The 56,080-nt window shown below is 69.0% G+C and carries 42 protein-coding genes and 4 pseudogenes; 20 read left to right on the plus strand and 26 right to left on the minus strand.

Going from position 1 to position 56,080, the window contains the following annotated elements; genetic code table 11:
• Window positions 1-85 precede the first annotated feature (85 nt).
• The 7 genes from ACZ6I1_RS30210 to ACZ6I1_RS30240 form a co-directional block, all read right to left on the minus strand.
• Window positions 86-517 (minus strand): VOC family protein, encoded by a 432-nt coding sequence (locus ACZ6I1_RS30210; protein ID WP_362735561.1) that lies wholly within the window; start codon window positions 515-517, stop codon window positions 86-88.
• A 418-nt stretch (window positions 518-935) separates the two neighbouring features.
• Window positions 936-1,079 carry a hypothetical protein gene (locus tag ACZ6I1_RS30215; protein ID WP_469292073.1) on the minus strand — a complete coding sequence of 48 codons (144 nt, stop codon included), beginning with the start codon at window positions 1,077-1,079 and terminating at the stop codon, window positions 936-938.
• Window positions 1,080-1,169: 90 nt separating this feature from the next.
• On the minus strand, window positions 1,170-2,168 hold the full coding sequence (locus ACZ6I1_RS30220) for a carbohydrate ABC transporter permease (protein WP_469292074.1): 999 nt from the start codon (window positions 2,166-2,168) through the stop codon (window positions 1,170-1,172).
• Entirely contained in the window at window positions 2,165-3,547 is a 1,383-nt protein-coding gene (locus ACZ6I1_RS30225; RefSeq protein WP_469292112.1) for an ABC transporter permease subunit, read from the minus strand. Before ACZ6I1_RS30225 ends, ACZ6I1_RS30220 begins: the two co-directional genes overlap by 4 nt.
• 22 nt (window positions 3,548-3,569) lie before the next feature.
• The gene (locus ACZ6I1_RS30230) at window positions 3,570-4,898 is read right to left on the minus strand and encodes an ABC transporter substrate-binding protein (RefSeq protein ID WP_469292075.1); all 1,329 of its coding nucleotides are present in this window, start codon (window positions 4,896-4,898) and stop codon (window positions 3,570-3,572) included.
• Between the two features lie 113 nt (window positions 4,899-5,011).
• Complete coding sequence (locus tag ACZ6I1_RS30235; protein WP_469292076.1) at window positions 5,012-6,715, minus strand: glycoside hydrolase family 13 protein; 1,704 nt, start codon at window positions 6,713-6,715, stop codon at window positions 5,012-5,014.
• A 210-nt stretch (window positions 6,716-6,925) separates the two neighbouring features.
• Entirely contained in the window at window positions 6,926-8,200 is a 1,275-nt protein-coding gene (locus ACZ6I1_RS30240; protein ID WP_469292077.1) for an ABC transporter substrate-binding protein, read from the minus strand.
• A gap of 166 nt (window positions 8,201-8,366) precedes the next feature.
• On the opposite strand from ACZ6I1_RS30240, the gene ACZ6I1_RS30245 reads away from it, so the two are divergent.
• Genes ACZ6I1_RS30245 through ACZ6I1_RS30255 form a run of 3 tightly spaced genes read left to right on the plus strand, consistent with a single transcriptional unit; the run spans window position 8,367 to window position 12,096 of the window.
• Window positions 8,367-8,873, plus strand: a complete 507-nt coding sequence (locus ACZ6I1_RS30245; protein ID WP_469292078.1) for a PadR family transcriptional regulator — start codon at window positions 8,367-8,369, stop codon at window positions 8,871-8,873.
• Window positions 8,870-9,661 (plus strand): ABC transporter ATP-binding protein, encoded by a 792-nt coding sequence (locus ACZ6I1_RS30250; RefSeq protein WP_469292079.1) that lies wholly within the window; start codon window positions 8,870-8,872, stop codon window positions 9,659-9,661. The genes ACZ6I1_RS30245 and ACZ6I1_RS30250 overlap by 4 nt, the downstream gene beginning before the upstream one ends.
• A gap of 2 nt (window positions 9,662-9,663) precedes the next feature.
• Window positions 9,664-12,096 (plus strand): ABC transporter permease, encoded by a 2,433-nt coding sequence (locus ACZ6I1_RS30255; RefSeq protein WP_469292080.1) that lies wholly within the window; start codon window positions 9,664-9,666, stop codon window positions 12,094-12,096.
• Window positions 12,097-12,140: 44 nt separating this feature from the next.
• On the opposite strand, the pseudogene ACZ6I1_RS30260 reads toward ACZ6I1_RS30255, so the two are convergent.
• A pseudogene (locus ACZ6I1_RS30260) lies at window positions 12,141-12,419 on the minus strand (IS630 family transposase); the annotation flags it as partial.
• Window positions 12,420-13,426: 1,007 nt separating this feature from the next.
• Between ACZ6I1_RS30260 and ACZ6I1_RS30265 the strand changes: the two are divergent.
• Window positions 13,427-16,195, plus strand: coding sequence for a hypothetical protein (locus ACZ6I1_RS30265; RefSeq protein ID WP_469292081.1), 2,769 nt, complete (start codon window positions 13,427-13,429; stop codon window positions 16,193-16,195).
• A gap of 30 nt (window positions 16,196-16,225) precedes the next feature.
• On the plus strand, window positions 16,226-17,158 hold the full coding sequence (locus ACZ6I1_RS30270) for a M28 family metallopeptidase (protein ID WP_469292082.1): 933 nt from the start codon (window positions 16,226-16,228) through the stop codon (window positions 17,156-17,158).
• On the opposite strand, the gene ACZ6I1_RS30275 is transcribed toward ACZ6I1_RS30270, so the two are convergent.
• On the minus strand, window positions 17,115-17,408 hold the full coding sequence (locus ACZ6I1_RS30275; RefSeq protein WP_469292083.1) for a hypothetical protein: 294 nt from the start codon (window positions 17,406-17,408) through the stop codon (window positions 17,115-17,117). The two genes, ACZ6I1_RS30270 and ACZ6I1_RS30275, sit on opposite strands and share 44 nt — an antisense overlap.
• A gap of 1,640 nt (window positions 17,409-19,048) precedes the next feature.
• Here ACZ6I1_RS30275 and ACZ6I1_RS30280 point away from each other — a divergent pair.
• From ACZ6I1_RS30280 to ACZ6I1_RS30290, 3 genes are all read left to right on the plus strand, one after another.
• A complete protein-coding gene (locus ACZ6I1_RS30280; RefSeq protein ID WP_469292084.1) occupies window positions 19,049-19,252 on the plus strand; it encodes a hypothetical protein in 204 nt (67 codons plus the stop codon).
• Window positions 19,253-19,636: 384 nt separating this feature from the next.
• The gene (locus ACZ6I1_RS30285) at window positions 19,637-19,771 is read left to right on the plus strand and encodes a hypothetical protein (protein WP_469292085.1); all 135 of its coding nucleotides are present in this window, start codon (window positions 19,637-19,639) and stop codon (window positions 19,769-19,771) included.
• Window positions 19,772-19,925: 154 nt separating this feature from the next.
• A complete protein-coding gene (locus tag ACZ6I1_RS30290) occupies window positions 19,926-20,276 on the plus strand; it encodes a hypothetical protein (protein ID WP_469292086.1) in 351 nt (116 codons plus the stop codon).
• Between the two features lie 431 nt (window positions 20,277-20,707).
• Here the strand turns inward: ACZ6I1_RS30290 and ACZ6I1_RS30295 are convergent, their stop codons facing one another.
• The 7 genes and pseudogenes from ACZ6I1_RS30295 to ACZ6I1_RS30325 all read right to left on the minus strand — a co-directional run.
• A complete protein-coding gene (locus ACZ6I1_RS30295) occupies window positions 20,708-23,158 on the minus strand; it encodes a trypsin-like serine protease (protein ID WP_469292087.1) in 2,451 nt (816 codons plus the stop codon).
• A gap of 296 nt (window positions 23,159-23,454) precedes the next feature.
• The gene (locus tag ACZ6I1_RS30300) at window positions 23,455-23,994 is read right to left on the minus strand and encodes a hypothetical protein (protein WP_469292088.1); all 540 of its coding nucleotides are present in this window, start codon (window positions 23,992-23,994) and stop codon (window positions 23,455-23,457) included.
• Between the two features lie 363 nt (window positions 23,995-24,357).
• The gene (locus ACZ6I1_RS30305; RefSeq protein WP_469292089.1) at window positions 24,358-24,483 is read right to left on the minus strand and encodes a hypothetical protein; all 126 of its coding nucleotides are present in this window, start codon (window positions 24,481-24,483) and stop codon (window positions 24,358-24,360) included.
• A gap of 106 nt (window positions 24,484-24,589) precedes the next feature.
• Window positions 24,590-24,904, minus strand: a complete 315-nt coding sequence (locus tag ACZ6I1_RS30310; protein ID WP_469292090.1) for a hypothetical protein — start codon at window positions 24,902-24,904, stop codon at window positions 24,590-24,592.
• Window positions 24,895-28,785: a TreTu family toxin gene (locus ACZ6I1_RS30315; protein WP_469292091.1), complete on the minus strand. Its 3,891-nt coding sequence runs from the start codon at window positions 28,783-28,785 to the stop codon at window positions 24,895-24,897. Before ACZ6I1_RS30315 ends, ACZ6I1_RS30310 begins: the two co-directional genes overlap by 10 nt.
• A 1,238-nt stretch (window positions 28,786-30,023) precedes the next feature.
• Window positions 30,024-31,869, minus strand: a pseudogene (locus ACZ6I1_RS30320) (helicase associated domain-containing protein); the annotation flags it as partial.
• A 374-nt stretch (window positions 31,870-32,243) separates the two neighbouring features.
• A pseudogene (locus ACZ6I1_RS30325) lies at window positions 32,244-32,895 on the minus strand (transposase family protein); the annotation flags it as partial.
• 35 nt (window positions 32,896-32,930) lie between these two features.
• Between ACZ6I1_RS30325 and ACZ6I1_RS30330 the strand changes: the two are divergent.
• Both ACZ6I1_RS30330 and ACZ6I1_RS30335 read left to right on the plus strand, forming a co-directional pair.
• On the plus strand, window positions 32,931-33,407 hold the full coding sequence (locus ACZ6I1_RS30330) for a hypothetical protein (protein WP_469292092.1): 477 nt from the start codon (window positions 32,931-32,933) through the stop codon (window positions 33,405-33,407).
• Between the two features lie 199 nt (window positions 33,408-33,606).
• A complete protein-coding gene (locus ACZ6I1_RS30335; RefSeq protein ID WP_469292093.1) occupies window positions 33,607-34,320 on the plus strand; it encodes a hypothetical protein in 714 nt (237 codons plus the stop codon).
• A gap of 86 nt (window positions 34,321-34,406) precedes the next feature.
• Here the strand turns inward: ACZ6I1_RS30335 and ACZ6I1_RS30340 are convergent, their stop codons facing one another.
• The gene (locus ACZ6I1_RS30340) at window positions 34,407-35,177 is read right to left on the minus strand and encodes a transposase (protein WP_469292094.1); all 771 of its coding nucleotides are present in this window, start codon (window positions 35,175-35,177) and stop codon (window positions 34,407-34,409) included.
• Window positions 35,178-35,579: 402 nt separating this feature from the next.
• Here ACZ6I1_RS30340 and ACZ6I1_RS30345 point away from each other — a divergent pair, with 402 nt between their 5' ends.
• Window positions 35,580-37,103: an alpha/beta fold hydrolase gene (locus tag ACZ6I1_RS30345; protein WP_469292095.1), complete on the plus strand. Its 1,524-nt coding sequence runs from the start codon at window positions 35,580-35,582 to the stop codon at window positions 37,101-37,103.
• On the opposite strand, the gene ACZ6I1_RS30350 is transcribed toward ACZ6I1_RS30345, so the two are convergent.
• Complete coding sequence (locus ACZ6I1_RS30350; RefSeq protein ID WP_469292096.1) at window positions 37,100-38,134, minus strand: IS630 family transposase; 1,035 nt, start codon at window positions 38,132-38,134, stop codon at window positions 37,100-37,102. The genes ACZ6I1_RS30345 and ACZ6I1_RS30350 overlap by 4 nt on opposite strands.
• Window positions 38,135-38,495: 361 nt before the next feature.
• On the opposite strand from ACZ6I1_RS30350, the gene ACZ6I1_RS30355 reads away from it, so the two are divergent.
• The gene (locus ACZ6I1_RS30355; protein ID WP_469292097.1) at window positions 38,496-38,723 is read left to right on the plus strand and encodes a hypothetical protein; all 228 of its coding nucleotides are present in this window, start codon (window positions 38,496-38,498) and stop codon (window positions 38,721-38,723) included.
• Between the two features lie 558 nt (window positions 38,724-39,281).
• Complete coding sequence (locus ACZ6I1_RS30360; protein ID WP_469292098.1) at window positions 39,282-39,614, plus strand: hypothetical protein; 333 nt, start codon at window positions 39,282-39,284, stop codon at window positions 39,612-39,614.
• Between the two features lie 375 nt (window positions 39,615-39,989).
• Here the strand turns inward: ACZ6I1_RS30360 and ACZ6I1_RS30365 are convergent, their stop codons facing one another.
• The 6 genes and pseudogenes from ACZ6I1_RS30365 to ACZ6I1_RS30390 form a co-directional block, all read right to left on the minus strand.
• Complete coding sequence (locus tag ACZ6I1_RS30365; protein WP_469292099.1) at window positions 39,990-41,726, minus strand: FG-GAP-like repeat-containing protein; 1,737 nt, start codon at window positions 41,724-41,726, stop codon at window positions 39,990-39,992.
• Between the two features lie 1,180 nt (window positions 41,727-42,906).
• Window positions 42,907-44,283 (minus strand): cytochrome P450, encoded by a 1,377-nt coding sequence (locus tag ACZ6I1_RS30370; protein WP_469292100.1) that lies wholly within the window; start codon window positions 44,281-44,283, stop codon window positions 42,907-42,909.
• 1,794 nt (window positions 44,284-46,077) lie between these two features.
• Window positions 46,078-46,263 (minus strand): helicase associated domain-containing protein, encoded by a 186-nt coding sequence (locus tag ACZ6I1_RS30375; protein ID WP_469292101.1) that lies wholly within the window; start codon window positions 46,261-46,263, stop codon window positions 46,078-46,080.
• A gap of 398 nt (window positions 46,264-46,661) precedes the next feature.
• Window positions 46,662-47,414 (minus strand): hypothetical protein, encoded by a 753-nt coding sequence (locus ACZ6I1_RS30380; RefSeq protein ID WP_469292102.1) that lies wholly within the window; start codon window positions 47,412-47,414, stop codon window positions 46,662-46,664.
• Between the two features lie 405 nt (window positions 47,415-47,819).
• Window positions 47,820-48,586, minus strand: a pseudogene (locus tag ACZ6I1_RS30385) (transposase).
• Window positions 48,587-48,629: 43 nt separating this feature from the next.
• Window positions 48,630-49,256 (minus strand): hypothetical protein, encoded by a 627-nt coding sequence (locus ACZ6I1_RS30390; RefSeq protein ID WP_469292103.1) that lies wholly within the window; start codon window positions 49,254-49,256, stop codon window positions 48,630-48,632.
• An 87-nt stretch (window positions 49,257-49,343) separates the two neighbouring features.
• Here ACZ6I1_RS30390 and ACZ6I1_RS30395 point away from each other — a divergent pair, with 87 nt between their 5' ends.
• The 4 genes from ACZ6I1_RS30395 (at window position 49,344) to ACZ6I1_RS30410 (ending at window position 51,780) form a co-directional block, all read left to right on the plus strand.
• Window positions 49,344-49,895 (plus strand): hypothetical protein, encoded by a 552-nt coding sequence (locus ACZ6I1_RS30395; RefSeq protein ID WP_469292104.1) that lies wholly within the window; start codon window positions 49,344-49,346, stop codon window positions 49,893-49,895.
• An 84-nt stretch (window positions 49,896-49,979) separates the two neighbouring features.
• Window positions 49,980-50,354, plus strand: a complete 375-nt coding sequence (locus ACZ6I1_RS30400) for a hypothetical protein (RefSeq protein WP_469292105.1) — start codon at window positions 49,980-49,982, stop codon at window positions 50,352-50,354.
• 154 nt (window positions 50,355-50,508) lie between these two features.
• Window positions 50,509-50,715: a hypothetical protein gene (locus tag ACZ6I1_RS30405; RefSeq protein WP_469292106.1), complete on the plus strand. Its 207-nt coding sequence runs from the start codon at window positions 50,509-50,511 to the stop codon at window positions 50,713-50,715.
• A 567-nt stretch (window positions 50,716-51,282) separates the two neighbouring features.
• Entirely contained in the window at window positions 51,283-51,780 is a 498-nt protein-coding gene (locus ACZ6I1_RS30410; RefSeq protein WP_469292107.1) for a hypothetical protein, read from the plus strand.
• 106 nt (window positions 51,781-51,886) lie between these two features.
• Here ACZ6I1_RS30410 and ACZ6I1_RS30415 read toward each other — a convergent pair whose 3' ends face one another.
• Window positions 51,887-52,678 carry a hypothetical protein gene (locus ACZ6I1_RS30415; protein ID WP_469292108.1) on the minus strand — a complete coding sequence of 264 codons (792 nt, stop codon included), beginning with the start codon at window positions 52,676-52,678 and terminating at the stop codon, window positions 51,887-51,889.
• 108 nt (window positions 52,679-52,786) lie between these two features.
• Entirely contained in the window at window positions 52,787-54,388 is a 1,602-nt protein-coding gene (locus ACZ6I1_RS30420; RefSeq protein ID WP_469292109.1) for an IclR family transcriptional regulator domain-containing protein, read from the minus strand.
• Here ACZ6I1_RS30420 and ACZ6I1_RS30425 point away from each other — a divergent pair.
• The 3 genes from ACZ6I1_RS30425 (at window position 54,380) to ACZ6I1_RS30435 (ending at window position 55,661) form a co-directional block, all read left to right on the plus strand.
• Window positions 54,380-54,682: a zinc-binding dehydrogenase gene (locus ACZ6I1_RS30425; RefSeq protein WP_469292113.1), complete on the plus strand. Its 303-nt coding sequence runs from the start codon at window positions 54,380-54,382 to the stop codon at window positions 54,680-54,682. The two genes, ACZ6I1_RS30420 and ACZ6I1_RS30425, sit on opposite strands and share 9 nt — an antisense overlap.
• Before the next feature lie 300 nt (window positions 54,683-54,982).
• Entirely contained in the window at window positions 54,983-55,372 is a 390-nt protein-coding gene (locus tag ACZ6I1_RS30430; RefSeq protein ID WP_469292110.1) for a hypothetical protein, read from the plus strand.
• Between the two features lie 85 nt (window positions 55,373-55,457).
• Window positions 55,458-55,661: a hypothetical protein gene (locus tag ACZ6I1_RS30435; RefSeq protein ID WP_469292111.1), complete on the plus strand. Its 204-nt coding sequence runs from the start codon at window positions 55,458-55,460 to the stop codon at window positions 55,659-55,661.
• Window positions 55,662-56,080: the final 419 nt, after the last annotated feature.

Raw genomic sequence — 56,080 nt, forward strand, 5'->3', positions numbered from 1 at the left:
GAACATTTGAGGCAGCCGATATCGGCTGCCTCAAATGTTCCCCAAGGCCGGAGGCGGCTCCCCACCTCGCAGTCCCAGAGGAGGATCAGGCGAGGCAGAACTCGTTGCCCTCGATGTCCTGCATCGTGATGCACGACTCGTTGACGCCATCGGCGCGCTGCGTCAGCACGTGTTTCGCGCCGAGCGCCATCAGCCGTGCGCATTCGGCCTCGAGTGTGGCAAGGCGCTCCTCACCCACGAGCCCGGCGCCGGCCCGCACATCGAGATGCACCCGGTTCTTGACGACCTTGCCTTCGGGAACTCGCTGGAAGAGCAAGCGCGGGGCCACACCCGAGGGATCAGTGCACGCGAAGTAGATCTCATCCTCGGGCGGCAGCGAGCGGTGGTACTCCTCCCAGGTGGCGAAGCCCTCCGGGACCGTCGGCACGACGTACCCCAGCACCTCGCACCAGAAGGCGGCCAGGCGCGCAGGCTCCGCGCAGTCGAAGGTCACTTGGAACTGTTTGATCGTTGACATCGGCGCACGATAACAGGGCCCTGCTCATCTCCCCAGGTCGGGACGTCCGCACGTCGTCGGGAGGAGGCGTCTGCTACCCGCTGTTGTGTCGTGCGGTCAGGGGTGAACCGAGGCCAATGCCTCCCCACGGGGAACCTGTGATGCGAGTAACCCCCGCGCGGAGGTGACGCCGTCCGTTTCTGGACTGGCCGGTGTCCCATTTGGCAGAACTGGAGCGGCTGGCGGAGCGCGCCGAGCGGATGGTCTCCTCCATGGACCTGCTGCTGACCCCGGTCGTCGCCGCTCGGCCGCGCCCGGTCGGTGCGCGGGGCGGCGCAGGGCTGCTGACCGCGCTGGTGCGTTCGCGCCGATGGTCGCCTACACCGCGCTGTGGCACGTCGGGCGCCGCCCGCCGCAGGCCGACTCCTGACGGCCGGGCTCAGGCGAGGGCGTGGACGGCGAGCAGACAGGCGAGTCCGATGGCGGCCGCGGCCGAGAGGGCCGCGGCCACGGCCACGACGACAGTGCCGATACGTTCCACTCCGCGCCGGTGATCGGCGGGCTTCCACTCGGGCTGGTTCATGGATCCAGCCTGCGGGCACGCGGACGCCTCCGCATGAGTACGGATACCCATGCGGAGGCTTGCGTACGTACGGAGCTCGTCCGGGCGGCGCTATTTCACCGAGCCGGCCATCACGCCCTGGACGAAGTGCCGCTGGAAGGCGAAGAAGACGATCAGCGGGACCACCAGGGACAGGAACGCCCCCGGCGCGAGGACGCCGATGTTGCTTCCGAACTGCCGCATCTGGGACTGCAGCGCGACCGTGAGCGGCTGGGACTGGCTGTCCGCGAAGAGCAGTGCCACGAGCATGTCGTTCCAGACCCAGAGGAACTGGAAGATGGCCAGGCTCGCGATGGCCGGGCGGCCGAGCGGCAGCACGAGGCGGGAGAAGATCCGCCACTCGCTGCCGCCGTCCATCCGGGCGGCCTCCAGCATCTCGCGCGGGATCTCGGCGAAGTAGTTGCGCAGGAGGAAGATCGCGAACGGCAGTCCGTAGGCGACGTGGAAGAGGACGACGCCCGCGATCGTCCCGAACAGGCCCACCGCGCCGAAGAGTTTCGCCACGGGCAGCAGCCCGATCTGCACCGGGACCACGAGGAGTCCGACGACCACGAGGAAGACGCCGTCCCGGCCGGGGAATTCCAGCCAGGCGAAGGCGTATCCGGCGAGTGCCGCGATGACGACGACCAGGACGGTGGTCGGCACGGAGATCAGGACGGTGTTCCAGAAGGCCGCCCCGATGCCGGAATCCCCCAGCAGGGTCGTGTAGTTGTCAAAGGACAGCTGGGAGGGATCGACGAGCGCGGTCCACCAGCCGTCCGTGGCGTTGTCCTGTTCGGAGCGCAGCGAGGACAGGAGCAGGCCCGCCAGCGGTGTGATCCAGACGAGGGCGACGAGGATCAGGACGCCCTGGACGGCGGAGCTGCCCAGGAGGCGTGAGACCCGGCCTCCGCGACGCCGTCCGGGCGCAGAGGTGGGCGCGGAGGTGGGCGCAGAGGTGGGCGCGGAGGGCGAAGCGGACGGGGACGGGGGTGAGGACGGGGCGACGCGCCGGACCGTCGCCGTCCGCCGGGACGGGCCGTGCCGTTCGGCGGTGCTGTGGCCGCTCATGCTCCACTCCTTCGGAAGCGCCGGACGTTGAAGATCATCGCCGGGACGACGAGCAGCAGGAGCACCATGCTGAGCGCGCTGCCGAGGCCCTGGTCGTTGCCGCCCCCGAAGGAGACCATCCACATGCGGGTGGCCAGCACGTTCGCCTCTTCCTGGACCGGTCCGGGCGCGATGATCCACACGAGGTCGAAGACCTTCATCACGTTGATCACGAGGGTCACGAAGACCACGGTGAGCACCGGTGCGAGCAGCGGAACGGTGATCTTGCGAAAGATCTGGCCCTCGGTGGCGCCGTCCATGCGTGCGGCCTCCAGTGCGTCGCGCGGGATGGCGGCGAGGCCGGCGCCGATCAGGACCATCGAGAAGCCGGTCCAGACCCACAGGTAGGCGCCGATGATGGCGGGTGTCACCAGCGCCGGACCGAGCCAGTTCACGCCCTGGTACGGGGCTTCGAAGTTGGCAGCGGGCAGGCGGACGCTGTAGTCGCCGTCGGCGAGCCCGGCGAACCGGAAGGAGCCGTCCTCGGCCGTGGTCGCGGTCGCGGCCACCCGGCCGTCCCGTACGGCCTCGACCGTCATGCCGGGCAGACCCCTCTCACCCGGGTCGACCCTGCCCGGTATACCCGCCCCGCCGGGGGCGAAGTCGAGGTAGACGACACCCCCGATCGCGTCCGTGCCGGGTGCGGCGCCCGCCGGGGAGGCAGGATCGGACGCGGTCCGCGCGCCGGCCGGCATCGCTTCGGGTGCGACCCCGATGAATCCGAGGCTGATCGAGCCCCCGGGCCGTACGGTCGCCGCGGAGCTGTACGGGCCGCCAGCCCCGCCCGTCAGGCCGTGGCCCTCCCGGGGCCGGGCCGTGGGGTAGGCGGCGGCGTCGTCGAAGCCGTCGTGGACGGCGGAGGCGGCGGCGTTGAGCACGCCACGGTCCGCGTCCTGTTCGTAGGCGAGCCGGAAGATGATGCCCGCGGCGAGGAACGACACGGCCATCGGCAGGAAGAGCACCAGCTTGAACGCGGTCGCCCAGCGCACCTTCTCGGTGAGCACGGCGAGCAGCAGCCCGAGTCCGGTGAGCAGGGTGGGGGCGACCACGACCCAGACGGCGCTGTTGCGGATGGCCTTGAGGGTGGCCGGGTCCTGCACGATCGCCGCGTAGTTGGCGGCTCCGACGAACCGGTCGCCGTCGGCGTCGAAGAGGCTGCGCCCGAGGGAGAAGAGGACGGGGTAGACGACCAGCGCGCCGAGCAGCAGCACGGCCGGTAGGACGAAAACGACCGCGAGGCGGCGCTTCCTGCGCCGGGCCTGGCGCCGTCCGTCGACCGCGGGTCGACCGGTCGAGGGTCGGCCGGTGGCGGGATGGGCGGCGGCGGGGCGGTCGGTCATGATGTCGGCCATGGCAGTGGCCTCAGTTCCCGTAGGCCTTGGCGGCCTCGGCCTCGAGCTTCGCGGCCGTGCCCTGGGGGTCCGAGGGGTCGCGCAGGAAGTCCTGGAGGAGCTTCCACTCACCCGCGCCCTTCGTACCGCCGAACGCGGCCGGGGCCTGGTCCGACATGTCGAAGCGGATCGAGTTGCCCGCCGCGATGAGAGAGTCGGCGGTGCTGCGCGTGGTGTCGTCGCTGTACTTGGCGAAGTCGACCTCGTTGTTCGGGGACAGGAAGCCGCCCGCGCCGGCCCAGACCTCGGCCGCCTCGGAGCTCGCCAGGAACTCGACCAGCTTCATGCCCGCCTCGCCGTTCTTGCCGTCCTTCAGGACGACCGCCGCGTCACCACCGCTGACCACCGGCGCCCGGCCGCCGTCGACCGAGGGGAAGGGGAAGAACTTCGCGTCCTGCCCGAGCTTCTTGCCGAACTGCCCCTTGGCGACACCGCCGACGAAGTCGCCCTCGTAGACCATGCCCGCCTTGGGCTCAGGGCCGAAGACCTGCGCGACCGACGAGGGGAAGTCGGTGCCCAGCGCCGTCTGGGCGCCGCCGGCGACGAGCTGCTTGTCCCTGAACAGCTCCCCGAGGGTGGTCAGGGCCCGCACGACGCTCTCATCGGTCCACTTCAGCTTGTGCTGGGCGAGCTGGTCGTACTTCTCCGGTCCGGACTGGGAGAGGTAGATGTTCTCGAACCAGTCAGTGAGGGTCCAGCCGTCCTCGCCGGCTATGGCGAAGGCCGGGCGGCCGGAGTCCGCGAGAGTGCGGCCGGCCTTCAGCATGTCGCTGTAGCTCTTGGGCTCGGTGACGCCGGCCTGGGCGAAGGCCTCGGGCGCGTACCAGACGGTCGACTTGTGGGCGGCCTTGAAGTAGAGCCCGTAGTACGTGCCGTCGACCGTGCCGTAGTTCTTCCACACCGGTGCGAGGGTGGACCCGGCCGTCCGGGAGGTCTGCTCGGACAGAGGCCGGAGCCAGCCCTCCTTCGCGAACTGCTGGAGCACGCCAACCTGGGGGACCATGACCACGTCGGGCGCGTTGCCGCCTTCGATCTTGCTTCCGACGAAGGTGGACACGTTGTCGCCGGAGGGCACGAAGACGGTCTTGGCGCCGGTCTTCTGGGTGAAGGCCTCGAGGACCTTCTTGAAGCTCTCCTGTTCGGCGCCGGTCCAGACGCCCGCCACGGTGACGGTCTGGCCGCTGAGCCCGCCGCCGCTCGCGGGTGCGGTGGCGCCGCCGCAGGCGGTGGCGCCGAGGGTGAGGGCGAGGGCCGCGGTGGTGGTGGCACTGCGTCGGGTCGTCTTGCCGGGTCGTCGCATGACGGGTCCTTCCGGGGAGGTCCTGGGCTGGGGAGGGGCTGCTGGGGGACTGCGGGGTGACAGGGCCGAGGGGGCGAGGCTGCCGGGTAGGGCTGGGGGGCTTGCGGCGGGGGTTACGGCTGCGCGGCCGCCGGGCCGGGGGCCGGGAGTTCGCCCGCCCACCAGGCCGCGGTCGCGGCGGGGAGCACCCCGTCGGGACAGGGCCCGCTGGCGAGCAGCGGCGTACCGGCGACCGGTGCGGGCACCGGCTCCGTGCCGAAGTTGACTGCGCAGATCAGGCCCTCCCCGCGGGCCATGGCCAGTACCTGCGCGGGCGCATCGAGCCAGCGCAGGGGTCCCTCGCCGAGCTGAGGCAGGGTGCGCCGCAGCTGGAGGCCGTCGCGGTAGAGGTGCCAGAAGGAGCGGGTGTCGGCCAGGGCGCGGTCGGTGGCGTGCTCGGCGAACCATTCGGGCTGCGGCAGCCACGGCTTGACAGCGGCGGCCTCCTGGCTGAAGCCGAAGGGGGAGGCGTGCCCGGACCAGGGCAGGGGTACGCGGCAGCCGTCCCGTACGTGCTTGCGGCTGCCCGTACGGCGGAAGATCGGGTCGGTGAGGACCTCGTCGGGCAGGTCGAGGACCTCGGGGAGGCCGAGTTCCTCGCCCTGGTACACGTAGGCGGCGCCGGGCAGGGCGAGCATCAGGAGGGCGGCGGCGCGGGCGCGGGCCGCTCCCAGTCCGCTGCCCTCGACCCCGGGCTCGCCCGCGTAGCGGGTGACCGTGCGGACCTGGTCGTGGTTGTTGAGGACCCAGGTCACGGTGGAGCCGGTGCCGGCGATGTCGCGTATCGCCTCGGTGATCGTCGTACGGAAGGCGCCGGCGTCCCAGGGCGCGCTGAGCAGGTCGAAGAAGAACGCCTGGTGCAGTTCGTCGGGGCGGACGTACTCGGCGTGCTCGCGTGCGGTGGGTACGGACACCTCGCCGACCAGCAGCCGCTCGTGACCGTCCCGGGCGGTGTACTCCTCGCAGACCGACCGCCAGCGGCGCCACACGCCGTGCACCTCGGGCTGGTTCCAGGCCAGCTGGTTGACGGCGTCGCGGGCCCGCTCGTCCGCCCCGGGGTCGTCGGAGTCAGGCAGCTCGGGGTGCTTGAAGAGTCCGGCGGCGACGTCGATGCGGAACCCGTCGACGCCCCGGTCCAGCCAGAAGCGGAGCACGCGCTCGAAGTCGTCGCCCACGACCGGGTCGCGCCAGTTCAGGTCCGGCTGCTCGGGCGTGAACAGGTGCAGGTACCACTCCCCGGGAGTGCCGTCGGCTGCGGTGGTCCGGCTCCAGGCCGGGCCGCCGAACATGGCCCGCCAGTTGTTGGGCGGCTCCTCGCCCCCCGGGCCGCGGCCCGGAGCGAAGTGGAAGCGGGAGCGGGCCGCGCTGCCGGGTGCCGCGGCGAGCGCTTCGCGGAACCACGGGTGCTCGCTGGAGCAGTGGTTGGGGACGATGTCCAGCAGCAGCCTGAGCCCGAGCCGGTGGGCGTCGGCCACCAGCCGGTCGAACTCGGCGAGGTCGCCGTAGACCGGGTCGACGCCGCAGTAGTCGGCCACGTCGTAGCCGTGGTCGTGCTGCGGCGACGGGTAGAAGGGGCTGAGCCAGATGCCGTCGACACCGAGCCTCCTGAGGTAGGGAAGCCCGGCGCGTACGCCGGCGAGGTCGCCCACGCCGTCCCCGGTGCTGTCGAGGAAGCTGCGGACGTATACCTGGTAGATCACCGCGTCGCGCCACCACGGGGCGGAAGGGGCGGCGCTGCGGGAGGGGTGACCGGTACCGGCCGGAAGGGTGCTGAGCATCTCGCGTCGACCTGTCTCTGAATGCGAGAGCGCCCTGGATCAGGTGCGCTGTTATGCATGCATGTTAAGTAGCAGCAACTGGAAGGTGTCAACGATGTGTCCAGAAACAGGCAAAGACTGGGGTGATTTGTCCCTGAATGAACGAATGCACGCAAGAGGGCTCCTACTTAACATGTAAGTAGGAGCCCTTGAGGAGGTGCAGAAGTGCGGTCAGCCCGTGCGGGAAAGGGTGCCGAGCTCGCGCGCCAGCCGCGCCACCGCCTCGTCGGGCGTCTGGCGCAACGCCATGACGTCCTGTCCCACGGCCTGAACGGCGAGGCTCACCTGGTCGTAGCGCGGGCTCTTGGGGCGCGGCACCGCCGACAGCACGCTCTCGCGCAGGGTCGGCAGGTACGGATAGGCGCGCACCAGCTCGGGATCCTGGTACAGCGCGGCGCGCACCGGTGGCAGCGACCCCTCGGTGAGGACCCGCCGCTGCACCCGTTCGCTGGTGAGGTAGGAGATCAGATCGGCCGCAGATGCAGGATGCCGCGCGTGGCTGCTGACGGCGAGGTTGGAGCCGCCCAGCACGCTGCTGCCGGGCCCGTCGGCGCCGGGCAGCGGCACGGCACCGAACCGGCCCGCCACCTTCGACCCCGCCGCGCTCGCGTCCGCGTACACGTAGGGCCAGTTCCGCAGGAAGAGCAGCCGGCCGTCCTGGAACGCCTTCCGGGACTCCTCCTCCTTGTAGCCGAGCGCCTCGCGGGAGATCCAGCCCTCCCGCACCCCGTCCGCGAGGAAACGCAGCCCGGCCCGCGCCCCGTCGGAGTCCACGGTGACACGGGCACCGTCGTCGCGCAGGATCGAACCGCCCGCCGAGTGCACGGCCTCGGTGACGTTGACGGTGAGCCCCTCGTAGGGGAGGAACTGGCCGGCGTAGCCGTCCAGCCCGTACTGCGGGGCGATGGTGCGCGCCTGACGGGCCAGTTCGGACCAGGTCCGCGGCGGCTGCTCGCCCGCCAGGTCCAGGATGTCCTTGCGGTAGTACAGCAGGCCCGCGTTCGTGACGTACGGCACCGCGTACAACCGTCCGTCGAAGGTCGCGGTGTCCACGACCGGCCGCAGGAAGGCGTCCAGCGGGAACCGGCCCCGGTCGAGTGGCGAGATCCATCCGGCCGCCGCGAACTCGGACGTCCAGGCGACGTCGATGTTCAACACGTCGAACCGGTCGCGGCCCGATCGCAGTTCGCTGATCATCTGGGCCCGGGTCTCGTCGGCCGAGTCGGGCAGCTCGACGAGAGTCACCCGCTCGTCGGGACGGCTCGCGTTCCAGTCGTCGAGGAGGGGCCCGAGGTAGTCGGTCAGGTCGCCCGCCGTGACGAGCGTCAGGGGACCGCGGGCGTCGGAAGCCGCGCCCGCGTCGGGACGCACGCCGAGACCTGCGTACCCCGCCAGCACGACCGCCACCACCAGGAGAGCTCTACCCGCGGCACGCATCCACCGCATAGATTCCTCCCAGAACACGATCCGGCTGCACTGCCGACCATCGTGGCCTATATATACCCGTTAGGCATGAGCGATACTAGACGTCCAGGCAGACCAGACGGACGCCGGCGGGCATCCGACCGGGGGCCAGTGAACGGTTGACTACGCAGGGGAAGGAGGGGGGCGAGTGCGGCTGGCGCTCCTTGCGCTCCTCACCCGTAGGCCTGCGCACGGTTACGAGCTCAAGCAGGACCTTGAGAAGCTCCTGGGCGCCGCGTACCCTCAGCCGAACGTCGGCCAGATCTACGTCACCCTCGGCCGGCTCGAGAAGAGCGGCCTGATCGAGGGCGAGGACGTCGAACAGTCCGGCCGCCCCAACAAACGCACGTACAAGCTGACGGACGCCGGGCGCGAAGCCGTACTGGCGTGGTTCGAGGAAACCGCCGAGGAACCCCGGGTCCGGGACGAGTTCTTCATGAAACTGGCGCTCGCACCGCAATCGGGTCTGGCCGACCCGATCGCCCTGATCAACAAACAGCGGCGCCAGTACCTCAACACCATGCGGGACCTGTCGAAGCTGGCCGCCGCCGAGGACCGCGACAACAAGATCTCCCAACTGCTGATCGAGGGCGCCATGCTGCACCTGCAGGCCGACCTCGACTGGCTGGAACGCTGTCAGGAGGAGCTGGAATGAGCGACGACGCCACCGCCGCTCCAGCCGTGCTGCCCGCCGTCGGACCCGCCGTGCCCATCGTCCGCGCCGAGGGGCTGACCAAGACGCATCACGGCGAAGGCGCGCCGGTGCCGGCCGTCCGGGGTGTGGACCTGTCCGTCCAGCCCGGCGAGTTCGTCGCCGTGACCGGTCCGTCCGGAGCCGGCAAGTCCACGCTGCTGCACCTGATCGGCGGCCTCCAGCGGCCCGACGGCGGCAAGCTGTGGCTCGACGGGGAGCGGGTCGACGCATACCGCGAGGCCCGCTGGGCCGTGCTGCGGCGCCGCAGCATCGGCGTCGTCTTCCAGTTCTTCAACCTCGTCTCCAACCTCACCGTCGCCGACAACGTCGAACTGCCCGCCCTCCTCGCCGGCGTCTCCCCGAAGGCGGCCCGCGACTCCCGCGCCGAACTGCTCGCCGAACTCGGACTCGAAGGCCGCGAGCGGTCCATGCCCGGAGAGCTGTCCGGCGGCGAACAGCAGAGGGTCGCGCTCGCCCGCGCCCTGGTCAACCACCCCCGGCTGCTGCTCGCCGACGAACCTGCCGGCAGCCTCGACAGCAAGGGCACCCGCGAGGTGCTGCGGCTGCTCACCCGGTTCCACCAGCGCGGCCAGACGATCATGATGGTCACGCACGACGCCAGGATGGCCAGCGCCGCCGACCGCGTCATCAGCTTCTTCGACGGCCGAATAGCCGACGACGCACAGCTCGGCGGCGGGCGTCCCGGGCCCGCCGGCGGCGTCTCCGGCGTTCTCGAACTGAAGGAGTGACCGTGCGGGCCACCCTGCGCTGGGCGCAGGCAGACTTCCGCGCACACCGAGGCGAAGCCCTCTTCGTGGTCCTGGCCAGCGCCGGGGTCATCGCCTCGCTCCTGCTGGCCGGTGCGCTGTTCGGCTACGCGGCGAACCCCTGGCAGCGGGTCTTCAACCAGTCCCACGGCGCCCACATCTGGCTGCACACCCGCGCCGGTGCGGACATGGACGCCCTGTCCCGGGTGGACGGGGTGGCGGCGCTGTCGGGTCCCCACCGCACGGCGGCGACCACGGTCGAGTCCCGCGGCGCCCGCGCCGCGGTGACGCTCCGCGCGGCCCCGGTGGAGCCCCCGCAGACCGGACGACCGCTCGTCGGCGCGGGCAGCTGGCTCGAGGCGCCGGACGAAGGCCCCGACCCGGGTACGGGCTCGGGTACTGAATCGGGTACTGGTTCGGGCTCGGACTCGGACTCGGACTCGGGCACGGGCACGGGCTCGAGCAGTGCTTCGGACTTGGGTGAGGGCGTCGGCTCCGTCGTGCTGGAGACGTCGGTCGCCCGGGCCCTCTGGGCGGAGCCCGGCGACACCGTACGCGTCACCGGCCCGGACGGCACCCCGCACCTGCTGCGGGTGAGCGGGACCGCCGACGTCGCCGAACCCCGCTACCAGCCGGGCGGCGCGGCGGGCATCGGCTGGGTGCTCCCCGCCACGCTCGAGGAGATCGCCCGCGCAGACACCGGACAGAGCGTGGGGCTGCGCCTGGAGGACCCGGACGACACGGACTTCATCGTCCAGCGCGCGGTCACCGTACTGGGCGCCGACCGGGTGGCCGAGGTCACCAAGTGGCAGCAGGCCCGCGCCGACGCGGGCGGCGACGACCGCCTCCTGGGCGCGATGTTCGCCGTCTTCGGCCTCGGCGCCCTGCTCGCGGCCGCCCTGGCCGCGTCCGGGGCGATCGGCGCCCGCGTCCGCGGCCAGCTCCGGGACATCGCCGTCCTCAAGGCGATCGGCTTCACCCCCGGCCAGGTCGCGCGCGGCTTCCTGGTCCAGCATCTGGCCTTCGCGCTCCTCGGCGTGGCCCTCGGTACCACGGCGATCGCCCTGCTCGGCGCCCGGATACCCGGGCGGATCGGGGAGGCAGCCGCCGTGTGGCAGGACCTGCCCGGCCACACCGCCCTGATGATCGGCATCCCCGTCGGCGCGGTGCTGCTGATCGCGGCCTCCACCGGACTCTCGGCCTGGCGGGCCGGACGGGTGCCCCCGGTGCCGGTGGCCCGGGCCGCGCTGCCCTCCGCCGCGCCGATGACCGCGCTCGGCAAGCGGGCACTCGGCGTACGGGTACCGCCCGCCCTCGTCCTCGGATGGCGCGCGGCGTTCCCCCGCCGCGGCCGGACCCTGCTACCGGTGGCCCGGCTCGCGCTGCCCCTGGTGCTCATCACCGTCGCCCTCGTGGCCTGGTCGACCCTGGACCAGTTCCGCAGCCGCCCCGCGCAGATGGGGCTGGCCGCGGCACTGACCGTACGGGCCGAGCAGCCCGCCGGTCCGTCGGACGCGGAGCTGGAGAAGACCCTCGCGGCCGTCCCGGACATCGAGGCCGTCCATCCGGGCGCGGAGATGGCGGCGCTCGTCCCCGGCCAGACCGGCACCATCACGCTGCGCGGACTCGGCACGGCCCGGCAGCCCTACCCCTCCGCGGTGGTGGAAGGGCGCGCGGTCGCCGGACCCGACGAGGCGGTGGCCGGCCAGGGACTACTGGACCTCCTCGGCGTACGGGTCGGCGACTGGGTACGGATGACGGTCGGCGGACGGCCGCAGATCCTGCACCTCGTCGGCCGCACCATCGAGCCCGAATCCGGCGGCCGGGTGATCACCACGACCCTCGACGCACTGCGCGAGCGCGACCCGCAGCTGCGTCCCGCCTACCACGCCCTGGAACTGCGCGACGGTGCCGACCCCCGGGCCGTGAGCGGCGCACTCGCCACGGCCGCCGGCGGAACCCTCGAGATCCGCGAGACACCCAGCCCGGCCGACCGGCTGGAACCGGCACGCGCGGTGATCGGGGCCCTGATCGCCGTACTGGCCCTCATCGGACTGATCGAACTGTTGACCCTGATCGGCACGGGTGTACGTGACCGGGGGCGCGACCTGCTCGCCCTGAAGGCGATCGGGCTCACGCCCCGGCAGATCGGCGCGATGATCGTGACGGCCGCGGGCCTGACCGCGCTCGTGGCCGCGCTGGCGGGCACGGCCCTGGGCGTCCTGTCCGGCACCTGGCTGGTGGACACCCAGGGCGCATCGAGTGGCATCGGCGCTGGGATCGCCCAACTGCCGCCGCTCCCGGTGCTGTTGACGGTGATCGCCGGATCGGTGCTGGGCGCGGTGGCGGCTGCGGCACTACCGGCGACCCAGACGGCCCGGCGCCGCCTGGCGGACTCGCTCAGCGAAACCCTCTGACGGGCGAGCCCCGGGACACGACGCTCGGATGTCCGGCGGCAACACTAGTGACCTGAGTCAGAGATTCGGTGGCAGTAGGCGGCGACTTTGTCGAGGATCTCGTCGGCTGTCTTCGTCCATACGAAGGGCCTGGGCTGATCGTTCCAATCGGTCAGCCAGGCCCGGATGTCGCGTTCGAGGGCCTGGACGGAGCGGTGGGCGCCGCGCTTGGGCTTCTTCTGTGTGGGCTCGGCGAACCACCGCTCCACCAGGTTCAGCCACGACGCACTGGGGGGACGCGGCCGTCGGGTTCGGCCGCGCGCTCGTGCAGGCCGGCGACCGGTGGGGGGCGCGCAGGGCGCCGTCGCCGGTTCCGTCGGCTGGGGCCGCCCGGCCGGCGCTCCGTGTGGTGGTTCTCCTGCACGTGCTGCCCCTGCGTACCAACGGGCGGACCGGTGGTGCGCGCCGTCACCCTTCCTGTGCGGTCAGGGGCAGGACCCGAGCCTTGGAGCGGGTGGTCCCGAGCGCGGTGCGGTCAACGGCGCTTCCGCGGCCGTGGCGGTGAGTTGCTCGGCCCTCTCGACCAGGAGCGCGGCCAGCGGACAGGTAAGCGGTCCAGTCCGCGAGCGGTCCGGTGAGGTCGACGTACGCCTCGTACAGGGGTCGGTCGCCGATCGTCTCCCCGTCCGGCGGGCCCGGCCGTCGGAGGCGGACCAGTGCGTGATCGACGGGACGGTCCGACCGCTCCCGACCTCGAAGTACACCGGTCCCGGTTCGCTGCCGCCGACCAGTACACCCCTCGCACCGGCGTGCGCGTCCCCGAAGTCCACCGTCCACCAGTCCCAGTTCGCGGGCCGCTCCTCAAGATTCCGATCTGTTGCTGCTCGACCTGCACTCCTTCTCGACCCGCTACGCAGCCCCCTACGAGCCGTGGGCCGCCGGACGGAGCCACTGACCACTCCTGCCTACGGATGTCCCGGGTGGCGGCGAGACGCACCCGCTGATCGCCCCCCGTCCTGGCCGCCCGGGTCCACGAGTCGGAGCGGCTGCCGGCGCACTGAGCGCCGCCGGATCCGGCTGGTCGGCTGCCCGTGACGACGGCACGGGCAGCGCGCGGCGCGTGCTCCGTCCATCCCGTGCGCCGGCCCGACCTCCCGGGCGAGCGTGGGGTTTTGCGGAGGCCGCTCGCGTCGCAGGAGTCGGCGCCCCACGTTACGATTTTGCTGAGAGTGCCGATAGTTCAGGCGGTTCCGGCAACAGAGGAACCGGTCACGCGACGGGCGCCCGGGGGCATCCACCCGCTCTGATGAAGCATTTCCCCACCCTCCGCAGGTGCGTTGAGGAGGACGTCATGGCTCGGGACAAAGGTGACCGGCAGAGGAACATGCCGGGCCCGGAGGCCGACCAGCCCCTGAGGATGGTTCCCGACGTCGGCGAACACGCGGACGCCGACGGAGTGCTGCGCAAGTACGTCGATCCGGGAGCGACCCTGGCCCGTGCGTCGACCGCCCGCAAGGCCATCGACTCGTTCATGAAGGTGCGCTCGGGTGACATGAAGGCCGGCGCGATCGATCTGCGCGAGGTGGAATCGACCGAAGGCGCGGCGACGCTGAGAGTGCGCTACCAGCAGTTCCACAACGATCTCCCGGTCGTGGGCGCCACCGTCCAGGCCGTGGCTGACGTCAAGCAGGCCAGCGTCATCCAGGTCGATCACACCGGGGAGACGGACGTCTCAGACGCCCCCGACCCCGGCGACGCCCGCGCGCTGTCCGACGTCCTGAAGGTCGCCCTCGCGCCCTTCAAGAAGGACTACGGATCCGCTGAGGTGATCAAGGACGAGCTCGTCTACCTGCGCTTCTCGACCAGGCCCACCCTGCCCGAGCACGACTACCCCTCAGCTTCCGTCGCACTGCTGAAGAAGGGGAAGAAGCCGGACGGCGCACTGCATCTCGTGCACGATCTGCTGGTCGAGACCACCGGCCCCTTCGAGCAGTTCCGCGTCGTCGTGGACGCCGTCGCCGGCACCCTGCTCTGGATCGAGCTCGTGGGAAAGTACGTGACGGCCTCGCTCAAGGTCTTCTCGCCCGACCCCGTCACCGAGTCGAACGACAGCACGCTCCACGGCGGGTCGAGTGCGGCGAAGCTGAACGGTTTCCGGCACGAGGTCCAGGCCGAGGTGGCGCCCGCCGACGGGGGGAAGTTCCGGCTCGACGGGGAGTGGTTCCGGTGCATCGACTGGGACACCCCGACGTTCGCCCAGCCCGAGGAGACGTCAGCCGCCTTCTCGTACGAGACCTACCCCAGGAACCGCGCCTTCCTGAGCGCGAACGCCTACTACTGGCTCGACTCCACCGCCCGCTACCTGCGCACCCTGGGAAACACGACGCTCAACACCAACATGGTCAAGGTCGACGTCGACGCCCAGGGGGCCGACGGCGAGGACAACAGCGAGTGGATCGGCACGACCACACCCCCGCGGATCCGCTTCGGAGAGGGCGGCGCCCCCGATGCCGCCGACTTCGGCGTCATCGTTCACGAATACACCCACGGCGTGTTCGACTGGCTCGGTGCCAACCACGGCGGGTCCGGGTCGTACGAGCACAGCATCTGCGACGTGCTTCCGGCCATCTACCGGGACCGGTTCAATCCAGACGGTCACCGGCGTACCGAGACCTTCCCCTTCGACAACAACGTGAACGACCAGTGGAGCACGGAGCGCCGGCTCGACCGCGCCGAGCGGTTCGACGACGCCGCGTTCAACAGTTACCGCTTCAACCTCCGCAACTCGATGCTGGGCACGGCGCTCTGGCGGTGCTACCTGGGCATGGGCGGCGACTCGTCCGATCCCGCCGTGCGGGTCGCGGCGGCCGACGCGATGATCAGAACGATGCTGGAGATGCTGCTCATCGTGCCGGACTCCACCTCCACGAGCGTGGCGCACGCCGTGAGCATGGCCCAGGGCTGCGTCACCGCGGACTCGGCCCTCACCGGCGGCCTCTACAGCAAGGTGATGGACGAGGCCTTCGTGAACCAGGGGCTGTGGGCGCGCCGTCCGGTGGACGTCTACATCGCGGACAACCCTGCCGACCTCGGCGCCCAGCCGAGCGGTCCGCTGCACTGGACCTCACCCGACATCTGGGTCCGCAACAACGGCATCAGCACCGGCGACAACCCGGAACTCGGCCACCAGCCGCCCATCAACGACCAGCCGAACTTCCTCTACGTGCGCGTGCACAACCGGGGGATCCAGGCCGCGGCGAGCGGCGGTTTCCAGGTCGAGGCCTTCCGGTGCGACCCGGGCACGGGGATGATCTGGCCCACGCACTTCGAGTCGCTGGGCACGCTGGTGATCAACGAGCCGATTCCGCCCGGTGGGTCGGTGCGGGTCGGTCCCTTCACCTGGACCCCGCAGATCGTGGAACAGGAAGGCCTGGTCGCCGTGGTGCACGGCGCCGCCGACCCCGCCATCACCGCCACGCTCAACGGGCCGGTGCCGCACGACCGGATCATCCGGTTCGACAACAACGTGGGGCAGCGCAACGTGGCTCCGCAGATGGCAGCGCCGGGCGGCAAGACCAACACGACGATCGCGCTTCGCGGCGGCCTGACCTCCACCACCGGCTCCTGGCACCTCGACGCGACGACTCTGCCCGACGACACCCGGATCTCGATCCGCACGCTGAGCCGCATCGTCGGGTCCGCCACGCTGACCAACCTCAAGGTGACCGAGAAGGGCTCCGTCCGCACGACGCTCGAAATGAAGGGCGGCAGCACCGCAGTGGTCGACGGCTTCCAGCTCGAGGCCGACGACCGGGCAGCAGCCGACATCACCATCGACTTCTCCCGCCACGGCGAACACCTGCGCCTCTACCCCTTCGTCGCCACCCAGTACCAGGACAGCCTGATCGCCGGCCGTATAACCATCCAGATCACCGCCGTCGAGAAACTCGAGGACTTCTTCTTCGGTAACCCACGCAGCCGCGAGCTCCACGTGTCCACCTGCCCGTACTGGTCGAAGCTCGGCGCCGGCAGCAAGGTTCCCTTCCTCCGGGCGGAAGACGCGGTCGCACGCGGATACAACGGCTGCGCCTACTGCCAACCCGCCCTCAACACCGGCTGAAGGCGACCCGTGATGAAACATGACACGCCTGTGGGACTGCCACTCGCTCCCCCCCAGAAGCGGTACCCGCCCAGCCCCGCCGAGCCCGTCGCGCCGGCCAGACGCGAGCGGACGGGCACGCTGAAGGACGACACCATCGCCACCCTGGTCGGATCGGTATCGGCGGACGAGCTGAGGGACACGGTCGAGGCCCTGGCGGCCTTTCACACGCGGCACACCTTCTCGCCCCTCATCGGGCCGGCCGCCGCGGCCATCGCGGAGCGGTTCGAGGCGGCCGGTTACACGGACGTGGTCAGGCGCACCTGGTCCAATGCCGGTCACAGTGCCGACAACGTGATCTGCACCAAAACCGCGACGGGAACCGACCGGCCCGTCGTCATCCTGTGCGCCCACTACGACAGCCGCATGGCGGACGTGAACAACGCCACGGCACGGGCGCCAGGGGCCGACGACAACGGCAGTGGCGTTGCCGCGACGCTCGAAATCGCCCGTCTGCTCGCGCCGGTAGAGCTGTCCTCCACCCTCCAGTTCGTGGCGTTCTCCGGCGAGGAGCAGGGGCTGTGGGGCGCCACGGAGTACGCGGCGGAGCTCCACGCCGACTCCGAGGTCTACCGGGTCGCGAACCTGGACATGGTCGGGAGGCCGCCGGCGGACGGCTCCGTCACGGTGGAGCGGGACATCGGAAATGCCGTACCCGGCAATGACGCCGCCTCGAAGGCCTTCGCCACGGTCATGGCACAGGCGGCCGCGGACCACACGGCACTGCCCGTCAGACTGGGTCCGATCTTCTCCAGTGACTACATGCCGTTCGAAGCGCACGGCGACGTGACGATCGGCGCGTACGAGGGGGAGGGGAACCCGCACTACCACGAGTCGTCCGACGCGCCGGACACGCTCGATTACGACTACCTCGCCGACGTCACCAGGATGACGCTGGCGACCTTGCTCGCCGACGCCCTGTAGGCCGTCCAGAAGGCGGGTCTCCGACACCGGCCTGCTGGAGACCGACGAACTGGCGGGCCATCACCGGCCAGTCGGCCCCGGCCATCAGCTCGGCCAGGACGTCGTCGCCCAAGACGCCGCGCAACTGGTCGGCCGACCAGCCCGGGGCCATCTTCTGCGCGTCCTCGCTGAGTTCCTCCTCCTTGCCCGTGAGGCGCTTTTCGGTGGCGCGGCGGACCTCGGTGATGGTCGTCACCAGCCGGTAGGCCATCGCGGCGGTCTGCGCGCCTTCCCCGAGCGCTTCGGCGAACGGTTCGGGGCTGGGGCGGGTACGTCACCGGCAAGGGCTCCCTCGGTCAGGGGACAGCGCGTACGGGAGGGGCCCGGCCGGCCGGGGTCCGGACGGGGCCGGACCGTTACACCGGTAACGGGTGTGGCAGGCGGCAGGCCACAGTGTGGTGTCCGCCCGGTGCGCGCGGTGCGCGGCTTGGTGGCCGGGGGAGGGGTGCCGGTCAGGCCGGCTGCCTCCCGCAGTAGGACGGCCGCCTCGGAGGCGGCTTTCGCCTGCGCGCGGAATGCCTGCGCGCGGCGCCGGTCGGCGCCGGCCTCCACCGCCTCCACGAGCGCGATCAGCAGGGTGAGGACGACCGCGACGCCGTCCCCGCGTGCGGCGCGGGGTGCCCGCTCCAAGGCCCGGGTCGAGGCGCGCCGACCGGCACGGGCGCGGCCTTCGAGGCCCTCGTCTGCTCCGCCGCCACGTGACGGCCTCTGAGCGCTTCAGTTGGTGATCACCGCCAACCGAAGCGCTCAGTCACACGACGACGGTTCGGCCTCGCTCTGCTGTTGTGATCCCGAGTCACCCGGGTCTCCGCCGTCGTCGAGGCCGTCGGAGAGGATGCGCTTGCCAGGGGCCTCGGGGCCTGCCTTGTCGAAGGCGAGGCTGTCCCAGGACGACGTACTTGACGGAGCCGTCGGCGGTGGCCGTGATCGTGCTGCCGCTGCGCTGCTGGCCCGACTCCTTGACGAGGTGGCGGGCCTTCTCGTCGTAGCGGTAGAGGGCCGGTGAGGTGCCCTCCGTACGGTCAGGGTCGAGGCGGAAGGTAAGCCTTGCGGCGCGGTCTGCGGGGGCGGAGACTTGGAAGCCGTTGCCGAGGTAGCCCGGAGTGGACTCCGGGAACTCCCGCTGCTCGGCAGGGAACCCGGTGACATGGAAGCCGCCGACCTGCTCGGCGCGCAGGCCTTCAAGCGTGGCCTCGGCGGCGGTGGCGCCGCCGTCCGCGCGGCGGGTGACGTCGAAGGTGGAGTTCTTGGCGCGGGGGGAGGCGTTGAGCCTCGTCTCCTCGCCGTCCTGGACGCCGTCCCCGCCGCCGTCGGCCTTTGGTGGGCTCCGTGCCGAGCTCGAGCTCGGGGGCGTCCGAGAACCGTCCTGGTCGGTGTCGGCGCGGGTGGGCGTGGTGCGGAGCTCGAGCTCGCGGGCGGCCGTGAGGCCGTCCTTGTCGGGGTCCTCGGTGCCGTCACCGTCGGTGTCGGCCTTGAGCGGGGAGCTGAATCGGAAGCCGAGCTCGGCGAAGTCGGAGAGGCCGTCGCCTCGGTGTCCTCGGACTTGGGGTCGAGCTTGGCGCCTACAGGACTGGTTGCTGGCTGCCGTGAAGGCGGGGCCGATGCTCAGCTCGATGCACTCTCTAGAGGGAGCTGGCCTCGGTAGTACTGGGGGTGCGCCTCAGGTTCGTACTCTCGCAGTACTCGATCAATGGTGGCGGTGCGCTGAAAGGGTTTGTCATGAGGTGGGATGTCGACGATGATCACCTCATGACGACCAGAAAGGGCCATGCCCTCTAGGTGCTCCGCTCCGCCGACCGCCGCTCACCGCAGCGCCCGACAGTGTGACCGTCCACCCAGAAGAGCCCGTCCGTGCAGAAGACCGCCCTCGTCCTCTACGCCCACCTCCCCCGATCGCACCAGGACTGCCACGTCCTGACCAGTACCGTCGACGTCTTCGGCGCCGCCCACTGGCTGCTTACCGAACGCGCTCCGCAGCCCGGGGCGATGTTCTGCCCTTCGACGCGCTGGTCGTCTCCGTCCATCCGGGCGGCGACGTCGAACTCACCGAGCTGAGCGCCGTGCGGGCCCGCTGGCCGCACCTTGACCGCCTGCCCGACGGCAGGTTCGTCGTCGCCGCGTTTCGCGCCCGCCACGTCAAGCCCCTGCAACCGGGCAGACAAAGTGCTCATTTGAACATCACGGCAAACTTGAGCAGCTCTGAAGTGATCAATTCAGCATCATTTTCGAAAGCATGAGCCTACCGCCCTCTCATGGCCGCGAAGCCTCAAGTTGGCGACTTCGACGAGATGGCGGCAGTCGCCTCCCTTGGCGGGCCCCCGGAGCGGTTCGATGTCGGCGGCGGCCGCATCATTGGCACGACGAAGGGGTGGGCGGTGAGGGGACCCCTCGCGCGCCGGAGCCGGTGACGTTCCGGACGTCTACACCGTCGATCCGGGTATGGACGTTCCCCTGGACCTGCTGGACATGCTCCTCGGCTACGTGACGGAACCTCGATTGCAGCTCATCAGCGCGGACGAGGGGGCCTGGTGGTCCTCAGGCTGTTCGACGATGACGGCCAGCTCGAAGAGGTGAGCATGGCTGCGGGCGACCTGGGATTCTCGCTCGGTTCACGGCTGACCTGAACCTCGCCCCTGGCCGAAACGGCATCTCAACCAACTCCCGGAAACGGCTTTCTCCGTGGTCTGCGGCTTCGATACTGGCCGGACGTGTATGTGAAGGAGCGACCGTGACCGACGATGAACAGCAGCTCGCCGCCCTCCTTAACGGTCTTCCCGGCCACGACGACGCCCGCTTCTGGCGCGGACTCAAGGAAGCCGCAGGTATCTACCGCATACGCTCGACCATGTCCTCCGCCGTCCAGAAGGCACAGGAAGGCGACTTCGAACCGCTCGCTGAGTTCGTCCTCGACGTCTTCAACCGCGACGCGCGCCTCAAGGACATCACAAGGGGCCTCGCCACTCATCTCGGCAGCACACTGCGCGCCAGCGCCTGGATCACCGCCGCCATCGCGGCCGCGGACCGCATCAACCGAGACCACGTTGAGGATCCCCTCGACGAGCTCGCCGCGAAGTGGTGAGGACACCGACACGCCGAGTACGTGACCGGGGGCGGCAGCCAGGCGGCTCCGTCGGCGCGACGGGCGAGGAAATCGATTGTCAGGCAATGGTCGAGCTGCCGGCAGCGCTCAGCACATAGCTGCACTTCATGGCTGCGCAGGTCGAAACCGGCTCTGGTCCACTTTGGCTCTGTTGGTGAGTTTTCACCTACGCAGCCACCTGGCGGATCCAGAAATTCCGGATCGAGGACGTGCGGCGCAAACGCAAGAAGCGGCCCGAGCTGATGGACCTCACCGTCCTCGAGTCCTCCGCCGACGAGGCTGCCCCACAGCCAGCCGTACGGCCTGTAGGTGCTGAGTTCCCGCCGCCGTTTTGGCGTGCTGTCGTGCGACCTGGCCCCGCCCGCACCGGGGTTGTGGTCCTTGGGCGGGCGGGGTCGGTTTGCATTGGGTTACTTGCTGGTTGTGGCGGTGACGTCGAGCGTGTTGGTGAGTCCGCCCGGGAGTTCCTTCCACGCCGTCCAGGTGCTGGGGCCGCTCTCGAGGATCGAGCCCTGGACCTTGCCGTTGGCGCCGACGGTGTAGACGTGGACGTTTTTGCCGGACGGGGTGCTGGTGACACGGGTGAGGCCGGTGCCGCCAGCGTCGGTCCAGGCCTGGTTCCAGTAGCCGGTGTTGTAGTTGCCGTACTGGAGCCACAGGCCGCCGTTGGCTCCGATGATCTGGAGTTCGACGTTGTTGCCGACGAGGCTGGCGGAGATGTCCTTGACGCCTGCGGCGCCGCCCGGGAGCTCGCCCCAGCCGGTCCAGGAGCCGTTCTGGGTGTTGAGGTCGCGGCCGTAGACGCGGCCGTCGGCGACGGCGTAGAGGCGTACGCCCGTGCCGGCGGCGATGCTGGTGACGTTGGTCAGGCCGGACGCCGAGACGTCGGCCCAGGTGTTGTTCCAGCGGCCGGCGTTGTAGTCGCCGACCTGGGTGTGCAGCGAGCCGCCCGAGCCTGCGATCTGGAGGTAGACCACGTTGTTGACGATCGCCGCGGTGATGTCTTTGGTGCCGGCCGCGCCGCCGGGGATTTCACCCCAGTTGGACCAGCTGTTGTTGCGGATGTCGAGGTCGCGGCCGTAGACGCGGCCGCCAGCGATGCCGTAGTACCGGACGTGGTTCTCGGCGGTGACGCTGGTCAGACGGGTGACCTCCACGCCACCGACTTGGGCCCACTGGGCGCCGAAGGAACCGGTGGCGAGGTCGGCCTTCTGACTGTAGAGCGTGCCTTGGCTGCCCGCTGCCAGGGAGACCTTGGGAAGCGCCGCGACAGCGACGGCACTGACGTCGGAGCTGTTGGCGAGACCCCCCGGGAGCTCCTTCCAGGCGGTCCAGGTGCCCGGGCCGCTTTCCAGGGTCGCGCTCTGGACCTTGCCCGAGGTGTCGACCGCGTAGACGTTGACGTACTTCCCGGTAGGGCTGCTGCTCAGGCGGGTGAGGTTGCTGCCGCCCGCCCGGGTCCAGGCCTGGTTCCAGTGGCCGGCGTCGTAGTTGCCGTACTGCATCCAGACCGCGCCGTCGGCGCCGATGATCTGGAGTTCGGCGTTGTTGCCGACGAGGCTGGCGGAGATGTCCTTGACGCCTGCGGCGCCGCCCGGGAGCTCGCCCCAGCCGGTCCAGGAGCCGTTCTGGGTGTTGAGGTCGCGGCCGTAGACGCGGCCGTCGGCGACGGCGTAGAGGCGTACGCCCGTGCCGGCGGCGATGCTGGTGACGTTGGTCAGGCCGGACGCCGAGACCTGGGTCCAGGTGTTGTTCCAGCGGCCGGCGTTGTAGTCGCCGACCTGCGTGTACAGAGAGCCGTCAGCGCCTGCGATCTGGAGGTAGACCACGTTGTTGACGATCGCCGCGGTGATGTCCCGGGTGCCGGCCGCGCCGCCGGGGATCTCGCCCCAGTTGGTCCACTGATTCGTACGGGTGTTGAGGTCACGGCCATAGACCTTGCCGCCGGCGATGCCGTATGCGCGCAGGTACTCACCGGCACGCAGGCTCGTGACGCGGGAGATGTCCTGGCCGTCGACCTTGCCCCAGGTCTGCCCGTACTCCCCGTAGCCGAGGTCCCCGGACTGCGACCACATGGTGCCGCCGCCACCGGCCAGGACCGACACCTGCGAGCCGTTGCGCGGCGCGGTGGTCTGGTCGATCCAGTTGCCGACGTTGTCGGTCCGCGCGGATACGGCGCCGGTACGGGTCTCGGCCGCGTCGGTGCCGAGGCAGCCGCCCTGCCAGGAGCGGCTGTTGATGCCGACGAGCTCGCCGGCGGCGTTGAGGAGCGGGCCGCCGGTGTCGCCCTTGCACAGGACGTCGGTGCCCTTGCCCGTGATGGTGAGGGTGGTGGCGTCGGTGGTGTTGGTGGTGAAGGTGCCCGTGTGGAGCTTGTCGGGGACCCACTCGGTCTTGGTACGGCCGAAGCCGGCCGAGACCAGGTCGGTGCCGGCCGCGGGGGCGGAGGCGGCGCGCTTGACGGGGGCGATGTCGGTGACGGGCGTGGCCAGGCGGGCCAGGACCAGGTCGCGGTCGGCGGCGCTCGCGGAGACCTCGACGATCTCGCGGGTCTGGCCGCCAGCGAAGGTCGCGGTGACCGCCAGCGCGGGCTGCCCGGCCGTGATCGCGTCACCGGGCTTGGCGGCCAGGCAGGCGGCGGCGGTCAGCACCCAGCGCGCGTTGACCAGCGTCGCAGTGCAGGCGCGGCTGGTGGCCTCGTCGCCGACGCTCAGCTTGGCGGCGTACGCGTACTTACCGGCCTGAGCTTCGGGGCCGGTGAGGGCCTGGGCGGAGCCGGCCGAGAACAGGCTTGCGGCGACCGCGGTGGCGGTCACGAGCAGGCCGCTCATCCGCAGCGGGCGCGGACGGGATTCAAGCATGGAAGTTTCCTTCATGGTGCGCTTTACGACCGCACATCCGGGGCGCCGGGAGGCACCACGGATACCGGGCATCGTGCGGATGTCAGAGGAGTGGTGCCGATCACCGCGGTCAGGCCGACGGCCATCCAGGGTGACCGGGGGGTGATTCGAGGCGTAGAGCTTCCTTCGAGAAGCTTGGCAATCAATGGTTTCCTCGAAGAGTGGTCAATGACGCGATGTCAGTGAGCCGGGTGTCGCGGGGCTGGGAGCAATGGACGGCCCCGCTTGTGCGTACGGGGCGAGGGGACGATCGGGTGCTACGGCTTGGTGGAGCGGATGTTGACCAGCATGTGCTCGCGGCCTTCGGGGTCCGCGGTCTCGCCGACGGAGGTCCAGCTGTTCCTGGCGATGTCGAAGGACTTCGCCTCGGTGCCGACCGTCATGTCGACCTTGGTGACGTAGTCGTTGCCCTTGATGAGGTGAACCGAGGGGATCTCCATCGTCAGCCATCCAGAGTTGCCGGTGACCTGGAAGCAGATCTTGGACTTGTCGCGGGCCCAGACCTCGATGAAGCCGGTGCCGCTCGCGCAGTCGACGAGGGTGATGTGGCCGTCGCCGCGCTTGAGGACGATGTTCTTCTCCGCGAGGATCTTGTCCGCGTGCGGGTAGCCGAAGTCCTCGACGGCGTAGCCGGGCCCCTCGTCCGCGACGGTGGTGACCGCGACTGTCTGGGATGCCGCTCCGGTGCCGGACACGGCGACCCAGGCCAGGGCGCCCGCTACGGCTGCGGCACCGATGGTGCCCGCCAGGAACTTCTTCCCCTTCGGCTGGGCTGCGTGTGGGGTACGTGCCTTCATGACGATCCTTAAGTCGTTGATTTCGATCGGCCGACCAGGGTTTCGAGAAAGACCTGGAAGCGGCGAAATCGGAGAGATCCCGCAACTCCGGCGCGGGCGCAGGCGCGGGCATGCACGCCAATGAAATCCCGTAAATCGATCTTTGTCCACTTCGCCAAGTACCCCAGAACGGGCGGGAGTCAGGGGTAGGCCAGTGACTCTTGCCACCTTCCGGAAGAGTTGTGATTCCGCATGTGTAGAAGATGTGAAGATTCGCTTTATTCTCCACCCTCGAAGTGTCCGGCGTCTGGAAAGGCAAGGCCCCGTTGGAGTCGTTTCGACTCCAACGGGGCCTTGCCGGATAGAGGGCGGTCAAGCCTCCGGTCAGCGCGCGGCCGAACCACCTTCACCGCGAGCGAGCAGCGCCAGCTCGTGAATCAGGTGTTCCAGTGCCGCATCGATGAAGAACAGCCGGAACCCCAGTCGCGGAATTCCTTCATCGCGGGGCACCCTGGAAAGAGAAAGGCCTATGAGCGTGGCGCAGCGTTCCGGAAACTGCGCGAATCAGTCCAGGTGACGATCTTTCCGCCATGAGTGTAGATTCCCTGCCGCTGGGTCAGGGATGCCGCAAGATCCAATCGCGGGCTGACTCCAGAAGAGATTCGAGCTCGCTGAAGGACGCTACCCGACCGCTTTTCGTTTGAACCTGACCAGTCGCAACATTGGCGAAATCTCTCTCAAACTCGCCACTCTCCCATAGCACCAGCTGGGCCATGAAATCACTGCCATTGAGAATCCAACTTACCGACTTCGGCTGACGCTCGTCCGGCGATAGTTCAAACTCCGAAATCGTTGCCAGTTTCTCTACCTTCTGAACTTCCAAGGAAATCCATTCCTTGGCTCGCTCTAGCAGCTCGCCCTCTATGGACATCTCGATCCTCCCAGACTGATGTTCTTCGCCTCCGGCAACTGAGGTACCGGTTCACCCTTCCTTTGGGCCAGCCGAGCAAAGATGGTATCGGAATCTGACATCTTGAAGTCGCCCGGTCGACCGCCCGGGATGAGTGATGATTTCGGCACGTCAAATTCGACGTACACAGATCCTGGACGCGCAGATATGTACGCATCCTTTGTCGCCGGATACACGACGTAGGTGAAGCCACCACCACCGCGCTGGACCTTTCCGGTATCCATCATCGACTGATACTCCGCAGCCGACATCCAGCGGCCAACGGTGACAATATCGCCGGGCGACTCACCCCCGACGTTGTGAACGAGGACCGGTGTTGCGCCCGCGAGTACATAGAAGGTGTGGAGGTTTGCGACGGTCAGGTTGTAAACGCGCTGGTCGGGGACAGTCCACGCCTGGGTCGACTTGACCCAGACGATCTCGCCGGCGGCGGTCCGCAGCGGCATCCCCGCCTTGACGTCGGAGGCCTTCTTCCAGGAGCCGCTGCTGCCCCCCACCCAGAACGGATGGCCGTCTGTGGCGACCACCGAACCTCCGGTACCCGGTCCGCCGATGCCGATCTTCACCAGGTTCTTGGACCCGTTGCCGACGATGGTCGCCTCAACAGCTTCGGACTGCGTGCGGCCGGTGACCGGGTCGGTGGCGAGGACCCTGTCACCGACCCGAACGTCTTCGATCGCCTTGTAGCGGCGGTCGGCCATCAGGACGCGAGTACCCGGAACGAAGCTGTTGCCACACGGCGGCCGCTTAAAGAGCAGCTTGGCCCGGAGTGCGAGCAGTGCGACATCGTCGAGGCACCGGGGTGACTTGCCCTGAAGGCACTTCTCGATCTCCTCCGCGCCCACGTACCAGGCGATCAGGCGGTCGAGGTAGGTGCTCGTGATGCAGCCCATGCCGCCGGCCTGATCGCTGCCGCAGACGAGCAGCGTCTCACCCGGCTTCAGCTCTCCGTTCGCCAGAAGAGTCGAGCGGTAGTTGACCAACCGCTTCTCGAGGGAAGTGCGAAGTTCCTCGTCAGACAGCGGCTTGCTTGCCTCTTGAGCCTCCTGCTGGATCTGGGTCTTCAGCTCTGCGACCAGCATGTCGGCGGCAGTCTTCATCGCTGCCTCGGAGGCCTTTGACGCCTCTTCGGAGTCCTTGCCCGCAGCCTCGGAGGAGAGCTTGGCCTGGTAGGCGGACGCCCTCGCCTGCGCTGCGTATGTGGAGGCCACCGCTGCGGAATGCTGCGCCTGTTCGGCGGACCGGGCGGCCCGCTGGGCTGCCTGCTGGGCCGAGGCGGCGGCGTTCCGGGCGGTCTTCGCCGATTCGGCGGCGCGGCGCGAGGAGTCGGCGGCCGCGTCTGCGGAGGCGTCGGCCTGCGTGGCGTACTTGGCGGCCTCGTTGGAGGAAACCTGGGCCTTGTCCGCCCACTCGCCTGCCTTGATGGAGTCCTTTCGGGCGTTCGCCGCGGCCGCTTGCGCGTCAGAGGCGTCCTTTAGGGCGAGTTGCGCCGACTTGTAGGCGGCCTGCAGCAGGCTGTTGACCTGGGCGATGTGGGTGGCGGCGTTCAAGTCTCGCTGCCCGGCCTTGTGCAGGCCGACCTCCAGGAAGGTGCGCAGCCCGTCCGGCGGACCTGTCAGCGCGGCCTGGGCGGCGGCCTTGACCTCGGGGCCGCCGGTCGCAAGGGCCTTGCCGACTGCCACGCGGTCGTCGTCCTCGCGGGCCTTAAACTGCCCGACCTCCAGGAACGTCGCCATGTCGGCCGCGGTGCCGTCCAGCGCCTTGCTGGCCGCCGCCTTCACGCCCGCTCCGCCTTCAGCGGAGATCTTGCCGATGGCGATCCGGTCGTCCTGCTCCTTGCCCGGGTAGGCCCGGGTGCGCAGGAACTCCCGCACCTGGTCGATCGGCTTGTCCAGTGCGTCCAGGGCAGCCTGCCGCTGCGCGGGGATCGCGGAGCTCAGGGCGATGTGGGAGACGCTGGCGCGATCGTCCTGTTCCCGAGCCGTCGTGAGACCGGTGTGCACGAACCGGATCACCTCTGCGTCGGTGCCCGACAGGGCGAACTCGGCGGCGTCCCGCAACCATGTCCCACCGGTGCCGAGCATGTTGACCGCGGCCTGCCGTCCCTTGGCGGCGGTGACCTTCGGGTCGGACGCCTGGGAGGCCTCGGCGAGCAACTGCATCGTCTGCGTATTGAGCTCCTGCAGCCGACCGACCTCGTATGCGGCAGCGGCGACGCGGGCATCGTAGTCCCGCTTGGCCTCCTCGGCCGTGAGCACCTCCTCGTCCTGCTGCTGCTGCAGGCGCTCGGCATCCGCCTTGCGCGCCGCCTCGATCACGGATGAAGCCTTCTCGGCTGCCCCCAGCGCCTGGTTGGCGGCATCTGTGGCCGAGTTCGCCGCGGTGGTGGCCGCGGCTGCGGCGTCCGCCGCCTTGCCGGCCTCGTCGGCAGCCTTGTTCGCGGCTGCGGCCGCGGCCTTGGCGTGCTGGGCGGCGGCATTGGCTGCGTCCCGCGACTGCCGGGCTGCGGTGGCCGCCTCCCTGGCGTTGGCCTGTGAGACGTCGGCCGCACGCGTGGCCTGGTCGGCGAGCCTCTTGGCGCGCGCCGCCGCTGCCTTCGCTTCGTCGGCCTTGCCACCCGCCGTATCTGCCCAGTTGCCCGCGCTCACGGCCGCGGCGGCCGCTGCGGCCGCGTTCTGGCCGGCATTGGACGCGGCTCGCGCCGCATCCCCGGCCTTGTCGGCGGCGATGCCGGCCTGGTCCGCGGCGTCTGCGGCCTTCTGCGCGCCGCTGGCGGCGGCATTGGCTTCCTGCGCCGCCTCTCGGGCCTTCTTCGCCTTGGTGGCGTCACCGGCCGCGGCCGAGGCCGCGGAATGAGCCGCGGAAGCCGCCTTGCCGGCGCGGCTGGCGGCGTAGGCCGCCTGCGCCGCCGCAGTAGCGGCGACCCGCGCCGCCGAGTTCGCTGCCGCAGCCGCGGATACGGCCGTACGGGCCGCCTGGGCCGCCCGGTCGGCCGCCGCCGCCGCGCGGGAAGCAGCTGCTGCCGCCTTTGCGGCAGACTCCTTGCCCGCCTCGGCCTCCTTGGCCGCGGCCAGCGCAGCGTCCCTCGCCGCCGCTGTGGCCTTCTCCGCCTTGGCCGCCTCTTCCTTGGCGGTCTCGGTCAGCTCGCTCGCCTGCTTCTGCGCCTTGTCGGCGAGTTCGGCCAGCTGTGAGACGCTGAGTGCCTCCTGGTCACGCGCGGCCGCGACTTCCCACCCGTGGTCCAGGAACTCCTGGATCTCCTCGGGCGTGCCATCCAGGGCCTGATTGGCCATCAACTTGATGTTCGGACCGCCGGTGGCCAGCAACTGGCCGACACGGACTCGGTTGTCGTCTTCCCGGGGCCCGAACTGGCCCTTCTGGAGGAACGCGATCTGGGCGTCCGCCGTGCCGCTCAGCGCCGTATTGGCCGCACGCTTCACCCCCGGACCGCCGAAGGCCATGACGCGCCCTACGCTGACACGCAGATCCTCTTCGTAGGCCGGGACAAAGCCGCCGTCCATGAAGCCCTGCAGTTGCGCGGTCCCACCGCTCAAAGCCGCGCTGGCTGCCGCACGTACGCCCGGACCACCCTTTGCCATGAATTCGGAGACCTGCGTGCGCAGATCGTCTTCCTCGCGCTTCGGCATCTCCAGGGCCATGAACGCCTGGACTTCGGCATCCGTCCCCAGCAGCGCGGCCTCGGCAGCCTTTCGCACCGCCGGGCCGCCGTACTTCCAAACCTGCACGACATCGGATCTGCTGTACGTCACAACCTCGTCGACGGCTGTGGCCGGACGCAAATCGATGCCCAGCGTCAATGCCAGGGCTATCAATATCGCCACGAAGCCGCGCCATCTAGGCACGGCTCGCACTCCGGAATTCAACGTGCTGCTCCCCCATTTGAGTGGCATTTATCTGCAGCTTACTCAAATAAGAAGCTTGCCCTTGCACGGCCCGGGGACGGGCCGATCGGCAGGGGTATGTCCCGGCCTCCCATGGCACGGAAGGATTTCCTCCGCCGGCCGCCATCTGGGTATTGCCGTGGTCAAGGTCGCGAGATCTTGGCTCAAATGTGTCTACTGGACAGCACCATAGAAGCCGTTGCTGATCTTTGTCTACGACGCGAATCACCTCAGAACGGGCGCAAGTTGACCTGATCCTATGATGCTCACCACCCTTGAGAAGGGTTGTACGACCCGATGTGAAGAACCTGTGAAGACTGCCGCTGAGGGGGAGGGAAGTTCCGGTATCTGGGGCTTGGTGAGCTGGGGTGTTGTCAGGTCGTGTGAAAACGGCCTTTGCTGTGTTAGTTGTGGCTAGACCTGGGGTTCTCGCGGGTTGGTTGAGAATCTTGCGGTTGATGCAGATGGCGTATGGGTCTAAAGGACCGAGTGCCCCAGGTGTCGGAGTCGCCGGAGACGAACGCGCCGCCGAGCTTGGGTGGCCCGGCCGCCCTTGGGATCGTAGATCCGCGGTGGCGTCGGCCGCCGCCACCCGGCGAGGGCTAGATGGTGGTGCCGATGGCGAATTCGTCGATCGTCGACTGGTGGCTGGCTAGGAGGTCCTTGCCCTGGGCGCTAGCCTCCTGGCATGGATCCTCGTGGGCCCTTTCACCCGGGCGATGGCCGTCAGCGCTATGCGGGCCCTGCCGTCGTTGTCATGCCTGACGGTCGCGAAGTCGCGGTCACCGCGTCCCTCGTCCTGCGCTACGACCCGCGCCGGAGCGACAACCGGGAGTCGGACCGGGACAGCACCTGGGCCGGCAGCATCACACTGGTAGATCCGGGAAGCTGCGTTGACCTCTTCGATGCGGACCCGGGAATGCTCCGCCTGCCCGATGGGCGTGAGAGCGAGTTCATGGCGACAAGCGGCCACACTGAAGTCGGCGTTGCAGGGCTTGGTCCAGCGCCCTTCGCTTCGCAGTGAATGAAGTTGGTACCCACAGAAGCGGGCGCCGCACGGCGCGCAACACCGGGGAGTCCGCGTTGCACCTCCGACCTTCCAGAACATCGCCCGGCGCACACAGCACCGGGCCCCGGACCTTGAGAGGCCCGGGGCCGGTCACGGCGCTGGAAAGGGTTCATAGGCTGTCCGAGGGGGCCTGGGGGATCGTCACCGGCCTTGCCCAGTGCACTCCGAGCTGCCGTAGCGCGTCAAGCTGCTCCTGGGTGAGTTTGTGGCGTCGGGTTTCGGTGTTGGAGATCCATTCGCCCAGTTTCACGATCATCGGCTCCGCCTGGCCCTCGACCGCGATCTCCTCGGCGTGGGCGCGGGGCACCGGCCGGTGGGCGCCTTTCCGTTCCACCCACTGTGTGAGGGCTGTCAGGCCGCGCGCTGGAATGACTGCTGCGCCTTGCCCGGACCCTTGCACCTCGGCTGGCCGCCGGGGGTCGGCTGTATATGTTGCTGGAGCCAGCGTCCGATGTCGTCGCCGTCCATGAGGACGCCGGGGCGATGTCGGGCAGGTGGCCGTCGGCGTCGAGCAGGTCGGCCAGGACGCGGTGGTGGCGTTGCCAGTCCAGGGGCCAGGGGCAGTTCCAGTCCTTGTCGATCGCGGTCAGCTGCGCGGCCCGGGTGGTGGCGGTGTCCTCGTTCTTTCCGAGCCCGTTTTTGGCGCCCTTGCGGCGGAGGTTGGCCATGTACTGGCCGACGGGCACCATCTCGTCGTCCTCACCCCACCTCGCGTCCTGCCGAGGCGCGAGGTGCCCGGTGGCCCGCCGGTAGGACCGCAGGTCGGCGAGTTTGTTCTCCCACGCCTCTTCGCCGGCCTCCCACACCATCCCGGCCTCCGGGGCGTCCAGCAGCGTCTTGCGCCGCTCCTCGAGGTCCCCGGCGTGCAGGGCCTTGCGCTGCTGGTGCACCCACCGCCCGAGGGGGAACGCCTTCGTGACGCCCACCGACGTTTCGGTGTTGTACGCGACGGCGTAGAGGCCGGTGATCTCGTTCTCTGCCCGCCACCGGATGAGGGCCTGGTAGCCCTCCAGCCACACCAGGGACTTGGGCCGGTAGACCCGAGTGCGCAGGAACGCGGCGATCGTGGCGGCGTCGCGCGGGCTGGAGAAGTGCAGCACGGCTGATTCCGGGGCGGCATCAGCACCGCCCTGTTCCTGCTCCTGGTCTTCGCCTTCGCCGCTGGCCCTGATGATCCGTCCGTCTTTGTCGCGCTGGAGGTGGATCTTGCGTTGTCCGTGGGTGAGTGCGCGGGAGGCGAGCTGTTCGACGAGTCGGTCATCATGGCTGCGGAGGCTTTGGAGGACTGCTACAAGGGGGCGGAAGCTGGCGCTGGCGACCATGTCGGTGGGGTCCTCGCCCGGCTCCAGGAAGATGGGCACGATGATCCGGGCGATCTTGGTGGAGCCGTCCTTGTTGAGGCGGAGGGCGCGGCCGATGTTCTGGACGATCTCGACCTGGGAGCCGCGGGTGTCGGCGAAGCAGATCGCCTCCAGCCCGCGCTCGCCGGTGATGTCGAGGCCCTCGCCCACGACCCGTACGGAGGCGAGGAACGTCCGGTGCACGCGCCGGTTGTTCGCGTCGATGCCGTTCGCGAACTGGCGCAAGACCTCGCGGCGCTCAGTGACGAGGTGGTCCCCGGACAGCCACGCCGACCAGACCCGGTCCGGGGGTACGTGGCGGCCGGCCTCCAGCTCGTAGAACTCGGGTGTCGATCGAGGACTTCGGCAGCTTCTCCGCGGCCGCCAGGTCGGCGTCGGAGGCGCGGTGACGTACAGCTCCGCCGCCGTCTCGGGCAGCTTGTCCCCGAACGCGGCCGCTTCCTTGACCTTCTGGTGGAACGTCATGAACGTGCGCAGGTTGTACGCCGCGGCGTGCTCCAGGAGCGCGGCCTGCAGCAGCGCCAGGCGCCGGCCCCGCCGCGCCTCGTCGGACTCGGCGAGGACGGGGGAGGCGTCGCGGATCTCCAGGACGTCCGCGACCCCAGGCAGGGGTTCGACATTGCGCTGCGCAGGTGTACCTGGCGCTCAGCCCACCGTGGCCGGCAAGCGAATCAACTGGGAATGCAACAAAAGACGGCCAGCCTGTCGGCAGCGGCGTGGGCTCACCCTCCCGTTCAGACGAGAAGCCGTGGACTGTGCTCGACAACCCGAAAGGTTCCTCCGAGGCACATCGGGCCCATGTGCTCACTGTCTGGTACTGACCGGGTGCATGGCCCAGAGCGAAGCGGGGCGTGCTTCACGGTCTGCAGTCGCTGAGCCGAGCCAGCGAGGAGCCGCGGGCGGCTCCGAACGGCAACTCGGCCCCGGGGCAGCCGGCGCACCATAACGCCGATCACCGCCCAGGGGATCTCGACGCGGGCCTGAACCTGCTTGTGGGACCGGCTGTGCTCCTCTTCCCCGTGGGGAAGTTCGGTTTGGCCGGGCTCCCTGCGATGAGGGATCACCAGTCCCGTGCCCTGGTAGCCGCCATCGGCGACTGTGGTTGTATTGCCGACGGCGGCTTTGGCGCCGGACTCCTCCCAGCCGCAAGAGTCGTGGCGGTTGTCCGGCAGCGGCCGGCCGATCACAACGACGAGTCGAGTGTCCGCGTCGATGACGACCTGGTGGGCGGTGGAGTACCGCTAGCTCTTGGACCGCTCGGCCACCGCGTGGTCGCGGGTGGGGACGAGAGTGCCGTCCACGATGAGCACGGGTCTCCTTGGCGAACCGCTTGCGGGGCTGAAGCGCGAGTATCGGCCCGAGGTGGTCGATGATGCGGTCCGCGGCCGACTTCGAGATCCCAAACAGCCGGAGCGAGCTGCCGCATCGTCAGGTTCGTGCGCCAGTAGGCGACGACCAGCATTGCCCTGTCTCCAGCGACAGGCTCCACGGCCGACCCTTGCGGACCGCGTGTTCACCCTCCCGCCGCAGCCTTGTCACCAGTTTGCCGAAGTTGCGCGGGCTCAGCCCGGTGAACGGGGCTATCCAAGACGGCTCGGGCGCCGTGATCAGACCAGCCACACCGAGATCGTCTCAAAGGTCGATGCTATGGGACGATGATCGTCATGTCAGGTCAGGTCTGGGTGTCACTCATATCGTTGGGCGGCGTTGTCCTCGGCGGCGTCTTGTCCTACCTCGTCCAGCACAGAACTCAGCGGTCAGCGGAACGTACTGAACAGCAACGGCAGCAGATCGCGCTGTCAGAGACCCGGCGCGCGGAACGGCTTGCGCTGCTGGAGAGGTTCATCGAGGTGTCGGCAGAGGCGGAACGCTGCGCGTACACCCGGCCGTCCGGATGGGAGGACACGGACGCCTGGTACCTCACGACCCGGGACGTGATGTACCGGTTCTGGGTCGCGGACCGGCTCATCCGCATCCAGTTCCCCCCACCCGTGCATGAGGCCGCACACGCGCACTTCCTCGACCTCAACCGGACCGTGTGGGAAGGCTTGCCCGATGGCGAGAGCGTGCGGGACTACCTAGAGGGCAACCGGTCAGCCTTTCTCGACACGGCCCGCGCGGTCATGGGGTAGCCCACCGCAGGGGTCCGGAGATCTTTGCGGGACAGCCCTTACCCGGGGGCGTCCGGTTCCAGCCTGGGGTATCAGCGCAGAGAGTAATTCCCATTCTTGGTCAGTGAGTTCATGTCGATGCACAGCCCATGATCCAATGGGCGCTACTCAGGCAACACGCGCACGCTAGGTTCTGGCCCGCGCGGAGGGGGAGATCGCCATGGATGTTATTGCGGGGGCCGTAGGCTCGCAGATTCTCAGTGCAGTGGTGGCCGCCGTGCTCACCGGCATCGGCACCCTGGTGCGCTGGCTCGTGCTCAAGCGGCTTCCTGCACGTCGCACGTGGCGCTACCTGAACGCAGGCGAACTCTCCATAGTGCTTGACACCTCCTACGTCGACACTGGCCGCTACCAGCGCCCCGTAGCCGGTCTGGGACAGGTCCGGGCACTGTCCGTGCTCATCCCCTCTCTCACTCACGCCTACCGTGACCTCGACTTGGAGAAGGTCCGCCTGTCGGCACACTTGCCGGGCAGCGAGATGGAGCAGAATCTGCTCATCTTGGGCGGACCGAAGAACAACGAGGCAGCCCGCCGCATCCTGGAAGCCATGACGGAGGCGTTGCCGTTCCGGCTGGGTGGAGGAGCGATCACATGGGAAGGGACGGCCTACACAGGAGATGCAGCGAACGGCGAGGTTGTACGTGACTGCGGCTACATCGTCCGAGCCGCGAACCCCCTCAACCCGAACAAGCGTGTCGTGCTGATCGGCGGTTGGTCCACGTATGGCACCGTGGCAGCAGCCCGCTGGCTGGCCGAGAACGGCGCCAGTCGTTCCCTGACCGCCGATGTCGCCGTGCTTGTAGAAGCCCCGGTTCTTCGGGATGGCCACGTGTCCACACCTCGCGTCCTGCGTCAGGCAAGCATCAGCAGGTGAACCACACCACCGTTTGAAGACGGGCGCTAAAGGGTGTTGCAGAAGGTCTGTTCCGGGCAGGCCTGAGTGGTGCCTGGCCTGCTGATTCAGCCTGTCATGGCCATGTTGTGCATGGTGGCGACGGCCTGGACGGTGTGGTGGAGGCCGTCGCCCTTCTGGCGGCAGTCGCGGAGGATCTTCCAGTTCTTCATGCGGGCGAAGGTGTGCTCGACACGGGCACGTACCCGCCGGTGCTCGGCGTTGTCCTCCTCCTGCCCTCGCAGGAGAGGACGGCCGGCTCTTCTGCGGTGCGGGACGATCAGCCCGGTTCCGAGGTAGGCGCCGTCCGCGATCACCGTCGTCCCGACCGCCGCGGCCGGCAGGTCCGACTCCCGCCAGATGTGGGCATCGGCCTTGTTTCCCGGCGCAGGACGGGCCGACGCGACCACCAGACGCGTGTCGGCATCGATGATGACCTGCACGTTCGCCGAGAACCGGTAGTTTCTCGACGAGGCCCCCACTTTCCGGTCGCGGACAGGGATGAGGGTGCCGTCCACGATCCACAACCGGTCGGTGTCCGTCACCGGCCGCGGGGCCGGCTCGAGCGCCAGGAGCGGACGCAGGCGCTGGTTGACCCGGCAGACCGTCGCTGAGGAGACGCCGAACAACGGGGCGAGCTGCCGCATCGTGCGGTTCGTGCGGTAGTACACCGCCACCAGCAGCACCCGGTCCACCAGCGGCAGACACCACGGCCGGCCACCACCAGGCCCGTTCCCACCCCGCTCCCGCACCACCCTCACCAGCTTCACGAACCGGTCCATCCGCAAGCCCGTGAACGTCTCCACCCACACCGGCTGAGCCCGCAACACCCCACCCATAGAGGCAAAATGCCCATCTCTAAGCCTTCTGCAACACCCTTTAGGGCGATCTTTGGGATCAGGCCGGATCAGGGAGCGGCGTCTGGTGCCTGGGGCCTCCCCAGGCCCGTGGGGCCCAGAGAAAGATCGCAAGGCGGAGGAGCGAGTCCATGCGGTGGGCGTACCTCTCGTGCCCGAAGGCTACGCGGGAGCGTGCCAGGCGCCGCGAGGCCGGCAAGATCCGAAAGAAACGCCCCAGCGCGTGGCCGGAAAGTTCCCGGTTGCTCGTTGTACTGGGTGGAAATGACCCCGGCCGGATGCCCGTGCGGGCCGTTCGGCCGAGCCCGTCGCGCGCGGTCGCGGTGGCGGCCGAAGGATGCTGCTGACCGTTGCCGGAACCAGCAGCCCAGGTGGGAGCCGTCCATGTACGCCACAACCGAGACCCGCGAGCGCCCGCCGAAGGACCGCCCGCCCCGGGCCCGGGGCCGGGCGGGGCGCCGGTGGGCCGTCCTGGGGCTTTGCCTGGTGCTGGGCGCCGTTGGTGCGAACGGAGCGGCTGCGGCCGGGCACCCCGGCGCGACGCATCCGCGCTGCGACCGGGTGCCGACCGGTGTTGCGTCCGAGGACTACTTCCTGGACTTCACAGTGCCGGCCGGGCTGATGCCGGACTCGCGGTTCGATCGCCGCCCGGCCCGCATCCAAGTCCACCGCGTCCGGCCCGTGTACGCCCACGGCAAGTGCCCGGGCGGACCCACCAGGGCCGCCGTGCTGATTCACGGCCGCTCGTCCACCGGGCCGGCGACGTTCGACCTACGGCACCCAGCCCCTGGCGGCGGCGAGCTGAGCCTGCAGAGGTCCCTGGCCCGGTCGGGGATCGACACCTTCGCCCCGAACCTGCTCGGCTACGGGCTCTCGACGCGCTTCGAGGACGGACTCGACGACCCCGGCAACGCGAGCCTGCGGCCGTACGAGGCGGACGGCAGCTGTGCCCACCCCGAGGGCTGCGACCGCACCCACAACCCGCGCGCCTTCCCCCTCGACCAGCAGGGATCCCTGCTCCTGACCAATCCGCTCGGCGGCGAGCGCAGACCGCACTCCAGCAGCACCCGGTTCGCCCGTATCGACGTCTGGGTGCGCGACATCCGCCAGGTCGTCGACGACGCCGTCGCCAGGGCCAGGCCCACGGGCGGCAAGGTCACCCTGATCGGCTACTCGCTCGGTGGGGTGCACGTCGGACGCGCCCTGTACGCGGCCAACCCGGTGGTGCCTGGAGCCGCCGCCATGCTCCGCAAGGTGAACCGCGTGGTGTTCATGTCCTCGCTCTTCGGCTTCCCGACCGAAGAGGTGACCCCGCCGGGTGGTTTCGCCACCTTCCCCCTCACCCTGAGCACTCGCGGCGCCCCGGCTCCGCTGCCGCAGCCCCGTGAGGCCGAGTGCACGGGTCGCACTGTCCCGGGTGCCTGGGACAGGCGCTGGGAGCAGATCCTCGCCGAGGACCCGATCGGACGCACCTGGGGAGGGACCGAGCCCGGCAACCCGACGGGCCTCAGTCGCACCCCCACCTTCTCCACGTACGGCTGGAACGCCCAAGTCGCCGGTCAGCTGACCGCGCCCACACTGGTCATCCACGGTCTGGAGGACTCCGACCCGACCCCGCCCTCCAATGCGACCGCCATCTACGACGCCCTGCCCGCGACGATGACGAACAAGGCGCTGGTCCACGTGGCGTGCGCCAGCCACGACATCCTGTGGGAGGGCTGCACCGGTGAGCGGTGCACGCCGCAGACAGGAACCGTCTACGGCGGCCGCCCCGGGAAGCCCTGGGCCGGCCCGCACGCCACGGTCAAGGCCGCCTTGACCGAGTGGATCAAGAAGGGTACCTTCAACGGCGCCGAAACCGGCCGCTTCATCGTCGATGAAAGCGGCGTGGCCAACCCCGCCGGCTAGTGTCCTGAGTCGGAGATTCGTCGGCAGTAAGCGGCGACTTTGTCGAGGATTTCGTCTGCGGTCTTCGTCCAGACGAAGGGCCTGGGGTGTTCGTTCCAGTCGGCGAGCCAGGTCCTGATGTCGCGTTCGAGTGCCTGGACGGAGCGGTGGACGCCGCGGCGGAGCTTCTTCATGGTGAGTTCGGCGAACCACCGCTCGACCAGGTTCAGCCAGGACGTACCGGTTGGGGTGAAGTGCAGGTGGAAGCGCGGATGCGCCAGCAGCCACTCCTTGACGGCCGGGACCTTGTGGGTGACGTAGTTGTCCAGGATCAGGTGGACCTCAAGGTCTGCGGGCACCTCCTTGTCCAGCTTGGCCAGGAACTTCTTGAACTCCACTGCACGGTGGCGGCGGTGGAGTGAGCCGATGACCTTGCCGGTCGCGGTGTCCAGGGCGGTGAAGAGGGTGGTGGTGCCCGCTCGCACGTAGTCGTGGCTGCGGCGCTCGGGCACCCCGGGCATCATCGGCAGGACCGGCTGGGACCGGTCCAGGGCCTGGATCTGCGACTTCTCATCCACGCAGAGGACCAGGGCCCGCTCCGGCGGATCGAGATACAGGCCGACCACGTCACGGACCTTGTCGATGAACAGCGGGTCTTTTGACAGCTTGAACGCCTCGGCCCGGTGCGGTCGTAGGGCGAAGGCCCGCCAGATCCGGGAGATCGCCGACTGCGACATACCGGTTGCCGCGGCCATCGACCGCGTCGACCAGTGGGTTGCGTCCCCCGGGGTCTCCTCCAGCGTCTTGATGACGATGCGTTCGACATCGGCGTCGGTGATCTTCCGTGGGACGCCGGGCCGCGGTTCGTCGCACAGGCCGTCGAGCCGGCGTTCCAGGAAGCGCCGCCGCCAGGCCCGGACGGTGTCCGTGGTGATGCCCAGCCGCCGGGCGACCTCGGCGATCGCGTGCCCGTCCGCGCTCTCCAGGACGATCCGTGATCGCAACGCCAACGACTGGGCGCTCGAACGACGACGCACCCACGACTGCAACATCGCCCGCTCAGCATCGGACAGCACCACCGGCGGGATCTTCGGTCCAGGACGACTCACACCAGACCAACGACGAATCTCCGACTCAGGACCCTAGGGACGACTCAGCGGATCAAGGCCTGAGCCAGAGCCGGATCGCTGCGGTGGCGACGGTGCCGTGGAGGACAGGCCGGTCCGGCAGAAGACCTCAACCGATCTCGGGGCACCGAGCGGCGGGCGGCTACGCCGCCTGACTCCGCGGTTACGGCCTGTCCCGGCGGAGCCGGCGATGCGGAGTGAGATCTGGTTTCGACTGGCCTCGCAAAAATGCGGAAGCCCCCAAGGCCCGCAGGCCCGCAGGCCCGCCGGTTTCGAGGGCGCGCTCATGAAGTGCCAGGAGGTGAAGGTCACCCGCAACAAGGATGCCGGCGCACCCAAGGAGGGTGCTGCGGAGTTCCAGTTCCCGGTCTGCGCCTGGTCCGACTACTCAACTCGGCCCTGCGTCAACGTCTTCGAGTTGACGCAGGCGATGACCGGCGGCCAGGGCACTTCGCAGGAGGAGGTCGCCGCACTGACCACCGAGCTCTACGAGACGGCTTGCAAGAAGGCCTGACACACAAGGGGGAGCGTGCCGCACAGGCTGTCAGCAACGAGGCCAGGGACAGCGGCGTACGAGAATCGTCCATTCCTCGTCGTGCCGGCCCGGTACGAGGTGACCCACCGGCGGGCGAGCTCGGTGAAGCTCGCCTCCAGGTCAGGGCGCGGAACCATTTCGCCTCCGCTTCGCTGAACGCCGATGACCGGACCGAACGCATCGCACGTGGTCATGACGGTTCAACGCCGCTGGGCTCGTCCGGGTTACCCGCGTCGGAGCCGGCTCTCCCGCGAGGCAGCGGGGGGCGTCGGGCAGGAGCCCCACGACAGCCGTGTCCGGGCTGGTCACCGGACGGCAGGCAGCCGGGGGTCAACGCCTTGCCGCGCTCCCATGGTCTGAGGACGGGCGGCCGACCGTCCTCCGTTGAGGCACAGCACTACGGTGTGTCGGCGCCTGCCCGCGCGTGGTGTGGACCGCACACTGCGGGTACGCCCACCCCGGCGGGAGCGGGCTGGCTCTGCCCGTGCCCAACGGGCCCGGCTGGGGTCCGGATGATCAGCACCCAAGGAGGAGTCGGTGGCACAGGTGTGGGTGATGAGCAGAAGCGAGAAGGGCACCAGCGGAAACCTGATCCGCGCCGACGCCATCATCCGTGTCATTTACTCAGAGGAATCCCTGGCGGCGGTGATACTCGGGTCGGACGAGGCGGTCACGCTGGCCCATGAGGGAGGCCGCGACAGAGCACCGTTCATGCCCGCGCACTTCCCGCTCGCGCTGCTCACCATGCTCGGCCAGGCGCGGGCGGCATCCCAGGACAGTGGTGAGGATGTGATCGTTGTGCCGGTGCTCGATGACGACCACAGCTGGGCCTGGTCGCTCGAGGTCGCCTCGGAAATCGAGAGCAGCTGACGGCGGTCCCGTCCGGCCACAGTGTCGCGCAGGCCCAATGCTGCCCCCGACCTGCAGCTCGGAAACCCCGTCCAGGCCCTACTATCGGCGGCCTGCGCGACAGATGGCCGCTGTGGGGAGGGCTGTCAGGAGGCGAGCTCGTGGCCTCGGGCCTGCAGGACGGCTTCCGCCCATGTCTCCAGTCGACCGCCGCGGAGGCCTGGTCGCCGGCCAGGTGAAGCGAGACCCTGCCCGCGGTGCGAGGTCCGTTCTGTGTGCGGGGTCGGCGGTGATCGACACCGTCCGCGAATTCCATGCAATAGGGGGTGCGGACACGGGTGGGACGGGTGTCCTCGACAAGGTCGACTCTCGGGGACACCCGTGCGGGCATGGAGATCAGCGCAGGGACTGAATCCAGCGCCACCCGCCTTCGCCGATGGTGACGGGCGTGCCGAAGCCGGTGCCCGCCGTGTCGCCGGGGTGGAAGGTGAGGTTGCCGGTGTTGGTGTCCTGCGGTGGGGTGGTGAGGAGCAGGTCGGCGCGGCCGTCGCGGTCGGCGTCACCGACGGTGCCGGCGAGCGGGTGGACGGTCTTGGCCGCGCTACCGAGGACGGTGGGTGCGGGCAGTGGCTGGGCGCCGTTGGACAGGTACTGGCGGATCTGCCCGTCGGTGGCGCGGGCCCACAGGTCCGCGCGGCCATCGCCGTTCACGTCGCCGGGGGCGAGGATGTCGGGCAGGTCGGCGAGCTTCCATTCCGGGCCGCCCAGGACGACTGCGTCGCGGGGCAGGGCGGGGTTGGTGCCGACGGTGCCGCGGTGCAGGTACAGGCCGTTGACGCTGCGTCCCACAAGGTCGGGTTGGCCGTCCCCGTCGACGTCGCCGGCGGCGAGGATGTTGGCGTGAGTCCAGCCCGTGTGGCGGTCGCGCATGGGGATGCGCTCGCCGAGGCGGCCGTAGCCGGTGTTGGGGTAGACCCACAGCTCGTCGCCGATGCGGGCGATCACGTCTTCGCGGCCGTCGCCGGTCCAGTCACCGCGGTGGCTGACATCGGCTCCGGCGAACCCGCTCGCGCCGATGACCTGGTGGGGGGCGAAACGACCGTTGCCGAGGCCGGGGTAGAGGCGCAGCGATCCGTCGTCCTGGACCGCGAGGAGATCGGGGATGCCGTCTCCGGTCATGTCCCCGGCGACTCGGGCGCGCTCCTGGAAGGCTGCCGCTGACCGAACCAGCAGATGGTCTTTGACCTTGGTGAACCCGGTCTCCACCGTCTCGCTGCGCAGGTCCCGGAAGTCTTGGCGGGTGAAGAAGGTGAAGTCGAACTTCGAGACGTACTTCGTGCCGGTCTCGTTGTCGACGAGGGTGGGGGCTCCGCTGCGGCATTCTGTCGTCGCGGCGGACTTGCAGGCGGTGGTGAAGTACTGCTGGTCAGTGCCGTCGGCCTCGGCGAAGGACAGCGTTCCCGGCCGCCCCGCGTAGACGGGGTCCATGTGCGTGTAGTCGGGGCGGGCGTTGAAGTCCCCCGCGAGCACCACGGGAAGCCCGTCCGCCCAGGCCTCGATCCGCTCGAGCAGTAGCGGGGTGTCGTTCTGCGTCTCGTTGTAACGCCGCAGATGCGTACCGCAGGCCAGCACCGCACGCCCGTCGACGGGGGCCTTGGCGCAGACCACCGAGCGCTTCTCCTCGGTGAAGCCAGGGGGAGTGAGCTCCGCCGACATACCGGTGACCTCGCTCTGCGGAGCCTTGACCAAGAGAGCCTGGCCGAAGCTCTTGTCATCCCCCCACTTCGCACAGCCGTCGGCGGTCTGGGTGCTGGTCCACACACCCGCGTACCCGGGCAGGGTCTGACGCAGCCTGTCGTACTGCCCCTTGCACATCTCCTGGAGCATCACCACATCGGCGTCCCAGTCGACCACTTGACCGTGCAGACCGTCCGCCCAGGCGGCCGGCGTCATTTCGCTCTGGCACTTCGCCGCGTACGCCCCGCACACGTTGTACGAGATCGTACGCACCGGCGGGGTGCCTTCCGGCGCACCGGCCGATACCGCCGGCGCCACGGACACGGTGACCAACAGGCCGGCCGCCGCGACCAGGCCCGTGGCCATCCACGAGCCGGGGGTCTTTTTCCTTCTCACGTTTCCCACTTCCAATGATCGAATAGACGAATCTACAGCGACTGGGACCTGCACACGCATACGACCGAACGGGACGAGATCTTGGCCAGCCTGTGGGAGAGGCGAAGCCCGCCGGCCTGCTGGAGGCGGGGCCGCGGGTCCTGCCGTGGGCGTTCGAGGAGGGCTCGGGGGGTTCCTGTACTGGCTGGCGCGGCCCGGTCAGCGTCCCGACGAGTGGCCCGTCACAGCGAGGGGCGCGGCCCGCTGTGGGAGAACCACGACATGGGGTGCCTCGCCTTCCTGCTGTCGGTGCTCAGAGGAACGGCGGAAACGGAGTACTTCGGCTAATTGGCGGAGGTGGCGCGGACGGCTCGGGTGGGTCGGGCGGCGGTGGTGAACTGGCGCCGCCGGCACGCCGATTTCCCCGCCCCGGTCGGCGGCACGGAGGTGCATCCGCAGTTCGACCGGTCGGCGGTGGTGGCTTGGCTGCTTGCCCACGACAAGATCGGGGTGCCCATCGGCATGCCTCGGCCTCGCTGGTCGTGGTGGGCTTCGGGGGCGGTACGTCCCGGTTCCGGCTCGATGGCCCGCACCTGGTCCTGGCCGTCGATGCCGAGGGGGAGGACGAGTTGTCGGGCTGGTCCACTGATGCGGACACCGACGAGTTGGCCGCCTTGGCGTCGGGGGAGTTCGGGGGTGTCGGTGGGCCGGCTGACTGCGCCGGGAATGGCGCCGTTGGCGGTGCTGGGGGAGGTGCGGGTGATCGAGCGGTTTCGTTCGGGGCCGGTGGCCTGCGGGTGACGCTGGCGTGGCTGGCTGGCCTGCGCGCACCGCCGCGGAGGGGACGGCGGGCGGGGTGGTTCAGCACGGCGTCCCCACGTGAGGTCCGGCGAGGAATGCGCGTGCCGCCGGTATGACTGCGGCGGCCTGGTCCTGGTCCCAGTGTCTTGGCGCGCCGAACACGGGGACGTAGCCGACCCGGTCCTGGAGTGGCACCCCGGCGGCGGCATCCGTCGCACAGCGCTGGCTTCGGGGCGAGCAGAAGCCTTGTTCCGTCGGCGCATCCATAGGTGCAGTGGCGTTTCAGCGGTGAAACCTTCACGACAGTTCGCGCAGCCGGGTCGGTGATGTGGCGTGGGCTGTGGTGATGCGCCTACTTCCGCACTACCGCAAAACGGCTCAGCGGCGCGCCTAACGGCACTCACTCTTCAGCGAGGCGGGCAGGGGGCCGGGCCCGTAGTGTGGCGCGCAGCGTTGTGGAGGGATGGAGCTGTAGGCCGACCGTGGGGATCACTTTCCCCGGGGCGATGTCTACGTGGAAGCGCTGGGCCAGTGTTGCGATCACCAGGGTGACCTGGACCAGGGCGAACCGAGCACCGAGGCAGGCTCGGTGGCCGCCTCCGAACGGGAACCAGGCATGCGAGGGCGCACTGCGTTGGGCGTGCGTGTCCCAGCGTTCGGGGCGGAAGGCTGTGGGGTTGGCAAACCAGCGGGCGTCTCTGTGTGTCGCCCACGGGCTGCACCAGAGGGTCGTCCCGGCCGGGATCCGGATTGCTCCCAGGGTGGCTCCTTCCCGTGCCACCCGGGGAGGAATGATCCATGCGGGCGGGTAGAGCCGTAGGGCTTCCTTGACGATCTGCTGCGTCCAGGTCAGCTGCTCGTAGTCGGCGTACGTCGGGGGGCGCCCGTCGAGTACGCGGTCGAGTTCCGCGGCGAGCTTCTTTCGCGCGGACGGCGAGGCCGAAAGGAGGTACCAGGTCCACGTCAGCGCGGTTGCCGTGGTTTCGTGTCCAGCGGCCCAGAGCGTCACCGCTTCGTCTCGCACCTCAGTGGCGGTGAGCGGCCGTCCTTCCTCGTCCCGGGCTGCGAGCAGCCTGCCCAGTAGATCCTCGCCGCTGTCGCCTGCCTCTCCTGATGCCTGTCGGGCGCGAATGAGTTGGTCGATCTCAGTGTCGACGGTCACGACGGCGTTGAGCAGGCGTCGACGGGCGGGGGTACGCACCCAGGGCGGTAGGAAGAGTCCAATGCCCCGTAGCTCGGCGCCGATCTCTCGCCCGGCCACGGACATCGCGTCTCGTAGTGCGTGGGCCTGGTCGCCGATGTCGTTGCCGAAGAGGTTGCGGACCACGATCCGCTGGGAGAGCTGATCCATCTCGCGCAGTACATCGATCTGGGTGCCTTCCTGCCAGCGGTCGGCAAGCGCCACGGCGCAGTCGACCATCGTCGTGGCGTAGCGGCGTACCTGGAAGGGGCGGACGGAGGGCTGGACCAGGGATCGCTTGCGGCGCCAGCCAGCGCCCTGGCTGCGCATGATGCTCTTGCCGACCAGTTGTTTGAACGCCCAGCCGGCATCGAGATTCTCGAAGTGCCCTTTGTTGCTTCCCAGGAGCTCGGCGATGTGGTCAGGATGGGCGAGGGAAATGATCTTCATCGGGCCGAGCGACCAGGTCACGACGTCCCCGAACTCGTCGCGCAGACGTTCTAGGAACGCCAGCGGGTCTCGGCCGAATGCAGGGAGGTTTCCGAGCAGCGGCAGTCGGCGTGGGCCAGCAACGGGGACGAAGGGGACAGGGGGCACTCCCCGTCAACGAGCAGTGTCGTGAACGGTTGCGCGCGGATAGAGGAGCCGTGCCGTAGCTCTCACCCGGGTGAAAGCTGGGCAGTAGTGGCGCGCTCAGTCCGCCGACCGGCCAGGCGGGCCTCCGCAAGGGGCCTTGGTGCCGTCGACCCCTACATCGACCGCGACGTCCTCGCGCAGCAGATCGCGCGAGGAACAGCAACGCCGCGCGATGTCCGACTTCGTCGACGGTTGGGCCAGGGGCAGCGGGGGAACGTCCAAGTCGGGCCGGGCTACGCCTCGTACCCGTGCTCGGTTCGTGTCGTGTGCTCGGGGCCGGGGTGGGCGACGCCGGGGACCATGGGATGGGTGTAGTCGAGTTCGATGGTGCTGAAGGCGTCGTCCGGCAGGGGGCGGTGTCGTTGTCGGCGATGATGAGCTGGAGCCGCGGGCCGTAGGCGTCGGTCAGGGCTTTGAATCGGCCGTAGATCCGTTGGCCTCGTTCCTGGTCGTCGCGGTTGCTGCCGAGCGCTCTGCGGGGGGAGTCGATGAGCAGGATTGACGGGACGAGGATGTCGGGGTGGGTGATTCCGCACTCTAGGAGTGCGAGGTGGTAGGCGATGTTGACGCCGGCCTGGAGGGCGCCGCCGGATGCCTGGAGGCTTTCGAAGGGCGTGTTGTCTACCACTGGCAGGTAGGTTGCCGGGTCGACCAAGGCCGACTGCTCCCAGGGCAGGTTCAGCTTCATGAGGGTGGCGCTGAAGAGACGGCTGAGCTCGGTGACAAGGGATCGTCGGGCGTCGTTTTCCGCTCTGCGTGCCTTGAGCTCAGCGTTGGCGGCTTTGCGGCGCGCGGTGATGTCCTTGGCGCCCTGAGCGATGGCTCGTACGCGCGCCCACGAGTCGCGTAGGTGGAGGACGGCGTCGATCCCGGCGTTGAGGGCGGCGACGCGGGCACTGGCGTCCGAGATGGCGTCGAACCGCGGGGCGACAACGTCGCATGTCTGGGCATCGAGCTGTCGGCGCAGGTTGGTGGCGAGGAATTCCGCTTCGGAGGACCGCTCACGGGCTCTGCGCAGGACTTCTGTGTCCGCTCGCAACAGTTCGCGCGCATCCTGCAGCTGTTGCTCCAGAGCGTTGCGCGCCTCCTGGACCGCGGCCGGGTCCGTGTCCTCCTCGGCTGGGTCGGCTTGGAGGCAAACGCCGCAGTGGTCTTCCGGGACGGTCCGGGCATCGAGGCGTTGTGCACAGCGCGGGCAGACTACGAGGTGGAAGGGGGCGAGCTGGTCGATCGCGGTGGCGGAGCGTTCCAGGCGCTGCAGGTCGAGTTCGACCTGAGCGACAACCGACTCACGGGCTTCTCCGTCCTGGGGTCGGTTGCCCGCAGGAAGCTGCCGACGTTCTCTTCCTCGGTTTCCGCCTTGGCTGGGGATGCAGGAAGCCGGGTCTTCGGTCTCACCTTCGACAGGCCACGTAAGGCGAGGGTCTGGCCAGAGCTCGCACGCCAACGCCGGGGGGTGAGACGATCACGCTGGCCCAGCAAGGAGGCGACGTGTCGGACGAATCGACGGGTGGCTACACCGCCAACCCCCCCCGTGAGACGTATACATCCTCACGGAGGATTCGAGCGTCGTGACCCGCTTCATGGAGGGATCCGAGCTACTTGGCACCGGCATCCAATCCGCCGGGTCGCAAAACCACAAGGCGATGACCCAACGGTCTTTCGGGAGTGGTGGGAAGTGATCATCTTTGATGACCCACACCTGGTTCAAAGCCGAAATCCCCAGGCTGGCTAACGCGCTCGAGTCCTCGGCGACTACGCCCAGTCCACGCCCAGCGCCCGGAGCGCGTCCAGCTGGCCGGTGGTGAGTTTGCCGCGTCGGGTTTTGGTGTTGGAGATCCATACGCCGAGCTTCACGACCACCGGCTCCGCATTGCCGTCGACCGTGATCTCCTCCCCGTGGGCACTTGGGACCGGCCGGTCCGTACCTTCCCGTTCCACCCATTGCGTGAGGGCTGTCAGGGCTCGTTGGAATGCCTGCTGCGCCTTGTTCGGGCCCCTTCGCCCCGCGAACGGCCGAGGGGGCCGGAGTCGGCGCCTGGGCTGGCTCTACGCCCAGGGCGGTGAGCCGTTTCTGCTGTTCAGGGAGGAGCTGCGCCCAGGTGCCCGGTTCCTGCTGCCGCCACCGCCATCGTCCGATGTCGTCGCCGTCCATGAGGACGCCGGGGCGAAGTCGGGCAGGACGCCGTCGACTTCGTCTGCGGCGAGCTGGGCCTACGAACACCTCAAGCAGAAGACCCAGACCCAGGTGTAAGCAAACTCCGGCAGATGCACAGCCAGCGCGCCCGTTCACTCCTCAGCGTCCCCGCGTCGGCTCACCCTCGCGAGGTAACGTGAGGTCAGCCTGCCTTGGGATGGTCGAGGAACCACGGTCTTCCGTACGGAACGGGCCGAAGCTCATCGACTCCGGAGCCCGTTTGATAGTTCCGGTCCTGCACCGAGGGCATGATCAGGAAGTCCTCGCCCTGATCGTCGATCTCCTTGGTGTGGCGCTCGGCGCCCTCCACCCATTCGAGGGTCAAGGTGAACCGATAGCCGTGGTCTAGTCCGTAGGGGACGACGTACAGCTTCATGGTCTTGCCGGGCTCGGGTTCAGCCGGCAGTTTGGAGAGCTGCTGGTCGCCCCCCACGTGCGGGTTCCCGATCACCTGGTGGGCAGTCGGAGATCTGTCGAGGTTGAACAGGAACGTCCGCACGTCCACCCCGCCGCACTGCGAGGTGGCGATCAGGTGCGACCCCGTTCGGAACGGCTCGAGCCTCTCCTTCACGTTGACCCTCACCGACTCAACGGAGATCGGCACCGGTTTCTTGGGCTGCAGAGTCAGTTCGACGATCACGAACTCCGCAACGGCGCCTCCGTGGTCACGCAGGAAGCGGCGGGTGGCGGGGTTGGTACTTCCCCCCTGCAGGCCGAGGAACCCGCTGAGGTCGGAGACTGGTCGCGGGAAGACGTATCCGTTGCCACCACTGCAGGTGTCCAAGGGCTCGGCCATGTGCGATTCGACGGCGAGAACGGGCCCCGGGGGGAACAGGGAGTCCTTCGCCCATTCGTATCCTTTGCGCGCAACGCCAGTCGACAACTCGATGGTCACAGCGAGGAGCACTGCCCCAGCGAGAGCCCAGATCTTGGGGCGGAGCGATCGGCTGGCAGGTGCGCGCTCCGGCTCTGGTGCGTCCGGTTCGGGAAGGTGGCGTGGCACATCGGCACTCTAAGGGAGCCGCATGCCGCAGGAATGGCGGCGCGCCTCACCTGTCAGAGCCCTTGGCTCTGCGCGCGGCTGAGTGGTATCAGCCGCTGGCAGGCAAGCTGGTCGGCGTCCCTGCGGGGCCTGCCACCGTCTTCGGCCTCTCGATCGGCGGAGGCGTGCTCACCACCGCCTTGGAGACTGTCCTTCGCCCTGGAGTCCTAGCTCAGACACCGGCCGCAACTAAGAGCTGTCCCGTAAATGATCTCCGAGTCGTCTCAGGCATGGTCGGCTGCGGTGCGGCCCGCTGGTCTATCCTGCGAGGGCGAGGTTGTGCATGCGGGCGATGCCGAGCATGGCCTGGTGGACGCCGTCGCCTTTGAGGCGGCAGTCGCGGAGGATCTTCCAGGTCTTCATGCGGGCGAAGACGTGCTCGACCCGGGCGCGGACGTGCTTGTGGGACCTATTGTGGTCCTCTTTCCAGTCCGGGAGTTCGTCTGGCCGTGCCGACGGTGCGGGATGACCAATCCGGTGCCGGGGTAGCCGCCGTCGGCGATTGTGGTGGTCTTCCCGACGGCGGCTTTGGCGCCGGATTCCTCCCATGCCTTGCAGTCGTTGCGGTTCCCGGCGAGCGGCCGGCCGACCACGACGACCAGGCTGGTGTCGGCGTCGATGACGATCTGATGGTTGGTGGAGTACCGGTAGTTTTTCGACCGCTCTGCGATGGAGTGGTCGCGGGTGGGGACCAGGGTGCCGTCGACGATGAGCACGGTGTCCTTGGCGAACCGTTTGCGGGGCTGGAGAGCGAGCATCGGCCCGAGGTGGTCGATGATCCGGTCCGCCGCCGACTTCGACACCCCGAACAGAGGAGCGAGTTGCCGCATTGTGAGATTCGTTCGCCAGTAGGCCGCGACCAGCAGGGCCCGATCCTCCAGCGGAAGACTCCACGGCCGGCCCTTGCGGACCGCGTCTGCACCCTGGCGCCGCAGAACCGTTACCAGCTTCCCGAAGGCGCGAGGGCTCAGCCCGGCGAACGGGGCTATCCAGGAAGATTCCGACGCCGTGATCACACCAGCCATACCAAGATCGTTTCATGGCGTGGCTGGCGGCTCGGGCCACCTCTCAGCTGCCGCTCAGCGGAGAAGCCCACGTGGGGTCGTGCCGGGATCTCCTCGTGAGGTGGGCCAGGAGGTGCTCCGCCGCGATGGAGGCAGTGTCTTGCGGCGCGCCGACTGCGGTCAGGGCGGCGATAAGCCTTGCTGGTGCTGTTTCCGGCACGTCCGGGTCGGTGAGGAGGGGAAGCAGCAGCAGCAGGAAGCGGGTGGTCGTGTCCTGGACGCCTTCCTCCGCAAGCGACGGGCTGTCAGCGATCCGGATCAGTTCGTGCCATGTCAGCCCAGTGCCCGAGAAATCTCCGTCCCAGCTGGCGATCTGCTCGGCGTAGCTTCTGCCTGGATGGGTGAGGAGGTAGTCGGTGCCGTAATCGCCATCCAGGTTGCGGTAGATCACCACGGCTCCGGGGCCGTCTTCTGCCGGCACCCTGAACGCTGGCCAGCGCTCAGGATCGAAGAGGACCTCGGACAGGGCATCGACATCGGCGCCGTCCTCGCCGAACCACTCTGGAACCGGGCGCTCGGGACACCCCCCGTCGCTGCACATCGCCAGGAGGTAGTTCGACCAGAAGCCCGGGTGGACCAGCAGTGACTCGCCCGGCACCAACGGGCCGACGTCGTATCCCTTGATCAGCACCCCTCGATCCTGTCACTAGCCACTGACACGGTCCGATCCGGGATCGGCAAGGGGGTGCCGTCCAGTTACGGGACAGCTCTTAGCGGCTTGGACGAGGACTCCCACTGGGACCTGCTGCACCAGTGCCTCACCGACACCCGCCTCGACCTCGACGTCCGAGCCGCCGGTGCCATCCTCCTGCTGTTCGGCCAACACCTCACCAGAATCGCAGCACTGCCCACCACCGCGCTGACCACCCACGAGGAGACGACGTTCCTGACTCTGAGCCGGACCCCAATCCCGCTGCCCACCACTCTCGCCGACATCCTCACCACCCTTGCCGACCGCCCCGCTCCCCAGGGCTGGGCCGCGAACACCAGCGCGGGCTGGCTCTTCCCCGGACACCTGCCGGGTGCCCACATCTCCGCCGCCGCCCTCAGCCGACGCCTGGCCACCCATCACATCCCCAGTCGGCCAGCCCGGACTACCGCCCTGGTGGCCCTCGCCTGTGACCTGCCACCCGCGGTCCTCGGCCCGATGCTCGGCCTCCACCCGATCACGGCCGTCCAATGGCGCCGCCGTGCCACCACCGACTGGACTGCTTACCTCCAAGCGCGCCAGCATGCCCCTGTCGACGGGCCTCCATACGGCAGGCACTGATCCCGTCGTCCAGGGAAGTCCGCTGGCGAGAGCCGAGCCACACGCGGCTGACAAGGCCGTTCGCCAGCCTGGTAGACAACCAGCATGGCGACGTTTCTGGTTCTGTTCGACAAATCCAGCACCACCTGGCGTATCGAGCCTTCAGCCCTGACTCCCTTGCTCCAAGGCATCTGGGCCGACACGGTCAACGATCCGACCATCCGGGGCGAAGCGCGGGGCTTCACGTGGAGCCTCCAGACGTCCTGTGGCTCAGCTGAGGCATACCTGGATACGGACGGCACGTGCCTCTACATCGATGCCGCCCTTACCGACGCGGCCCAGATCGCCTGCATATTCCGTGACTGCGTGCCAAGGTCCATCGAAGTGATCTTCTGCGATCAGGGGTACAACTTCGACCTGGTGATCACACCCGGCACCACCCCAGCAGCACTCATCGGCAAGGTGGACGCTTTTCCGTAGGCGTGGACAGACACACCAGTCGCCGGATACGAAAGCGGAGCGGAATACGGCACTCTTCGAATGACGCTCCCCGCCAGCTGGTGGCTATGGCTGGACGACGGAGCGGCGCCGCCGGTACGCCAACGACCTTGGCTCGGACGTCACTCTCGTCGGTGTGACCGCGCGTTCGAACCGGCAGAAGAGCGACCAGGACCCGGCGACGTGGATGCCGGCGCCGGCGGTGCACTGCCGGTATATCGGCGAGTGGGTGGCCACCAAGCACCGCTGGAGCCTGGCGGTGGACCAGGCGGAGCGGGAGGCGCTGCTGCGGTACGCGGCCCACTGCCCGAACGCAACGCTGGCCTTCGAGCGGGCGTCCTGATCACCGGCTGGCAGCAGCTCCCGACCGGCACCGGCGCGGGCCGCCATCACGTGGTGGCGGCCCGCGCTGTCGTGTGCCCGAGGTCGGCGGGTGCCCTGCTCGGCGCCACCGCCCTTGACCAGGCCCGTGCCCGCCAGCCGTTTCACGCCGTCCATCACGCCTGGTGGCGACTCCGACCAAGCCTGCCAGGGCCTGATCTCCTTCCAGGAGGAGATGTCCCGCGTGCGGCCACTCAGACACCTGCTCGCGCCGGGGCGCTGGCGTGGTTCTCCTCTGGGTGAGGTTTGAAGGCGGTCTGCTGGAAGACGTCGCCGGGGTGGGCGCCATCGACATGAGAGAGGTCGTACGGGCCGCGACCGCATGCTGGATCCGGTGACCTTCGCAGAAGGCCATCGCGACGGTGTCAAGGCCCGCCGCGGCTGAAGGGTAATGTTCTGCGGTTTCCCAGGCGCGTCGTGCCGGAGTGTGGCATACCGGATATTCGGGCGGCGACGGGCGAGGCCGGGGCCGGGAGGGGATGGGTAGGACCGTGCATCTGGGGCAGGCAAGGGACTGATCGGCCAGGCGGTGACGGACGCGGTGCGTTCGGGCTTCACGGCCTGGTTCGACGACATGGACTACGCGACGCATCCGGCCCCGCCCCCGGCGTTCCAGGCCGGACGCGAGCCCGCGGGCCACGACGCCTCCCGCGTCCCCGAGGTGCCCGCGGCCCGGGTGGAGTCCCGGGTCACTGACGGCGAGCCAGGGATGTTCTTCACCTACAAAGTCGAGTACGGAGCCGAACCCCTCATCCAGTTGTCCCTCTCCCGCACATGGGCGCGGCAGGTCGCCGGCGCCGGATGGGCCGTCGTGGGCGGCCGGCCGGTGATCGACGTCCTCGAGTGGGACCACAGCGTCACACCGGCCCGCCCCGCACTGGTACGTACCGCCCTCATCTGCGCCGACTACGACGCAGGGATGCACGGCTGGCGCGCCCATGCTGACAACCGCACCTGCCGCGTTGCCTGGACCAGTCAGGACACCGCCACGCTCGTCATGCCCTGGCACGAACCCGTCGGCTCCTGATTACATCCGCCAGGCCGGCCGGGCCGCCGACATGCGCACCATCCGCTGTACCCGGGTGTCCGTTCTGCTAGTTCCGGTGGGGCGCGGAGGCAATGCAGCAATGGCGCTAGCGCAGGACTGGGCAGTTGGCAGCCTCATACTCGTCTGCGATGGTGAAGACGCTGGCGCATCTCGGGCACTCGGCCTTGCCGAAGAGATGTGCGATTCCTTCGGCGAGTGCGACTTCTTCATCGCGGACAGCAATCTCGTGCATCCACCGTCCGACGCCCGTGAGCTCCTCGCCGGGCCTCGGCCGCAGATCACGCCGGTCCACGTCGCCCAGGTTCCAGTCCCGGATCGCCGAGTAGCGCCCGTAGTCGCCGATGGCGACGGTCACCTCCGCACCGCAGTGAGGGCACTGCAGGTCGTAGAAGTCGTCCGTGAAGTCCCCCAGGACGTTGGCCCAGTGGTACTGCTTCTCGACCGCAAGCAGTGCGCGGAAGGTAACCAGGTAATCGGATGGCCGCGACTGCAGGTGCTGGTCCAGGAGAGCGCCGAACTTGGCGATCACGTCGGCGCTCTCAGCCAGCAGTTCGTCGCTGTCATGGTGGCTCGCCGCACGCTCCATGATCTCGCCGGCCAGGTGGCGTGCCTCCCTGTTCCGCGATGCGAGGCGCACCAGCCAGGGCAGGGCAGCGATGCTGGCGGGCGACACCAGGTCATGCTCGAGGACCAGCCGGCGTCCCAGCTCCGTCCACGCTTCCGAGTCGTACTCACGCTCCACCCGAGCGAGAAGCTCAGGGACGCGATCCACATCAAAGCGACAGTCGTACATCTGTGCCCAGTTCACCACCCAGGCATTGAACCGTCCCGCGAGCTTCGAGTCGACTCTGGACCCCAACACCATCCAGAGAGACATCGTCAGCTTGATGCCTGGCTTCGTGGGGTGTGCGCTCCCGGCCCTCCCAGACGCCGACATCGTGGACCTTGCACCGCCACGGAGCCCGCACGGTGGGGCGGTACGGGTTTACCGCCTGTGCGCAGTGTGCTGGGCGTGACTTGGGCGGGGGGTGGTGAGGGTGAGGATGAGGGATAGAGCCATGGTGGTGGAGTGGTCGTTGATGGTGGCCGCGGCCCGGCCGAGGCGGTGTCGGCGATCGGTTGCTGGTACGGCGACGGCGATGGAGGCGGTGTGGCCGGGCAGTACCAGTGGGCTGGCCGCGCAGACATCCCGTTCGGAGTACTCCTCGAGGTCGTACTGAAGCGGTGAGAGGTCGAATGCGCGGAAGAGGCTGTCGGGGTCGGTGATTGTGTGACCGGTCAGTTTCCTGGGCCGGTAGCGGGACAGGTGGTCGAGGCGGGCCTCACGGCCCAGCTGTGCGAGGTTGGCTTTGCCGAGTGCGCTGGCGTGGGCGGACTCGCGGAAATCGACGTGCTGGTCGACGGTGGGGATGTCGGGCTGGGCGACTTCGTGGGAGAGGTGGATGTCGCCGTCGGTGTAGGTGCCGATGTAGATCGCGCCGTGGGTCTTGAGGCTGAGCTGTTCCAGGAATTCCTGCACTACGTCACGGCCTTCGGCGGCGGCGTTCAGAACGGGGCCGGGGGCGTGGCCGCCGTCCCTGCCGGTGGTGATGAAGTGGTGGTCGCGAAGCCAGGTGAGGATCTCGGAGGCATAGCGCGGCGGGAGGCCGCTGGAGTTGCTCAGGGCGGTCAGGCTGACGGGCATGTTGGCGCTTCTGATCATTTCGAGCATTTCCAGGCGCCGCATGAGCGCGTCGGTGTCCTGATTGCCGCGAGGGGTGCGTGATGCCTGCAGAATGTCTGGCCGGCGGGGGCGGCCGGTGCCTGTGTCAGGTGTTCTGCATGGTGCGGGGGTGCTAGCTGCCGCGTGGGTGGGCTGCGCGATGGTGCTGTCGGCATCCGGCTCGGCGCCGGATGGGGACATGAGGGCGCTGGCGACCATCATCCGCTGCCACAAGGGGCGCACGTCGTCGGGATGCCCGCGCAGTGCCGTGGTCACGGAGGCGACGAATGACCAGTCGGCCAGGTCCCGCTCGGGCCGCTCGCTCACCAGAGCGCGCGCGACCCGGCGCGGGTTGAGTGTCAAATGCTGGAAGCAGATTTCGTCAGGGGTGGGGGAGCCGGCCGCGATGCACATGCCGCGCAGCGCGGACTTCAGCGAGGCGGCGGCCTGGAGGAAGTCCTCGGGGCCGGGAAGCGCGACCGGCGGGATGCCCTGGGCTTTCTCCCACAGGGGCCTGAGGTCGGCGGGGTCGGCGCCGCACAGTTCGGCGATTGCTTTGACGTCCTTCCACTTTGGATGCCGCTTGCCGAGCAGGATCAGCGAGAGCAGAGACGCGGAGATGCCTACTTCGGCAGCCAGCCACCGCTGGGTGTGTCCGGAAGCGCGGTGCAGGTGCGAGAGGGCCGTGGTGAGCCGGTAGGCGGGGTCCCCGGGCAGGGCGGGACTGGGCAGGGTGCTCTCCCCTTTTACGGAGTTGGGGGCGGAGGCGGGCCGGGCGGGGCGCGACCGCGGGGGACGGAGCCCGGGGGCCGAGCCGCGTTCGGCCCGCCAGCGGAGGATCTTGGCGTCCGCGACATCGACGCCGTACTGGACACCATCAGCCACGACTACGGGCCGCGCTCCCTCGGCACACTCAAGCCGGGCGGCATTCTGGTGGACGTGGTCGGGGTCGGCGTCGACCGCACCGAGGTCACCGCACGCGCCGCCGAACTGGCCGTGCGCTTCGTGGAGTTCTTCCTCGAGCCGACCCCTGACCTACTGACCGACTTCGCCGCGCTGATCGACGGCCACGGCATCCGGCCCACCATTGCCGAGACCCTCCCGCTCACCGAGGCGGCGAAGGCGCACGAGCTCAGCGAGACCGGGCGGGTCCGGGGCAAGATCGTGCTGGTTCCGTAGGGTTCGTGCGGCCGGCGGTCGGGGGCGCGTATCCGGCTTCGGCCGTACGGGGCTACCGGGGCGCGGGCATCGTACGCGGGAGGGCGGTGACCGGTCGGATCAACGCCTCCCGTGTACGCGCGTGGCCAGCCGGTCGAGGTACCCGGCGCAGCCCGGGTGCGACACGACATTCGTGATCAGGACTGCCGGAGGGGCATGTGAGCTGGTTCCCTATTTTTATCCGGGTGCCAGAATGAACCAATTCCCTGGCTGGCTGGCTGGGGTGGGCGGCGGTGGGAACTGGCTGTCTACCCTGCCAGGGTGATCGATTTTTCTGAGATGTCATCCGCGGATTTTCTTCAGGCTTTGAAGCGTGGCACGGACTTCATGTGGTGTTTGGACGCGGCTGTCTGGCTGCTGGAGCAGACCGGCGTGTGGCTGGAGGACCCGAGGCTGCGCCAGTACGTCGACGGGGGATTCAGAGAGGGGGAGATGTGGGCCGGTTTCGAGGTCCCGCGGCTGCGCGCCGCGATTGAGGCAGGTGAACTCGGAGACCACAGCGAGGAACTCACAGTCCTGCACTTCGCCCTCAGTCTGTACGGAGACTTTCCCATCTCTCTCCGCTTTGACTGCTGGGGTCTCTCCGAGGAAGTTGTCCAGCTGATGGGCAAGGCCATGCTCATTGCCAACGGTTACGCCGAGTGTGATTGAACCAATGTCCGCCGGCCTGGCTCCGCTGCTCCCTGCCCGAGCGCGGTGACCTGCCCTCCTCCGTGAGAAAGGGACTACCACCCCAGTGGAACCCACCCCTCAAGAACTCCTGGCCGACCTCTACGGATACGACCAGGACGCCCACTTCGACACCATCCAACTCCGAGACGGCCTGGCTCATCGGATGTCCCCGGCCCAGCTCGACAAGCTCATCGCTGCCGTCGAGGCGACAGGGGACCCAGCAGTCGACCTCGAAACGGCCACGGCACTCCTCGGCAGTACCCGTTAGCTCCACGACCCTGCTCCCGCCAGCCAGGGTCCGCGTGTGGGCCCTGGCTGGCGGGAGACGCAGCGGACACCCCGCCACCCCCCACAGGCAAGGAGTCAGTCGAGCCACCCTGTTGCTAGCCGCCCGCGTAGCGGGCTGGTCCTGGAGGCGAAGCCGGAAGGACCCGGGTGGGGGAGCGGAGCGGACCTGCCCAACGGGCCGGAGGCCCGGACCCCGTGAAACGGGGTCACCCAGGCCTGCGGAGCAGGCCGTTCGGGGAGGAGCGAAGCGGAACCCCGAACAGTCCGGAGCGCAGCGCAGGACACCGGCCCGAAGGGCCGGCTTCGAGGGCGCGAAGCGCCCTTCCCGCTGAGCGAAGCGAAGCGGTTCGTTGGCACAGCGCGCAGCGCTGTGGGACCCGCTCCGCGGGAGATCGGAAG

It is taken from the genome of Streptomyces sp. NPDC046303 (genome assembly GCF_055588085.1).

Bases quoted from the DNA above. Each gene is read 5' to 3' on its own strand.
- ACZ6I1_RS30225 (WP_469292112.1), bottom strand. From the start codon at position 3,547: ATGACCGACCGCCCCGCCGCCGCCCATCCCGCCACCGGCCGACCCTCG.
- ACZ6I1_RS30210 (WP_362735561.1), bottom strand. From the start codon at position 517: ATGTCAACGATCAAACAGTTCCAAGTGACCTTCGACTGCGCGGAGCCT.
- ACZ6I1_RS30350 (WP_469292096.1), bottom strand. From the start codon at position 38,134: ATGTTGCAGTCGTGGGTGCGTCGTCGTTCGAGCGCCCAGTCGTTGGCG.
- ACZ6I1_RS30235 (WP_469292076.1), bottom strand. From the start codon at position 6,715: ATGCTCAGCACCCTTCCGGCCGGTACCGGTCACCCCTCCCGCAGCGCC.
- ACZ6I1_RS30265 (WP_469292081.1), top strand. From the start codon at position 13,427: ATGGCTCGGGACAAAGGTGACCGGCAGAGGAACATGCCGGGCCCGGAG.
- ACZ6I1_RS30345 (WP_469292095.1), top strand. From the start codon at position 35,580: ATGTACGCCACAACCGAGACCCGCGAGCGCCCGCCGAAGGACCGCCCG.
- ACZ6I1_RS30415 (WP_469292108.1), bottom strand. From the start codon at position 52,678: ATGTCTCTCTGGATGGTGTTGGGGTCCAGAGTCGACTCGAAGCTCGCG.
- ACZ6I1_RS30300 (WP_469292088.1), bottom strand. From the start codon at position 23,994: ATGAAGGCACGTACCCCACACGCAGCCCAGCCGAAGGGGAAGAAGTTC.
- ACZ6I1_RS30295 (WP_469292087.1), bottom strand. From the start codon at position 23,158: ATGCTTGAATCCCGTCCGCGCCCGCTGCGGATGAGCGGCCTGCTCGTG.
- ACZ6I1_RS30240 (WP_469292077.1), bottom strand. From the start codon at position 8,200: ATGCGGTGGATGCGTGCCGCGGGTAGAGCTCTCCTGGTGGTGGCGGTC.
- ACZ6I1_RS30335 (WP_469292093.1), top strand. From the start codon at position 33,607: ATGGATGTTATTGCGGGGGCCGTAGGCTCGCAGATTCTCAGTGCAGTG.
- ACZ6I1_RS30275 (WP_469292083.1), bottom strand. From the start codon at position 17,408: ATGGCCTACCGGCTGGTGACGACCATCACCGAGGTCCGCCGCGCCACC.
- ACZ6I1_RS30230 (WP_469292075.1), bottom strand. From the start codon at position 4,898: ATGCGACGACCCGGCAAGACGACCCGACGCAGTGCCACCACCACCGCG.
- ACZ6I1_RS30340 (WP_469292094.1), bottom strand. From the start codon at position 35,177: ATGGGTGGGGTGTTGCGGGCTCAGCCGGTGTGGGTGGAGACGTTCACG.
- ACZ6I1_RS30310 (WP_469292090.1), bottom strand. From the start codon at position 24,904: ATGTCCATAGAGGGCGAGCTGCTAGAGCGAGCCAAGGAATGGATTTCC.
- ACZ6I1_RS30215 (WP_469292073.1), bottom strand. From the start codon at position 1,079: ATGAACCAGCCCGAGTGGAAGCCCGCCGATCACCGGCGCGGAGTGGAA.
- ACZ6I1_RS30220 (WP_469292074.1), bottom strand. From the start codon at position 2,168: ATGAGCGGCCACAGCACCGCCGAACGGCACGGCCCGTCCCGGCGGACG.
- ACZ6I1_RS30250 (WP_469292079.1), top strand. From the start codon at position 8,870: ATGAGCGACGACGCCACCGCCGCTCCAGCCGTGCTGCCCGCCGTCGGA.
- ACZ6I1_RS30355 (WP_469292097.1), top strand. From the start codon at position 38,496: ATGAAGTGCCAGGAGGTGAAGGTCACCCGCAACAAGGATGCCGGCGCA.
- ACZ6I1_RS30285 (WP_469292085.1), top strand. From the start codon at position 19,637: ATGGACGTTCCCCTGGACCTGCTGGACATGCTCCTCGGCTACGTGACG.
- ACZ6I1_RS30330 (WP_469292092.1), top strand. From the start codon at position 32,931: ATGATCGTCATGTCAGGTCAGGTCTGGGTGTCACTCATATCGTTGGGC.
- ACZ6I1_RS30400 (WP_469292105.1), top strand. From the start codon at position 49,980: ATGGCGACGTTTCTGGTTCTGTTCGACAAATCCAGCACCACCTGGCGT.